The organism is Leisingera sp. ANG49, from assembly GCF_059694505.1.
Genome location: NZ_JCATZN010000003.1, coordinates 1 through 54,260, shown reverse-complemented (window position 1 = coordinate 54,260; position 54,260 = coordinate 1). Strand labels below are relative to the sequence as shown.

At 64.0% G+C, this 54,260-nt stretch carries 61 protein-coding genes (1 of these 61 running past the window's edge); 22 read left to right on the top strand and 39 right to left on the bottom strand.

Going from position 1 to position 54,260, the window contains the following annotated elements:
* The 13 genes from lpdA to mdh all read right to left on the bottom strand — a co-directional run.
* Positions 1–580, bottom strand: partial view of a dihydrolipoyl dehydrogenase gene (lpdA, locus tag AC58NV_RS10570; RefSeq protein WP_497227096.1) — the 5' portion only. 812 nt of this gene lie to the left of the window's left edge; only the first 580 of its 1,392 coding nucleotides appear in the window; the start codon lies at positions 578–580; the stop codon falls past the left edge of the window.
* 70 nt (positions 581–650) lie between these two features.
* Complete coding sequence (locus AC58NV_RS10565) at positions 651–920, bottom strand: hypothetical protein (RefSeq protein ID WP_174146125.1); 270 nt, start codon at positions 918–920, stop codon at positions 651–653.
* Between the two features lie 164 nt (positions 921–1,084).
* Positions 1,085–1,477 carry an MAPEG family protein gene (locus AC58NV_RS10560; protein ID WP_497227095.1) on the bottom strand — a complete coding sequence of 131 codons (393 nt, stop codon included), beginning with the start codon at positions 1,475–1,477 and terminating at the stop codon, positions 1,085–1,087.
* Between the two features lie 73 nt (positions 1,478–1,550).
* Positions 1,551–1,823 carry a hypothetical protein gene (locus AC58NV_RS10555; RefSeq protein WP_497227094.1) on the bottom strand — a complete coding sequence of 91 codons (273 nt, stop codon included), beginning with the start codon at positions 1,821–1,823 and terminating at the stop codon, positions 1,551–1,553.
* An 80-nt stretch (positions 1,824–1,903) separates the two neighbouring features.
* Positions 1,904–3,412, bottom strand: coding sequence for a 2-oxoglutarate dehydrogenase complex dihydrolipoyllysine-residue succinyltransferase (gene odhB, locus AC58NV_RS10550; RefSeq protein WP_497227093.1), 1,509 nt, complete (start codon positions 3,410–3,412; stop codon positions 1,904–1,906).
* Positions 3,413–3,424: 12 nt separating this feature from the next.
* Positions 3,425–6,376, bottom strand: coding sequence for a 2-oxoglutarate dehydrogenase E1 component (locus AC58NV_RS10545; RefSeq protein WP_497227092.1), 2,952 nt, complete (start codon positions 6,374–6,376; stop codon positions 3,425–3,427).
* A 42-nt stretch (positions 6,377–6,418) separates the two neighbouring features.
* Complete coding sequence (locus tag AC58NV_RS10540; protein ID WP_497227091.1) at positions 6,419–6,676, bottom strand: hypothetical protein; 258 nt, start codon at positions 6,674–6,676, stop codon at positions 6,419–6,421.
* A gap of 53 nt (positions 6,677–6,729) precedes the next feature.
* Positions 6,730–7,305 (bottom strand): DUF805 domain-containing protein, encoded by a 576-nt coding sequence (locus AC58NV_RS10535; protein ID WP_497227090.1) that lies wholly within the window; start codon positions 7,303–7,305, stop codon positions 6,730–6,732.
* A gap of 87 nt (positions 7,306–7,392) precedes the next feature.
* Positions 7,393–8,277 (bottom strand): succinate--CoA ligase subunit alpha, encoded by an 885-nt coding sequence (sucD, locus tag AC58NV_RS10530; RefSeq protein ID WP_497227089.1) that lies wholly within the window; start codon positions 8,275–8,277, stop codon positions 7,393–7,395.
* A gap of 13 nt (positions 8,278–8,290) precedes the next feature.
* A complete protein-coding gene (locus AC58NV_RS10525) occupies positions 8,291–9,118 on the bottom strand; it encodes a glycosyltransferase family 25 protein (RefSeq protein ID WP_497227088.1) in 828 nt (275 codons plus the stop codon).
* Between the two features lie 138 nt (positions 9,119–9,256).
* Complete coding sequence (locus AC58NV_RS10520) at positions 9,257–10,192, bottom strand: hypothetical protein (RefSeq protein ID WP_497227087.1); 936 nt, start codon at positions 10,190–10,192, stop codon at positions 9,257–9,259.
* A gap of 5 nt (positions 10,193–10,197) precedes the next feature.
* On the bottom strand, positions 10,198–11,391 hold the full coding sequence (gene sucC / locus AC58NV_RS10515; protein WP_366661383.1) for an ADP-forming succinate--CoA ligase subunit beta: 1,194 nt from the start codon (positions 11,389–11,391) through the stop codon (positions 10,198–10,200).
* Between the two features lie 302 nt (positions 11,392–11,693).
* Positions 11,694–12,656: a malate dehydrogenase gene (gene mdh, locus AC58NV_RS10510; protein ID WP_497227086.1), complete on the bottom strand. Its 963-nt coding sequence runs from the start codon at positions 12,654–12,656 to the stop codon at positions 11,694–11,696.
* Positions 12,657–12,815: 159 nt separating this feature from the next.
* Between mdh and AC58NV_RS10505 the strand changes: the two genes are divergently transcribed.
* Positions 12,816–13,571, top strand: coding sequence for a sulfite exporter TauE/SafE family protein (locus AC58NV_RS10505; protein ID WP_497227085.1), 756 nt, complete (start codon positions 12,816–12,818; stop codon positions 13,569–13,571).
* A gap of 78 nt (positions 13,572–13,649) precedes the next feature.
* On the opposite strand, the gene AC58NV_RS10500 is transcribed toward AC58NV_RS10505, so the two are convergent.
* On the bottom strand, positions 13,650–13,964 hold the full coding sequence (locus AC58NV_RS10500; protein ID WP_174146117.1) for a hypothetical protein: 315 nt from the start codon (positions 13,962–13,964) through the stop codon (positions 13,650–13,652).
* 350 nt (positions 13,965–14,314) lie between these two features.
* Here AC58NV_RS10500 and AC58NV_RS10495 point away from each other — a divergent pair, with 350 nt between their 5' ends.
* From AC58NV_RS10495 to AC58NV_RS10425, 15 genes are all read left to right on the top strand, one after another.
* A complete protein-coding gene (locus tag AC58NV_RS10495; RefSeq protein ID WP_497227084.1) occupies positions 14,315–15,169 on the top strand; it encodes an HpcH/HpaI aldolase/citrate lyase family protein in 855 nt (284 codons plus the stop codon).
* A gap of 34 nt (positions 15,170–15,203) precedes the next feature.
* Positions 15,204–15,752, top strand: a complete 549-nt coding sequence (locus AC58NV_RS10490) for an NnrU family protein (RefSeq protein ID WP_497227083.1) — start codon at positions 15,204–15,206, stop codon at positions 15,750–15,752.
* Positions 15,753–15,774: 22 nt separating this feature from the next.
* Positions 15,775–15,978, top strand: a complete 204-nt coding sequence (locus AC58NV_RS10485) for a DUF1737 domain-containing protein (protein WP_019297062.1) — start codon at positions 15,775–15,777, stop codon at positions 15,976–15,978.
* Positions 15,978–17,009, top strand: coding sequence for a MaoC family dehydratase (locus tag AC58NV_RS10480; RefSeq protein ID WP_497227082.1), 1,032 nt, complete (start codon positions 15,978–15,980; stop codon positions 17,007–17,009). Before AC58NV_RS10485 ends, AC58NV_RS10480 begins: the two co-directional genes overlap by 1 nt.
* 135 nt (positions 17,010–17,144) lie before the next feature.
* Positions 17,145–17,846 (top strand): DUF1194 domain-containing protein, encoded by a 702-nt coding sequence (locus AC58NV_RS10475; protein WP_497227081.1) that lies wholly within the window; start codon positions 17,145–17,147, stop codon positions 17,844–17,846.
* Positions 17,847–18,040: 194 nt separating this feature from the next.
* The gene (gene sdhC, locus AC58NV_RS10470) at positions 18,041–18,424 is read left to right on the top strand and encodes a succinate dehydrogenase, cytochrome b556 subunit (protein ID WP_174146112.1); all 384 of its coding nucleotides are present in this window, start codon (positions 18,041–18,043) and stop codon (positions 18,422–18,424) included.
* A 16-nt stretch (positions 18,425–18,440) separates the two neighbouring features.
* The gene (gene sdhD, locus AC58NV_RS10465) at positions 18,441–18,812 is read left to right on the top strand and encodes a succinate dehydrogenase, hydrophobic membrane anchor protein (RefSeq protein ID WP_497227080.1); all 372 of its coding nucleotides are present in this window, start codon (positions 18,441–18,443) and stop codon (positions 18,810–18,812) included.
* Positions 18,813–18,831: 19 nt separating this feature from the next.
* Positions 18,832–20,637 (top strand): succinate dehydrogenase flavoprotein subunit, encoded by a 1,806-nt coding sequence (gene sdhA / locus AC58NV_RS10460; RefSeq protein ID WP_497227079.1) that lies wholly within the window; start codon positions 18,832–18,834, stop codon positions 20,635–20,637.
* A gap of 11 nt (positions 20,638–20,648) precedes the next feature.
* Positions 20,649–21,428, top strand: a complete 780-nt coding sequence (locus tag AC58NV_RS10455; RefSeq protein ID WP_366661394.1) for a succinate dehydrogenase iron-sulfur subunit — start codon at positions 20,649–20,651, stop codon at positions 21,426–21,428.
* A gap of 91 nt (positions 21,429–21,519) precedes the next feature.
* Positions 21,520–21,780, top strand: a complete 261-nt coding sequence (locus AC58NV_RS10450) for a hypothetical protein (protein ID WP_497227078.1) — start codon at positions 21,520–21,522, stop codon at positions 21,778–21,780.
* 165 nt (positions 21,781–21,945) lie between these two features.
* Entirely contained in the window at positions 21,946–22,188 is a 243-nt protein-coding gene (locus AC58NV_RS10445; protein WP_497227077.1) for a hypothetical protein, read from the top strand.
* A gap of 45 nt (positions 22,189–22,233) precedes the next feature.
* A complete protein-coding gene (locus tag AC58NV_RS10440) occupies positions 22,234–22,944 on the top strand; it encodes a ZIP family metal transporter (RefSeq protein WP_497227076.1) in 711 nt (236 codons plus the stop codon).
* A 129-nt stretch (positions 22,945–23,073) separates the two neighbouring features.
* Positions 23,074–23,235, top strand: coding sequence for a hypothetical protein (locus AC58NV_RS10435; RefSeq protein WP_497227075.1), 162 nt, complete (start codon positions 23,074–23,076; stop codon positions 23,233–23,235).
* A 367-nt stretch (positions 23,236–23,602) separates the two neighbouring features.
* Entirely contained in the window at positions 23,603–24,460 is an 858-nt protein-coding gene (locus AC58NV_RS10430) for an urea carboxylase-associated family protein (protein WP_497227074.1), read from the top strand.
* Complete coding sequence (locus AC58NV_RS10425; RefSeq protein ID WP_497227073.1) at positions 24,429–24,623, top strand: hypothetical protein; 195 nt, start codon at positions 24,429–24,431, stop codon at positions 24,621–24,623. Before AC58NV_RS10430 ends, AC58NV_RS10425 begins: the two co-directional genes overlap by 32 nt.
* Here the strand turns inward: AC58NV_RS10425 and deoD are convergent.
* From deoD to AC58NV_RS10410, 3 genes are all read right to left on the bottom strand, one after another.
* On the bottom strand, positions 24,616–25,320 hold the full coding sequence (deoD, locus tag AC58NV_RS10420) for a purine-nucleoside phosphorylase (protein ID WP_497227072.1): 705 nt from the start codon (positions 25,318–25,320) through the stop codon (positions 24,616–24,618). The genes AC58NV_RS10425 and deoD overlap by 8 nt on opposite strands.
* Positions 25,321–25,338: 18 nt before the next feature.
* Positions 25,339–25,656 carry an H-NS histone family protein gene (locus AC58NV_RS10415; RefSeq protein WP_366661400.1) on the bottom strand — a complete coding sequence of 106 codons (318 nt, stop codon included), beginning with the start codon at positions 25,654–25,656 and terminating at the stop codon, positions 25,339–25,341.
* A gap of 119 nt (positions 25,657–25,775) precedes the next feature.
* Positions 25,776–27,743 (bottom strand): methylmalonyl-CoA mutase family protein, encoded by a 1,968-nt coding sequence (locus tag AC58NV_RS10410; RefSeq protein ID WP_497227071.1) that lies wholly within the window; start codon positions 27,741–27,743, stop codon positions 25,776–25,778.
* 169 nt (positions 27,744–27,912) lie between these two features.
* On the opposite strand from AC58NV_RS10410, the gene AC58NV_RS10405 reads away from it, so the two are divergent.
* From AC58NV_RS10405 to AC58NV_RS10380, 6 genes are all read left to right on the top strand, one after another.
* Positions 27,913–29,343 carry a 1-acyl-sn-glycerol-3-phosphate acyltransferase gene (locus tag AC58NV_RS10405; RefSeq protein WP_497227647.1) on the top strand — a complete coding sequence of 477 codons (1,431 nt, stop codon included), beginning with the start codon at positions 27,913–27,915 and terminating at the stop codon, positions 29,341–29,343.
* Between the two features lie 113 nt (positions 29,344–29,456).
* Complete coding sequence (gene ccrA / locus AC58NV_RS10400) at positions 29,457–30,737, top strand: crotonyl-CoA carboxylase/reductase (protein WP_366661403.1); 1,281 nt, start codon at positions 29,457–29,459, stop codon at positions 30,735–30,737.
* Between the two features lie 353 nt (positions 30,738–31,090).
* Positions 31,091–31,810 carry a helix-turn-helix transcriptional regulator gene (locus AC58NV_RS10395; RefSeq protein ID WP_497227070.1) on the top strand — a complete coding sequence of 240 codons (720 nt, stop codon included), beginning with the start codon at positions 31,091–31,093 and terminating at the stop codon, positions 31,808–31,810.
* Positions 31,811–31,903: 93 nt separating this feature from the next.
* Positions 31,904–32,545: an acyl-homoserine-lactone synthase gene (locus AC58NV_RS10390; protein WP_497227069.1), complete on the top strand. Its 642-nt coding sequence runs from the start codon at positions 31,904–31,906 to the stop codon at positions 32,543–32,545.
* A 63-nt stretch (positions 32,546–32,608) separates the two neighbouring features.
* Complete coding sequence (locus tag AC58NV_RS10385; protein ID WP_497227068.1) at positions 32,609–34,147, top strand: ATP-dependent DNA helicase; 1,539 nt, start codon at positions 32,609–32,611, stop codon at positions 34,145–34,147.
* Positions 34,144–34,881, top strand: a complete 738-nt coding sequence (locus tag AC58NV_RS10380) for an SDR family oxidoreductase (RefSeq protein ID WP_497227067.1) — start codon at positions 34,144–34,146, stop codon at positions 34,879–34,881. The genes AC58NV_RS10385 and AC58NV_RS10380 overlap by 4 nt, the downstream gene beginning before the upstream one ends.
* 243 nt (positions 34,882–35,124) lie before the next feature.
* On the opposite strand, the gene AC58NV_RS10375 is transcribed toward AC58NV_RS10380, so the two are convergent.
* The 22 genes from AC58NV_RS10375 to pcaF all read right to left on the bottom strand — a co-directional run bounded on the left by AC58NV_RS10375 (position 35,125) and on the right by pcaF (position 54,010).
* Positions 35,125–35,910 carry a TIGR02186 family protein gene (locus AC58NV_RS10375; protein ID WP_497227066.1) on the bottom strand — a complete coding sequence of 262 codons (786 nt, stop codon included), beginning with the start codon at positions 35,908–35,910 and terminating at the stop codon, positions 35,125–35,127.
* 1 nt (position 35,911) lies between these two features.
* Positions 35,912–36,835 carry a sulfite exporter TauE/SafE family protein gene (locus AC58NV_RS10370; RefSeq protein WP_366661409.1) on the bottom strand — a complete coding sequence of 308 codons (924 nt, stop codon included), beginning with the start codon at positions 36,833–36,835 and terminating at the stop codon, positions 35,912–35,914.
* Positions 36,836–36,944: 109 nt separating this feature from the next.
* Positions 36,945–37,868 carry a sulfite exporter TauE/SafE family protein gene (locus tag AC58NV_RS10365; RefSeq protein WP_497227065.1) on the bottom strand — a complete coding sequence of 308 codons (924 nt, stop codon included), beginning with the start codon at positions 37,866–37,868 and terminating at the stop codon, positions 36,945–36,947.
* Between the two features lie 375 nt (positions 37,869–38,243).
* Positions 38,244–39,209, bottom strand: coding sequence for an ABC transporter permease (locus AC58NV_RS10360; RefSeq protein ID WP_366661411.1), 966 nt, complete (start codon positions 39,207–39,209; stop codon positions 38,244–38,246).
* Complete coding sequence (locus tag AC58NV_RS10355; protein ID WP_174146093.1) at positions 39,209–40,303, bottom strand: ABC transporter permease; 1,095 nt, start codon at positions 40,301–40,303, stop codon at positions 39,209–39,211. Before AC58NV_RS10355 ends, AC58NV_RS10360 begins: the two co-directional genes overlap by 1 nt.
* The gene (locus AC58NV_RS10350) at positions 40,304–41,833 is read right to left on the bottom strand and encodes an ABC transporter ATP-binding protein (protein ID WP_497227064.1); all 1,530 of its coding nucleotides are present in this window, start codon (positions 41,831–41,833) and stop codon (positions 40,304–40,306) included.
* Positions 41,830–42,183, bottom strand: coding sequence for a nuclear transport factor 2 family protein (locus AC58NV_RS10345; protein ID WP_497227063.1), 354 nt, complete (start codon positions 42,181–42,183; stop codon positions 41,830–41,832). Before AC58NV_RS10345 ends, AC58NV_RS10350 begins: the two co-directional genes overlap by 4 nt.
* Before the next feature lie 17 nt (positions 42,184–42,200).
* Entirely contained in the window at positions 42,201–43,196 is a 996-nt protein-coding gene (locus AC58NV_RS10340; RefSeq protein ID WP_497227062.1) for a BMP family lipoprotein, read from the bottom strand.
* A gap of 155 nt (positions 43,197–43,351) precedes the next feature.
* A complete protein-coding gene (locus tag AC58NV_RS10335; RefSeq protein ID WP_497227061.1) occupies positions 43,352–43,777 on the bottom strand; it encodes a GNAT family N-acetyltransferase in 426 nt (141 codons plus the stop codon).
* Positions 43,770–44,366 (bottom strand): tRNA (adenosine(37)-N6)-threonylcarbamoyltransferase complex dimerization subunit type 1 TsaB, encoded by a 597-nt coding sequence (gene tsaB / locus AC58NV_RS10330; RefSeq protein ID WP_497227060.1) that lies wholly within the window; start codon positions 44,364–44,366, stop codon positions 43,770–43,772. Before tsaB ends, AC58NV_RS10335 begins: the two co-directional genes overlap by 8 nt.
* A 21-nt stretch (positions 44,367–44,387) precedes the next feature.
* Positions 44,388–44,954 (bottom strand): NifU family protein, encoded by a 567-nt coding sequence (locus AC58NV_RS10325; RefSeq protein ID WP_366661417.1) that lies wholly within the window; start codon positions 44,952–44,954, stop codon positions 44,388–44,390.
* Between the two features lie 69 nt (positions 44,955–45,023).
* The gene (locus AC58NV_RS10320) at positions 45,024–45,623 is read right to left on the bottom strand and encodes a 2-hydroxychromene-2-carboxylate isomerase (RefSeq protein WP_497227059.1); all 600 of its coding nucleotides are present in this window, start codon (positions 45,621–45,623) and stop codon (positions 45,024–45,026) included.
* Positions 45,624–45,654: 31 nt separating this feature from the next.
* A complete protein-coding gene (locus AC58NV_RS10315) occupies positions 45,655–46,110 on the bottom strand; it encodes a universal stress protein (protein ID WP_366661419.1) in 456 nt (151 codons plus the stop codon).
* A gap of 333 nt (positions 46,111–46,443) precedes the next feature.
* Complete coding sequence (locus AC58NV_RS10310) at positions 46,444–47,307, bottom strand: branched-chain amino acid aminotransferase (RefSeq protein ID WP_497227058.1); 864 nt, start codon at positions 47,305–47,307, stop codon at positions 46,444–46,446.
* 223 nt (positions 47,308–47,530) lie between these two features.
* The gene (locus tag AC58NV_RS10305) at positions 47,531–48,025 is read right to left on the bottom strand and encodes a VOC family protein (protein WP_497227057.1); all 495 of its coding nucleotides are present in this window, start codon (positions 48,023–48,025) and stop codon (positions 47,531–47,533) included.
* Between the two features lie 200 nt (positions 48,026–48,225).
* Complete coding sequence (locus tag AC58NV_RS10300; RefSeq protein ID WP_497227056.1) at positions 48,226–48,987, bottom strand: Phenylacetic acid catabolic protein; 762 nt, start codon at positions 48,985–48,987, stop codon at positions 48,226–48,228.
* Positions 48,988–49,011: 24 nt separating this feature from the next.
* Complete coding sequence (gene paaE, locus AC58NV_RS10295; RefSeq protein WP_497227055.1) at positions 49,012–50,085, bottom strand: 1,2-phenylacetyl-CoA epoxidase subunit PaaE; 1,074 nt, start codon at positions 50,083–50,085, stop codon at positions 49,012–49,014.
* A gap of 10 nt (positions 50,086–50,095) precedes the next feature.
* Positions 50,096–50,569: a 1,2-phenylacetyl-CoA epoxidase subunit PaaD gene (gene paaD / locus AC58NV_RS10290; RefSeq protein ID WP_497227054.1), complete on the bottom strand. Its 474-nt coding sequence runs from the start codon at positions 50,567–50,569 to the stop codon at positions 50,096–50,098.
* 127 nt (positions 50,570–50,696) lie between these two features.
* Complete coding sequence (gene paaC, locus AC58NV_RS10285; protein WP_497227053.1) at positions 50,697–51,458, bottom strand: 1,2-phenylacetyl-CoA epoxidase subunit PaaC; 762 nt, start codon at positions 51,456–51,458, stop codon at positions 50,697–50,699.
* Positions 51,458–51,742, bottom strand: coding sequence for a 1,2-phenylacetyl-CoA epoxidase subunit PaaB (paaB, locus tag AC58NV_RS10280; RefSeq protein WP_008562338.1), 285 nt, complete (start codon positions 51,740–51,742; stop codon positions 51,458–51,460). The genes paaC and paaB overlap by 1 nt, the downstream gene beginning before the upstream one ends.
* 63 nt (positions 51,743–51,805) lie before the next feature.
* Entirely contained in the window at positions 51,806–52,783 is a 978-nt protein-coding gene (gene paaA, locus AC58NV_RS10275) for a 1,2-phenylacetyl-CoA epoxidase subunit PaaA (protein ID WP_497227052.1), read from the bottom strand.
* A 24-nt stretch (positions 52,784–52,807) separates the two neighbouring features.
* The gene (gene pcaF, locus AC58NV_RS10270) at positions 52,808–54,010 is read right to left on the bottom strand and encodes a 3-oxoadipyl-CoA thiolase (RefSeq protein ID WP_497227051.1); all 1,203 of its coding nucleotides are present in this window, start codon (positions 54,008–54,010) and stop codon (positions 52,808–52,810) included.
* Positions 54,011–54,260 lie beyond the last annotated feature (250 nt).

The following is a 54,260-nucleotide window of genomic DNA, read 5'->3' as shown; positions in this document are numbered from 1 at the left end:
CGGAGCCGAGGCGGGCATAGACCGAGCCCAGTTCCAGCCCGATCACGCCGGCGCCGATCACCGCCAGTTTCTTGGGGATCTTCGGCAGTTCCAGCGCGCCGGTGGAGGAGACCACGATCTTCTCGTCGATCTCCACGCCCGGGATCGAGGACGGCACCGAGCCGGAGGCGATCACGATGTTCTTGGCCTCATGCACCTCATCGCCGACCTGCACCTTGCCGGCCGCCGGAATGGACGCCCAGCCCTTGATCCAGTCGATCTTGTTCTTCTTGAACAGGAACTCGATGCCGCCGGTGTTCTGGCCGATCACCTCATCCTTGTAGGCCTTCATCTGGTCCCAATCGACCGAGGGGCTTTTGCCCTTGAGGCCCATATGGGCAAAGTTGTGCTCTGCCTCATGCAGCAGGTGGGTCGAGTGCAAGAGCGCCTTGGACGGGATGCAGCCGACGTTCAGGCAGGTGCCGCCGAGGGTCTCGCGGCCCTCGACAACAGCTGTTTTCAGTCCCAGCTGGGCGCAGCGGATGGCGCAGACATAGCCGCCGGGGCCGGCGCCGATTACGATGACGTCATATTGGGACATGGGTCTGTCTTCCTCTGTTCTCCCTGGTTCCGTTTTCCGGAACACGCGTTAGGGGATAGTGGTCTTAGGATCAGACGGGGGTCAACATCTTGATCGAGATATTGGTGACCCCGTCGCGTTCAAGGTGCATGGCGAGTTCTTCGGAGCCGAAGAAAGCGCGGGCCTTCTCCAGGTCGGTGATCGCGAACAGCGCCACGGCGTGGTTCTTGCGGTCCGGATCGCTCCAGACGTTCATGTCGGTGATGCCTGCGGCCTGACGGTTGCGCTTGTCCTGCCGGAACACGGTGAGCCAGGCGTCGAAATCGGCCACATCGGCCTGCCAGAGAACATGGGTTGCCATTGGTTATACTCCTTTTCCGTATTGAAGGCAGGATGCCCCGGTAAGGGTAAGGAGCGCTTTGATTCCACTCAAGAAAGGCGGGTACTGCAGCCGTTTCCGCAGAATTGCGGCGCTGTCCCCGGCCCGGGCGGAGGCAATTTGAGTATTTCCGGAAAGATGAAAGCTCATGCGAGGAGCACCCCCGCGAGCATGGCGGCAAGGCCGCTGGTGGCGATGAGCCAGATGGCGGTGCGCAGGTAAGGCACGCCGCTGAGGTAGGCGGGCAGGTAGAGGGCGCGGCCTGCGAGATAGGTATAGAGCCCTCCGGTGATCAGGGCGTCTTGCAGGCCGGCCAGCTCCGCCACCAGGGCGAGGCTGATGAAGATCGGGGCGGTTTCTAGGAAATTGGTGAAGGCACGCCGCGCCCGGCCCGCCAGCGCGCCGCGGCTGACAGAGCTGTCGCGCGGGCCTGCGGTCCAGGCATTGCCCACCGAGAGCTTCAGCAGGAAGCTGTCGCAGCTCACGTGGATCAGGGCGAGGATCGAGAGGCAGACAAGGCCCCAGAGCGGGAGGGTCATGACTGTCCTGCCTTGGCCACTGGAGTGGCTTGAGCAAGGGAGGCAAAGCAGGTTTTACGAACCACCGGGCGTTTCATTGGTCCCGTCCCTTGCGCTGCTTGATCCATAGGAAAAAGGGATAAACCCAGCCGGTGACAGAAATCGCCAGGAGAGTTTTGTGGCTGGGGTTCCTGAAACTTTCGAAACCGGACATCAGCCAAATGGGCATTACTACGGCTGCAAGCAGAAGCCAGGCCCTGAACCAGAATGCAACGGGACTTTGCTTTTTGAATGAGGCAAGCCGATGCTTCAAAGCGAATAGCCTTGGAAACTCCTGTTCCGCATCTGGTTCAGGCTGAAAGCTCATTTAATTCTCAAACACGAAAATTGTTTGTCGTCTCTTTAACCCCGGGCCGGTTATTGGGCCCGGGGAGATGTGTGATCAGCTTACAGATCCATCAGCAGACGGCGCGGATCCTCCAGTGCTTCCTTGACGCGGACCAGGAAGGTCACGGCGCCTTTGCCGTCGACGATGCGGTGGTCATAGCTCAGCGCCAGATACATCATCGGGCGGATTTCCACCTTGCCGTTGATCGCCATCGGGCGGTCCTGGATCTTGTGCATGCCCAGGATGCCGGACTGCGGAGGGTTCAGGATCGGCGAGGACATCAGCGAGCCGTAGACGCCGCCGTTGGAGATGGTGAAGGTGCCGCCCTGCATTTCCGCCATCGACAGTTTGCCGTCGCGGGCGCGGGCGCCTTTTTCGGCAATCGCCTTCTCGATGGAGGCAAAGGACATCGCGTCGGCGTCGCGGATCACCGGCACCACCAGACCCGTCGGCGTGCCTGCGGCGATGCCCATGTGGACGTAGTTCTTGTAGACGATGTCGGTGCCGTCGATCTCGGCGTTGACTTCCGGCACTTCCTTCAGCGCATGGCAGCAGGCCTTGGTGAAGAAGGACATGAAGCCCAGTTTCACGCCGTGCTTCTTCAGGAACAGGTCCTTGTACTCGTTGCGCAGCGCCATCACCTCGGTCATGTCGACCTCGTTGTAGGTGGTCAGCATGGCGGCGGTGTTCTGGCTGTCCTTCAGGCGCTTGGCGATGGTCTGGCGCAGGCGGGTCATCTTCACCCGCTCCTCGCGCGCGGCATCGTCCGCGGTCACCGGGCCGCGCACCTGGGCCGGGGCGGGGGCCGCGGCAGGCGCGGCCTTGGCGGCCGCCACGGCAGCGGCAACGTCTTCCTTCATGATGCGGCCGTCGCGGCCGGTGCCGGTGACTTGCGACCCGTCGATGCCGGCCTCTGCCATTGCCTTCTCGGCAGACGGCGCGTTGGCGACATCCTTGGACCCGCTGGCAGCGGCGGCCGGCGCCGCGGCGGGGGCAGCGGCCGCTCCGGCGGCGCCTGAGGCGATCACGCCCAGCTGCGAGGAGGCCTGCACGGTGGCGCCTTCAGCTGCCATGATTTCGGTCAGCACGCCGGCTGCGGGGGCAGGCACCTCGACGGAGACCTTGTCGGTTTCCAGTTCGCACAGCATTTCATCCTGCGCGACAGAGTCGCCCACTTTCTTGAACCACGACGAAACGGTTGCTTCGGAGACCGACTCGCCAAGCGACGGAACCATGACCGGCACCGGGGCGCCTTCGCCGCCGGAGGGCGCAGCAGCCGGAGCCGGTGCTGCCGCAGCAGCGGCAGGGGCAGGGGCTGCGGCGGCGCCATTGGCCTCGCTCAGGGTTGCCAGCAGCGCGTCGACGCCGACGGTTTCGCCTTCGCCGGCGACGATCTCGCCCAGGGTGCCGGCCGCGGGCGAGGGCACCTCGACGGTCACCTTGTCGGTTTCCAGCTCGCAGAGCATTTCATCGGCATTGACGCTGTCGCCGGGCTTCTTGAACCAGGTGGCCACGGTGGCCTCGGTCACGGATTCGCCCAGGGTGGGTACGCGGACTTCGGTTGTCATGTCTCTTTATCCTCAGATGCTCAGCGCTTCGTTCACGAGGGCTGCTTGTTGGGCTTTGTGTTCGCTGGCCAGGCCGGTTGCGGGCGAGGCCGAAGTGGCGCGGCCTGCATAGACCGGGCGGGTATGCTTGGCGCCGATGCGGGTCAGCACCCATTCGATGTTGGGCTCGATGAAGGTCCAGGCGCCCTGGTTCTTGGGCTCTTCCTGGCACCAGACCATCTCGGCCTGCTTGAAGCGTTCCAGCTCCTTCACCATCGAGATCGCGGGGAACGGGTAGAACTGCTCGATCCGCATCAGGTAGACATCGTTGATGCCGCGGGCGTCGCGTTCCTCCAGCAGGTCGTAGTAGACCTTGCCCGAGCACATGACGACGCGCTTGATCTTGTCGTCCGCCACCAGCTGGGTATCGGAATTGCCGTGCTGGGCGTCATCCCACAGCACCCGGTGGAAGCTGGAGCCGGTGGTGAATTCATCGGCCTTGGAGACCGCCATCTTGTGGCGCAGCAGCGACTTCGGCGTGACCAGGATCAGCGGCTTGCGGAAGGTGCGGTGCAGCTGGCGGCGCAGGATGTGGAAATAGTTCGCAGGCGTGGTACAGTTGGCCACGATCCAGTTGTCCTGGCCGCACATCTGCAGGAACCGCTCCAGCCGGGCGGAGGAGTGCTCCGGCCCCTGGCCCTCGAACCCGTGCGGCAGCAGGCAGACCAGGCCCGACATCCGCAGCCATTTGCTTTCGCCCGAGGAGATGAACTGGTCGAACATGATCTGGGCGCCGTTGGCGAAGTCGCCGAACTGGGCCTCCCACAGGGTCAGCGCGTTGGGTTCAGCCAGCGAGTAGCCGTACTCGAAGCCGAGAACCGCGTATTCGCTGAGTGCCGAGTCGATCACCTCATACTGGGACTGGCCTGCGCGGATGTTGTTGAGCGGGTAGTAGCGCTCCTCTGTCTCCTGGTTGACGACGCCGGAATGGCGCTGCGAGAAGGTGCCGCGGGTGGCATCCTGACCTGCCAGGCGCACCGGGTAGCCCTCCAGCATCAGCGAGCCGAAGGCCATCGCCTCGCCGGTGGCCCAGTCAAAGCCCTCGCCGCTCTCGAACATCTTGCCGCGGGCGTCCAGGAAGCGGCCGACGGTGCGGTGCAGCGGGAAGCCCTCGGGCACCCGGCTTAGCGCGTTGCCGATTTCGGCCATGGTCTCCGGCGCGATCGCGGTGCGGCCGCGCTGGTAGTCGGCGTCCTTCTTGTCCAGATGCGACCAGCGCCCGTCCAGCCAGTCGGCCTTGTTGGGCTTGTAGTTCTTGCCGGTCTCGAACTCTTCGTTCAGATGCGCCTGGAAGGCGGCCTTCATGTCCTCGATCTCGCCCTCGGGGATCAGCCCGTCCTTGACCAGCCGGTCGGTGTACAGCGTCAGCGTGGTCTTGTGGCCCTTGATCTTCTTGTACATCAAGGGGTTGGTGAACATCGGCTCGTCGCCTTCGTTGTGACCGAAGCGGCGGTAGCAGAAGATGTCGATGACCACGTCCTTGTGGAACTTCTGGCGGAATTCGGTGGCGACCTTAGCGGCGTGCACCACTGCCTCCGGGTCGTCGCCGTTCACGTGGAAGATCGGCGCCTCAACCACCAGCGCGTTGTCGGTGGGGTAGGGGGAGGAGCGCGAGAAATGCGGCGCGGTGGTGAAGCCGATCTGGTTGTTCACCACGAGGTGCATGGTGCCGCCGGTCTTGTGGCCGCGCAGGCCCGACAGCGCAAAGCATTCCGCCACCACGCCCTGGCCGGCAAAGGCGGCGTCGCCGTGCAGCAGGATCGGCAGCACCTGGCTGCGGTCATTGTCGCCCAGCTGGTCCTGCTTGGCGCGGACCTTGCCCAGGACCACCGGGTTCACCGCCTCCAGGTGGGAGGGGTTGGCGGTCAGCGAAAGGTGCACGGTGTTGCCGTCGAACTCCCGGTCGGAGGAGGCGCCGAGGTGGTATTTCACGTCGCCGGAGCCGTCCACGTCCTCGGGCTTGAAGCTGCCGCCCTGGAATTCGTTGAAGATCGCCCGGTAGGGTTTCTGCATCACGTTGGCGAGGATGTTGAGGCGGCCGCGGTGCGGCATGCCGATCACGATGTCGCGCACACCCAGGGCGCCGCCGCGCTTGATGATCTGCTCCATCGCCGGAATGAGGCTCTCGCCGCCGTCCAGGCCGAACCGTTTGGTGCCGGTGTATTTGACGTGCAGGAACTTCTCGAAGCCCTCGGCCTCGACCATCTTGTTGAGGATCGCCTTGCGGCCCTCGCGGGTGAAGGTGATTTCCTTGTCGTAGCCCTCGATCCGCTCCTTGAGCCAGGCGGATTGCTCCGGGTCGGAGATGTGCATGTACTGCAGCGCGAAGGTGCCGCAATAGGTGCGCTTCACGATCTCGACGATCTGGCGCATGGTGGCAACCTGCAGGCCCAGCACGTTGTCGATGAAGATCGGCCGGTCCATGTCGGCATCGGTGAAACCGTAGGTCTTGGGGTCCAGCTCCGGGTGCGGCGTGGCCGCGCGCATGCCCAGCGGGTCCAGATCAGCCGCCAGGTGGCCGCGGATCCGGTAGGCGCGGATCAGCATCAGGGCGCGGATCGAGTCGAGCACCGCCCGCTGCACCTGGTCGTCGGTCAGCTCAACGCCCTTGGCGGCGGCCTTGTCGCGGATCTTCTTGCCCGCACCCTTGGCTTCCGCCGGGGCCGGCCATTCGCCGGTCAGCGCGCCGGTCAGATCGTCATTCGGCGCCGGCGGCCAGTCGCCGCGCGCCCAGGAGGGGCCCTTGGCCTCTGCCTTCACGTCCAGTTCGGCATCGCCCATCTGGCGGAAGAACTCGGCCCAGGCGGCATCCACCGCGTTCGGGTCATTGGCGTAACGGGCATAGAGCTGCTCCAGATACTCCGCATTATGCCCCTGCATGAAGGAGGAGGCGTGGAAGAGGTCGTTGGGCGATTGGTCGGTCATCTTAAGCTCCCGAAGAGTCGGTATGCGGTTTGTGGGGTCAGGTCAGGGTTCGCACTGGAACGTGACCTGTTCCTTGGTCGGGTCGAGCGACTGTTCCGGGCCGGAGGTGATGGTCACGGAACTGGCGCCCTTGCAGATTTCGGTTTCGATACGGGTCTGAACGTCCTCGATGCTGGTGCCTGGCTCGAAGTTCAGCACACCCTGCATCGGCTGGGTGATGGCCGCGGCGGAGGTGGCGGTAAGGAGGGCGAGGCTGAGGACCGCTGTGATGAGACCCTTTGTATAACGACTGGTCTGCAAGGGGTTTCTCACCAAAAGACAAAATGCCAATGCGTTCTTGCGGGGTTGTTCCGTCATCTTAAAACCTCATACGGGTTGGTGCCGTATTTATTGGTACCGGGTTGGGACGGAGAGGCTAGCCACCGTATGTTAACAACAAGTACAAGAATGAAGGCGACCAGTAACGCAACTGCAGGAAACGGGCTAACCGAAACCTGGACATGGCCTGACGTTTCTAGTGCGGAAAAGAACTGTTCAATTCCAGTATGTGAAACAATCACAATCAGAATTGCAAAGATCCAAGCCAGTACCGTCAAATAGGGGAAGTAACCTGGTTTTCCAATGTCGTGCATGCGTCTCCAGGCCACTGCAATGAAGGGCACAGCGCAAACTAAGCCGAAAATATTGCCAATGGCTCCACCATGGTAGAGCGTCTGGTACCCTATCGGGTTGCCCTCGGGCTGGCCGTCCGGGCCAAGGGCATATTGATATGTCGTGGTAGGCCCGTTGATCATCGTGTTAATCACTATGGCCACAACAAAACCCAGCATAACGAACCAGAAAAACCTCCAAAACTCAGGCTTAGAGGCTCTGCCGGAAAAATGCAGAGTGTTAAGAAAGCAATTTTTGGCGTTGAGCAGAAGATACATTTTTTTCTCTAGCGCAAATACGCTTGAAAGCGCCCGTCTGTCTCGAAACGGGCGCTCAATAAGCTTATCTAACGGCACACAGCCATCTTACTTGCCGATCGCTTTCAGCACCGCTTCACCCAGGCCGGCCGGGCTTTCGGCGACCACGATGCCTGCGGATTTCATCGCTTCGATCTTGTCCTCAGCGCCGCCCTTGCCGCCGGCGACGATCGCGCCTGCGTGGCCCATGCGGCGGCCCGGAGGGGCGGTGCGGCCGGCAATGAAGCCTGCAACCGGCTTCTTGCGGCCCTTCTTGGCCTCATCGGCCAGGAACTGGGCGGCCTCTTCCTCGGCGGAGCCGCCGATTTCGCCGATCATGATGATGCTTTCGGTCTCGTCGTCGGCCAGGAACCATTTCAGCACGTCGATATGCTCGGTGCCTTTGATCGGGTCGCCACCGATGCCGACGCAGGTCGACTGGCCCAGGCCCACGTCGGTGGTCTGCTTCACCGCCTCATAGGTCAGGGTGCCGGAGCGGGACACCACGCCGACGGTGCCGCGTTTGTGGATGTGGCCGGGCATGATGCCGATCTTGCAGGCGTCGGGGGTGATTACGCCGGGGCAGTTGGGGCCGATCAGGATCGAGGAGGAGTTCTCCAGCGCCCGCTTCACCTTCATCATGTCGAGAACCGGGATGCCCTCGGTGATCGCCACGATCACTTCCATCTCGGCGTCGATCGCCTCGAGGATGGAATCCGCGGCGAACGGCGGCGGCACGTAGATAACGGAGGCGTTGGCCCCGGTCACATGCTTGGCTTCATGCACGGAGTTGAAGACCGGCAGGTTCAGGTGGGTCTGGCCGCCTTTGCCGGGGGTCACGCCGCCGACCATCTTGGTGCCGTAGGCAATGGCCTGTTCGGAGTGGAAAGTGCCCTGCGAGCCGGTAAAGCCCTGACAGATGACCTTGGTGTTTTCGTCGATGAGGACTGCCATGTTGTCGGTTCCTTCAAGCGGTATGTGTGTGTTGGGTCTGCGGGGTGGCCAGGGAACGGCCGTCGAAGCGGATTTTCTCAAGGGTGGCCCGCCCCAGGACCACGCTGGGAAGTATTCGGAAACCGCCGCGGAATTCGTAGATCCCGCGCCGGAGTTTCTGGCGGATCAGCGGCCAGCCCTTGGGCCGGTAGCGCGGCGGGCCGACGCCTGCCTCGCCCGGCGCCTCGTTGCCCTGTTCGGCAAGCGCGGGCTGGACCTGATAGACCTTGATGGCGCGCGCCGGAAGCGAGGCATCAAAGTTGAACAGCAGGTTGTCGAGTGTGATGGCAAACGGGCGGCTGTCCAGAAGGTGCTGCGCCGCTGCCCGGCTGATTACATAGGCTGCACCGCCGGCGTGGCGGGACAGCATCTGCCGAACCTCGCGGCCCAGATGGGTGAAGCGATCCCTGCCAAGCGCCACCTGCAGCTTGTTGGCGCGCCAGCGCTCGAACTTGACGATGCCGGCATCTGCGGGCCACCACGACAGGTCATTCAGCCAGGCGCCGGTGTCGGGCGACAGGAAGACGTCATCCTCCAGGATCAGCGCCGCATCGGCATCGGAGGCCAGGAATGCCTCCCAGGCCTTGGCATGGCTCAGGGTGCAAGCCATGTCCTTGGTCTGGAAATAGCCCCAGCTGCCCTCAGGGGCGCATTGCGTGAGCATCTCCTCGCGGCTGACCCGGGTGCTGTCCACCGCATCGATGCGCTGGGCCGTGAGCCCGGCCTGATCCAGCTCCCGCTGCATCAGCTCCGCCCGGCCCGTGGCCTGCCGCAAGCCTATGAGGTAGACGGCGGCTTTCACTGGGGGGGCTCCGGCAAAATTCGGGAAACAGCCATTGGCGCAGCGCACTGCCGCCCAATGATCGAGTTGTTTCCGCCGGGTTGGAGTTGCATCTGAAGTGCTCCTGGAGTGACTTGATTCAATGTCTGCAAAATGGCGCTATCGGGCCTCGGTGATGTTCACCGAGGTTGTCCAGGCGGCTTTGGATCCGGACAGAGACTGGGAAACCTGAAGCTGCCTGCTGCCGTTGCTCCACGTGCCGCCGCCAATCTCGCTGAAGCCCGCGTTTGCAAGTGATCCGCGCACGGCTGAGGTCACGCTGCCGGGGCTTTCATTGGTTGTGATGGTGACAGAGCAATAGTTCTCCGAACGCCGCGGATTTGCGCGCAGTTCCAAGGCCGATGAACGGTGAGAACCGTTCAGAGCCGCGGCAGTGGAAACCGGGAATTTCCGGTAGAACTTCCGGCGAGTCTCCGAGGCACGCTGCAATTTGTAGCCGCGCTGAGCCAGCCCGTCGGCATTACCGAAGGCACCGGAGACGGATTGCACGCATGCCTGCACGAGCAGGGGCACTTCTCCCGCCGGGCTGCCGGAGGGAGAAATGAAGGCAATGCGTTGCGCCGGCGATGCCGGTGCGGCCAGGGTGGAAGCAGCCGCGGATGCGGTCGCAGTTCCTGCCGCGGCAGCGGAAGTGGCCGTTGCGGCAGGTCCGGCGGCGCGCGCGGCCGGGACGAAGGTGTCGGTTGCGGGATCGTACCTTCCGCCTGCAGCTGGCGCTGCAGTGGCGGCAGGTGCCGGTTGCTGCCCGGCGTCCGGAATGAACGTGTCAGTTGCCGGATCGTACCTCCCGCTCGCAGCAGGTGCTGCGGTGGCGGCAGGTGCCGGTTGCGGCGCAGCGTCCGGAATGAACATGTCGGTTGCCGGATCGTATCTCCCGCCCGCAGCTGGTGCTGCGGTGGCAGCATTGGCACCTTCTTCCGCGGCTTGATAGCCTGCCGGATCAAGGTTCAGCTCGTCGTTTCCAGCGGTGGAACCGCTGGAACACGCCGCGCTCAACAGCGCCAGGCTGACAGCCGAAATGGAACCGACTCTCATTCTGTTCAGCCCTTCACAGCCTTCACGATTTTCTCGGCGCCGTCCTTGAGGTTGTCGGCGGCGATCACGTCGAGGCCGGAGGTGTTGATGATCTCCTTGCCCTTCTCGACGTTGGTGCCTTCGAGGCGGACCACCAGCGGCACCTTCAGGCCGACTTCCTTCACCGCGGCGACCACGCCCTCGGCGATCACGTCGCAGCGCATGATGCCGCCGAAGATGTTGACCAGGATGCCTTTGACGTTCTCGTCGGAGGTGATGATCTTGAAGGCCTCGGTCACCTTCTCCTTGGTGGCGCCGCCGCCGACGTCGAGGAAGTTGGCGGGCTCCGCACCGTACAGCTTGATGATGTCCATGGTGGCCATCGCCAGGCCGGCGCCGTTTACCATGCAGCCGATCTCGCCATCCAGCGCAATGTAGTTCAGGTCGTATTTGGAGGCTTCCAGCTCTTTCGGGTCTTCCTCGGTGGTGTCGCGAAGTTCGGCCACGTCGGCGTGGCGGTAGACCGCGTTGCCGTCAAAGCCGACCTTGGCGTCCAGCACCTTGAGGTTGCCGTCGTCGCCGATGATCAGCGGGTTGATCTCCAGCATCTCCATGTCCTTCTCGACGAAGGCCTTGTAGAGCTGGCCCATCAGCTTGACGCACTGCTTGACCTGGGCGCCTTCCAGGCCCAGCGAGAAGGCGATGCGGCGGCCATGGTAGGCCTGGTAGCCGGTGGCCGGGTCGACCGAGAAGGACAGGATCTTTTCCGGGGTGGCGGCGGCCACTTCCTCGATGTCCATGCCGCCCTCGGTGGAGCAGACAAAGGAGATGCGCGAGGTCTGGCGGTCAACCAGCAGGGCCAGGTACAGCTCGGTTTTGATGCCGGAGCCGGCCTCAATGTAGATGCGGTTCACCTGCTTGCCGGCCGGGCCGGTCTGATGGGTGACCAGGGTGCGGCCAAGCATCTTCTTGGCTTCCTCGGCAGCTTCCTCCACCGATTTGGTCAGGCGCACGCCGCCCTTCTCGCCGGCGTCGGCTTCCTTGAAGGAGCCCTTGCCGCGGCCGCCTGCGTGGATCTGCGCCTTCACGACCCACAGCGGGCCGTCGAGTTCACCGGCGGCGGTCTTGGCTTCTTCGGCCCGCAGCACCACGCGTCCGTCGGACACCGGGGCACCGTAGCTGCGAAGGAGGGCTTTGGCCTGATATTCGTGGATGTTCATCTGAAACTGTCCCGTCTGGCTGCAATTGTCTGCTGCTCAATAGGCCGTGTTAAAGGCAAGTGTTAAAGGGTTTTTTGACAGGCAGCGGAGAAATGCCGAAGATTTCCGGGTTTTGTGATCACGGGTTTTGGGGGTGTGATCACAAATTAACAAAGCCTTGATGCGGGTGATTCGAGCCGGGACCCAAGGGCTGTGCCCGCCGCATCATAGATCAAAAGCGGCAGCCGCAGGAGCGGCGGCGCCGCGGCAAAAGAAAAGGCCCGCCGGAAGCGGGCCTCTCTGATTTCCGGGTGCTGCGGGCCTTAGGCCAGCGAGGCGTCGATGCCTTTGCAGGCCTCGACCAGGCCCTTCACGGCGTTGACCGAATTGTCGAACATCGCCTGCTCTTCCTCATTCAGCTGGATGTTCACCACCTTCTCGATGCCGCCGGCGCCGATTACGGTGGGCACGCCCACGTACATGTCCTTGACGCCCAGCTCGCCGTCGCAATAGGCGGCGCAGGGCAGCACGCGCTTCTGGTCTTTCAGGAAGGCTTCGGCCATTTCGATGGCGGAGGTGGCGGGCGCATAGAAGGCGGAGCCGGTTTTCAGCAGGCCGACGATTTCGGCGCCGCCGTCACGGGTGCGCTGCAGGATTGCGTCCAGGCGCTCCTGGGTGGTCCAGCCCATCTTGACCAGATCGGGCAGCGGGATGCCTGCAACGGTGGAGTAGCGCACGGAGGGCACCATGGTGTCGCCGTGGCCACCCAGAACAAATGCGGTGACGTCTTTCATGGAGACGCCGAATTCCTCAGCCAGGAAGTGGCGGAAGCGGGCGGAGTCCAGAACGCCGGCCATGCCGCAGACCTTGTTGTGGGGCAGGCCGGAGAATTCTCGCAGCGCCCAGACCATTGCGTCCAGCGGGTTGGTGATGCAGATCACGAAGGCGTTCGGCGCGTGGTCGCGGATGCCTTCGCCGACGGATTTCATCACCTTGAGGTTGATGCCCAGGAGGTCATCGCGGCTCATGCCCGGCTTGCGCGGCACGCCGGCGGTCACGATGCAGACGTCGGCGCCCGCGATGTCCTCATAGGACTGGGTGCCTTTCAGGGAGGCGTCGAAGCCCTCGGAGGGACCGGATTCTGCGATGTCCAGCGCCTTGCCTTCGGGGATGCCTTCGGCGATGTCGAAGAGTACGACGTCGCCCAGTTCCTTGAGGGCTGCGAGATGTGCGAGGGTGCCGCCGATCTGACCTGCGCCGATGAGGGCGATTTTGGGTCGTGCCATTGGAAAATGTCTCCGGTCCGGTTGAAATTTCCTGATGCCTACGGCGTAAAACCGGGCCGTGCAAGGGTTCTGCGCTGCGGCATTCGGTGCTGTATGCTTGTGTATACCGTGCTGATACCGCTAAACCGTCTGTAATCTGGGCATTTCGGAGGACAGGTGATGGCAGCATTTGATGCGATGTTTTTCGTTTTTGCCATTCCCGCGGTCGTTTTTGCGGGCGTGTCCAAGGCCGGTTTCGGTTCCGGCGCCGCCTTTGCCTCGGCTTCGATTCTGGCGCTGGTGCTGGAGCCGGGCACCGCGCTGGCGCTGATGCTGCCCCTGCTGATGCTGATCGACGCAGCCACGCTGAAACCCTATTGGGGGCGCTGGAATCTGCGTGCTGCGCTGCTGCTGATCGGCGGCGGGCTGCCCGGTGTTGCGCTAGGGGCGTGGTTGTATGCGGCGGTGGATGCCGATGTTATGCGGGTGCTGATCGGCGTGGTTTCCGTCGGCTTTGTGCTGTGGCAGCTGCGGGCGCGGCTGGGGCTGCGGCTGGCCGCGGAGGCACCGCTGTCCACCGGGGCGGGGGCGCTGGCCGGGCTGGCGGTGGGGTTCACCAGTTTTGTCAGCCACGCAGGCGGGCCGCCGGCGGCGGTTTATCTCCTCAGCCTCAAGTTGCGGAAGACCGAATATCAGGCCAGCACTGTGCTGATCTTCTGGGCCATCAACATTGCCAAGGCGGTGCCTTATGCCGGGCTGGGGATGTTCACCCGCGAGACCCTGACGCTGGATCTGATGCTGGCGCCCTTTGCGCTGCTGGGAGCCTGGCTGGGGGTGAAGCTGCACCACTCGATCCCGGAGCGCTGGTTCTTTGCGCTCACCTATGTGCTGCTGACGGTGACCGGCGCCAAGCTGATCTGGGACGGGCTGACCTGAGTTCTGTGCCCAGGCGCAGCCCGCTGCGGCATCCCCGGCCGCGGAACATGCAGCCTGGAAACCTGCCTCAATGCCTGTTCAGGCGTCGCTGTCGGTGTTCGGCAGGGCCTCTGCCAGAACCTCGTAGGACTGGCCGGAGGCCACCAGGCAGGTCATGCCGTTGGGGGTGGTGACGGTGATGGTCCAACTGCCGGTGTCGGCAGAGGCAAAGGTCTCCATCACCATGCCCTGCTGACCCATGCCGATGCTCTGGCGGCTTTCGCCGTATTTCTCGGCCAGCCGTTTCACCACCGCGTCGCGCGGGGCGCAGTTGCGGCTTTGCGCGGCGGCGGGAGCGGCGGCCATGGCAGATGCGGCCAGGGCCAGCGTGAGTGCAAGATAGGTCTTTTTCATCTCGTTTTACCCTTTCCGGAACGGCCGGACAGGGCGGGGTGCCGGATGGCGGCCCCCGGTGCCCCTGTTCGGGCCGGTGTGTGACGCGGTACGATTTTGCAGGCCCCATGCCTGCGGGCAGCAGGTGCGGCCTGGTGGGGCGGCGGGGTCCTGTGCCTTGGTGCCCTTCAGTGTGCCGGTCAGGTGCTGATAAGTGGTTAACCAGGCGTGCGCTGCAAATTCACACTTGTTATCAAGTGCTTGCTGCAAATGCGTGAAAGCTTACGCTGCGCTGCGGCGGAATTGTACTTGAAAGTATACAATCGAATCTGTACCGCTTTACGCAACAAAATAACTTTTGGAGAGGCTCTATGGACCCGCGTGCGCGCCCTTACCGTTCGGTTTTGTATATCCCCGGCTCCAACGCGCGTGCGCTGGAGAAGGCCAAAACCCTGCCGGTGGACGCGGTGATCTTCGATCTGGAAGACGCGGTCTCGGCCGATGAAAAAACCAATACCCGCGAGACCTTGGCCCAGGCGCTGAAGGCCGGCGGCTATGGCACGCGGATGAAGATCGTGCGGATCAACGGGCTGGACACGCCCTGGGGCCGCGGCGATGCGGCGGCGGCGGCGCGGATGGACTGCGACGCGATTCTGCTGCCCAAGGTGAACGCGCCGGAGGATCTGGACGCGCTGGCGGAAATCACCGGCGATATTCCGCTGTGGGCGATGATGGAGACCCCGCGCGGCATGCTGAACGCCGCGGCAATTGCCGCGCATCCCAAGCTGCAGGGCATGGTGATGGGCACCAATGACTTGGCCAAGGAATTGCAGACCCGCTACCGGCCCGACCGGATGCCGATGATGGCAGGTCTGGGCCTGTGCCTGCTGGCCGCCAAGGCCGAGGGGCTGGTGATCGTCGATGGCGTCTATAACGCCTTCAAGGATGTCGAGGGGCTGGCCGCGGAATGCGCGCAAGGCCGCGACATGGGCTTTGACGGCAAGACCCTGATCCACCCGGCGCAGGTGGAGACCGCCAATGCCGCCTTTGCCCCGACCGAGCGCGAGATCGACACCTCGCGCCGCCAGATTGCCGCATTTGATGAGGCCAAGGCCGCAGGGCAGGGTGTTGCCGTGGTCGACGGCAAGATAGTCGAGAACCTGCACGTCGTGACGGCGCGTGAGATCCTGGCAAAAGCGGATGCAATCTCTGCGCTTTCCGCATAGGTGTTAATCAGCTTAACATCTAAGAGGGGCTGAAATGGCACTGTTGATCCTGGGACTTCTGCTGTGGTGGGGCGGCCACCTGTTCAAACGGCTGGCGCCGGATATGCGCGCCTCCATGGGCAATGGCGGGCGCGGCGTTGTGGCGCTGGTGCTGGCGGCGGGTGTGGTGCTGATGGTGCTGGGCTACCGCGGCATGGAGTTCATCCACCTCTGGGCGCCGCCGTCCTTCATGGTGCATATCAACAACCTGATGGTGCTGATCGCCATCTGGATGATGAGCCCGGCGCCCAAGAAAGGCGCGCTGCTGAACGGCATGCGTCATCCGATGCTGGCGGGATTCAAGCTCTGGGCCGTGGCGCATCTGCTGGTCAATGGCGACCTGGCCTCGATCATCCTGTTCGGCGGGCTGCTGGCCTGGGCGGTGGCTGAGGTGATCGTGATCAACCGCTCCGAACCGGAGTGGCAGCCGGGCCCCAAGGGCACCATCGCCAAGGACGCGATGTTCTTTGCCGCTTCGATTGTTCTGATGGGGGTGATCGGCTACGTCCACGGGATGATCGGGCCGTCGCCCTTTCCGGGATAGGCCCTGAGCAGGATAGGAAGCCATGAAACTGTACAGATTTTTGTCCGAGGACGACACCTCCGCCTTCTGCCACAAGGTGACCGATGCGCTGAACAAGGGCTGGGAGCTGCACGGCAGCCCGACCCAGGCCTTTGATCCCGTCAAGGGGATCATGCGCTGCGGCCAGGCAGTGGTGAAAGAGGTGGACGGAACCTACACCCCTGAGACCAAACTGGGAGAACACTGATGGCCAAGACCAATCCGGGCCGGTTTTTCGAAGACTACACCGTCGGTGAGGTGATCCGCCACGCGGTGCCCCGCACGGTGTCGGGCGGCGAGCGGGCGCTGTACCATGCGCTCTACCCGGCGCGCCATGCGCTCTATTCTTCGGATGAGTTTGCCCGGGCCTCTGGTCTGCCTTCGGCGCCGCTGGATGATCTGGCGGCCTTCCACGTGGTGTTCGGCAAGACGGTGCCGGACATCTCCCTCAACGCGCTGGCGAACCTCGGCTATGCCGAGGGCCGCTGGCTGCTGCCGGTCTATCCCGGCGACACGCTGCGCTCGGAGTCCGAGGTGATCGGGCTCAAGCAGAACTCCAACGGCAAATCCGGCGTGGTCTATGTGCGCACCCGCGGGCTGAACCAGCGCGACGAATGCGTGATGGAATACGTGCGCTGGGTGATGGTGCGCAAACGCGACCTGGATGCGCAGGCGCCGGAGACGGTGATCCCGGAGCTGAACAAGGTGATCCCGGCAGACCAGCTGGTGATCCCGGCGGGGCTGGATTTCAGCAATTACGATTTCACCCTGGCCGGCGAGCCGCACCGCTGGGGCGACTACGAGGTGGGCGAGACCATCGACCATGTGGATGGCGTCACCATCGAGGAAGCCGAGCACATGATGGCGACCCGCCTGTGGCAGAACACCGCCAAGGTGCATTTCGACAATACCGCGCGGCCTGACGGGACCCGGCTGATTTATGGCGGCCATGTGATCTCGATGGCGCGCACGCTGTCGTTCAACGGCCTCGCCAATGCGCAGATGATCGTCGGCCTGAATGGCGGGGCGCATGCCAACCCCTGCCTGTCCGGGCTGACCGTGCGGGCCTGGTCGGAGGTGCTGGACAAGGCCGATACCGCGGCGCCCGGCGTTGGCGCGATCCGGCTGCGGCTGGTGGCGACTAAGGGCGGCGCGCCGTTTGAGCTGAAGGGCGAGGACGGCAAGTATCTGCCCGATGTGCTGCTGGACCTGGATTACTGGGCCTTGATGCCGAAATAACCGGGCAGGGGGCGCTGCCCCCTCGCGCTTTGGACGCTCATCCCCGGAGTATTTTCGGCGAGAAACAAGCGGCGGATTTTCCGGGCTGGCAGAATTGTGATGACCTTTCCCGCGATTGCCGCTTAAGCTGGCGGCATGCGGGTTTTGCAGCTTCTGGTTTTCTCCACGCTCTCCCTCTGGCCGGTGAAAGCAGCGGCCTGCGATCTGGCATTGGTGCTGGCGGTGGATGTCTCCGGCTCTGTCGATGCCGATGAATACCGCATTCAGATGGACGGACTGGCAGCGGGGCTGCGCGACGGGGTGGTGTCAGAGGCGCTGGTCAAGGCGCGCGCCCAGGTGCTGCTGATGCAGTGGTCCGGGGAGTCGCGCCAGGAGGTGTCGCTGCCCTGGGTGGAAGTTCGGACGTTCGCTGATGTCGAGGCCCTGGCGCAGCGGATCGAGCAGGCGCCGCGGCCTTGGCGCAACTATTCAACCGCCGTGGGGGAAGCGCTGTTTCTGGCCTTGGAGCAGTTTCCGGCGGTTGCGCATTGCAAGCGCCGGGTGATTGATGTCTCCGGCGACGGGTTCTCCAACGAGGGGGTCGAGCCGCGGGCGGCGCATGCGGCCCTGGCGGCGGCCGATGTGACGGTGAATGCCATCGCCATCGAGCAGAGCGAGCCGGATCTGACAGCCTATTTCTTCGAGAATGTAATCCGCGGCGAGGGGGCCTTTGTGGTCTCTGCCGCGAGCTTTGCCGACTACCCGTCGCGCATCCGCAAGAAGCTGGTGCGGGAGGTGGCACGGCAGACCGCGGCGCTGCCTGCGGGGACGGGGAGGGCGATTGTATCTTTGCAGTGATTTGCAGATGGGGCCCTGATTCTGCAAAAAATTTTCAATCGGCAGATTTGTGATCACTAATTATTTGCTGTGATCACAAGCCGTGGCGTTTTAGCGCCAACAGGCCAGAAACCTGCCGTTTTTAACCGTTCATTCGGGTGACACGCCGTAAAAATCGGCTAAAACGTCGTCAGCCAACCTGAAAAGGAGCCAACATGGCCGATGTCAATCGGGGCAACCGCCCGCTTTCGCCGCATTTGCAGGTCTACCGCCCGCAGCTGACCTCCGTGACGTCGATCCTGACGCGGATCACCGGCAACGCGCTGATCGTTTCCGCGCTGCTGATCGCCTGGTGGTTCCTGGCCGCCGCAACTTCGCCCGAGTATTTCGCCACCGCCAACGGCCTGCTGACCAGCTGGTTCGGCGATCTGGTGATGACCCTGTCGGTGCTGGGCCTGTGGTACCACACGCTGGCCGGCATCCGGCACCTGATCTGGGACAACGGCTATATGCTGGATCTGGAGCAGGCCGAGAAGCTGGGCTGGATTGTCGTGATCGGCTCGGCGGTTCTGACCGTACTCACCATTATCATCGTCTAAGCTGGGGACACACGCGATGCGATATCTGACTGACCGCAAACGCGCCGTTGGCATGGGCGCTGCGAAATCCGGAACCAGCCATCACTGGTCGATGCAGGTGAGCTCGATTGCCCTGCTGATCCTGGTGCCGCTGTTTGTTTTCACCTTTGGTTCGGCGCTAGGCGGCTCCTATGAGGAGATCACCGCCTATTACTCCCGCCCGTTCCCGGCACTCGTGGCGGCGCTGACCATCTGGGTCGGCATGATGCACTTCAAATCCGGCGCCCAGATCATGATCGAGGACTATGTCCACGGCTTCAAAGGCCGCCTGACGATCATCCTGGTCAACTGCCTGTCTTATGCCGTCGCCGCGACCAGCGCCTATGCGCTGATCCGCCTGGCCCTGTAACTCCCCGAGGTCTTTTTCAATGGCTGCTTACGAATACGAAACACATGAATATGACGTGGTCGTGGTTGGCGCCGGCGGGGCCGGCCTCCGCGCGACGCTGGGCATGGCCGAACAGGGCCTGCGCACGGCCTGTGTGACCAAAGTGTTCCCGACCCGCTCCCACACCGTGGCGGCGCAGGGCGGCATTGCCGCCTCTCTGGGCAACATGGGCCCGGACAGCTGGCAGTGGCATATGTATGACACTGTCAAGGGCTCTGACTGGCTTGGCGACACCGACGCGATGGAATACCTGGCCCGCGAGGCGCCCAAGGCGGTTTACGAGCTGGAGCACTACGGCGTGCCTTTCTCGCGCACCGAGGAAGGCAAGATCTACCAGCGTCCGTTCGGCGGCCACACCACCGAATTCGGTGAAGGCCCCGCGGTGCAGCGCACTTGTGCGGCGGCTGACCGGACCGGCCACGCGATCCTGCACACGCTGTATGGTCAGAGCCTCAAGAACAACGCCGAGTTCTACATCGAGTATTTCGCCATCGACCTGATCATGTCCGAGGACGGGCAGTGCCAGGGCGTTGTCTGCTGGAAGCTCGATGACGGCACCATGCATGTCTTCAACGCCAAGATGGTGGTGCTGGCGACCGGCGGTTACGGCCGTGCCTATTTCTCCGCCACCTCGGCGCATACCTGCACCGGCGATGGCGGCGGCATGGTGGCGCGTGCGGGCCTGGCGCTGCAGGACATGGAATTCGTGCAGTTCCACCCGACCGGCATCTACGGCTCCGGCTGCCTGATCACCGAGGGCGCGCGCGGCGAGGGCGGCTATCTGACCAACTCCGAAGGCGAGCGCTTCATGGAGCGTTATGCTCCGCAGTACAAGGATCTGGCGCCGCGCGACTATGTCTCCCGGTCGATGACCATGGAAATCCGCGAAGGCCGCGGCGTGGGCGCCGAGGGTGACCATATCCACCTGAACCTCAGCCACCTGCCGGCCGAGGCGCTGGCGGAACGGCTTCCGGGTATTTCCGAGAGCGCCAAGATCTTTGCCGGCGTCGACGTGACCAAGGAGCCGATCCCGGTTCTGCCCACCGTGCATTACAACATGGGCGGCATCCCGACCAACTACTGGGGCGAGGTGCTGAACCCGACCGCCGACGATCCGACCGCCGTGGTGCCCGGCCTGATGGCCGTGGGCGAGGCGGGCTGCGCCTCGGTGCACGGTGCCAACCGGCTTGGCTCCAACTCTCTGATCGACCTGGTGGTCTTTGGCCGCGCCTCTGCCATCCGCGCGGGCAAGGTCGTGGACGCCGATGCGGCGAACCCGGTGCTGAACCAGGCCTCCGTCGACAAGGCCTTCGACCGCTTCGACACTCTGCGCAACGCCAAGGGCGGCATCCCGACCGCGGACCTGCGGCTGGAAATGCAGCGCACCATGCAGGCGGACGCGGCAGTGTTCCGCACCGACAAGACCTTGAAGGAAGGCGTCGACAAGATGACCGCGATTGCGGCCAAGCTCGATGACCTGCAGGTGACCGACCGCTCGCTGGTCTGGAACTCCGACCTGATGGAGACGCTGGAGCTTACCAACCTGATGCCGAACGCGCTGGCCACCATCGTTGGCGCCGAAGCGCGCAAGGAAAGCCGCGGTGCCCACGCACACGAGGATTATGCCACCCGCGACGACGAGAACTGGCGCGTCCACACCGTCTCCCGCGTGGAGGGCAACAAGGTTGATTTGTCCTACCGCCCGGTGATCACCGACCCGCTGTCGACCGAAGCCGAAGGCGGCATTAGCCTTGCCAAGATCGCGCCCAAAGCGCGGACGTTCTAAGGAGACAGACCATGGTTCAATTCAGCCTCCCGAAGAACTCCAAGATCACCACCGGCAAGACCTGGCCCAAGCCGGAGGGCGCCAGCAATGTGCGCAAGTTCAAGATCTACCGCTGGAACCCGGATGACGGCCAGAACCCGCGGGTCGATACCTATTTCGTCGACATGGACAGCTGCGGCCCAATGGTCCTGGACGCGCTGATCAAGATCAAGAATGAGATCGACCCGACCCTGACATTCCGTCGCTCCTGCCGCGAGGGGATCTGCGGCTCCTGCGCGATGAACATCGACGGCATCAACACGCTGGCCTGCATCTACGGCATGGATGAGATCAAGGGCGATGTGGCGATCTATCCGCTGCCGCATATGCCGGTGGTCAAGGACCTGATCCCGGATCTGACGCATTTCTACGCCCAGCATGCTTCGATCATGCCGTGGCTGGAGACCAAGACCAACCGCCCGGCGAAAGAGTGGAAGCAGTCCATCGAGGACCGCAAGAAGCTCGATGGCCTCTATGAATGCGTGATGTGCGCGTCCTGCTCGACCTCTTGCCCGTCCTACTGGTGGAACGGCGACCGCTACCTGGGGCCGGCAGCGCTGCTGCATGCCTACCGCTGGATCATTGACAGCCGGGACGAGGCCACGGGCGAGCGTCTGGACCAGCTGGAGGATCCGTTCAAGCTCTACCGCTGCCACACCATCATGAACTGCGCCAAAACCTGCCCCAAGGGCCTGAACCCGGCCAAGGCGATCGCGCATATCAAGAAGATGATGGTCGAGCGCGCGGTCTGACCCGAACACCGGATGAAGGAGCTCACCCCGTAGCCGCAGGGCTTGCGGGGTGCGTTGTTTTAACTGAAGAAAATTTTTTAGGAGAAGAGTTGTGACTTTTAAGGTTATTGCCATGGATTTGGTCACAAGCGCTTTGACGGCCTGCGTGTCCTCCGGCGAGAACAACAGTGCTAATTCTGAATGGAAAGCGCTGAACAGCAAGCGGCCGCAATGTGCAAAAGCTGCGGGTATCACCGGACCTTATTCAGTTGCCACTGAGTACTACGGGGGATCGGTCGTGCAGGTGTTCGAGCCGGGACCGGGCGTAAGCGAAGCGCAGGCGGCGAAAGCGAATGCTTGCATGAAGGCCTGATAGCCGTTTGGGCAGCAACCCCAAGGCTAAGCGCTGGAGTGTCGGCGAAGCTATGCTTTCTCTGCAGCAGCGGAATTGAAAACCCCCGGCTTTCCTGCGAAACCGGGGGTAAGTTTTGTCAGTTGACGGATTTCGGGCATGAGACTTCTTGGATGTTCTGGTGGCATGCTGGTCCTTCTGGCGGGCTGCATGACGGCAACGGATCACGACCGGATCGGCGGCCAGCTGGCGGCGACGGATGCCAGGATCCCAGGCTGCATCGAAGCCGCGGGCATCACCGGAGAGGCCCGGATCAGCACCGAATTCCTGGGCCATGGGGCCGGGGCGACGGTGCTGCGCAACGTGCAGCCGGGGCCAAATGTGACTGAGGTGCAGGCGGCGCAGGCGACCTCCTGCATCAACACCTGATCCAAACAGGTTGAGCGGCGGCAGATGCCGCCCTAAGGTGCTGGAATGCAACCGCATTTCTACGCCGTTCTGCTTGCCGGCTTTGCTGGGCTTTCGATGCCGCTGGGCGGGCTGCTGGCCTGGTGCGAGCACATTAGCAATCCGGTGCTGCGCGACCGGGTTTTGCACACCATTGCGGCCTTTGGCGGCGGTGCGCTGGCCTCGGCAGTGGCGCTGGTGCTGGTGCCGGAAGCGGCCGATGCGCTGCCGCCCGTCTGGGCGGTTGGCCTGTTTGCCGTTGGCGGCTTGGTGTTCTATCTGACCGATGCCGTTCTTCAGCGTCACGGGGGCAGCGGCGCCTTGCTGCTGGCGATGCTGCTGGATTACCTGCCGGAGGCAATGGCGCTGGGGGCGATGCTGGTGGCGGATGCCGCCACCGCCAAGCTGCTGGCGCTGATGATCTTCCTGCAGAACCTGCCCGAGGGCTTTGCCGCCTTCCGCGAGGTCTGGAGCGGCGACAGCCCGGCCTGGCACGTGCTGCTGCTGTTTCTGGGGCTGGCCGCATTGGGACCTGCCTGCGCGCTGGCCGGGCTGGTCTGGCTGGCGGATGCCCATACGGTGCTGGGGGCAATCATGATCTTTGCCGCGGGCGGCATCCTTTACCTGCTGTTTCAGGACATCGCCCCAAAGGCGCACAGCAACCGCAGCAGCGCTCCTGCGCTGGGCGCGGTCGCGGGATTTGCGCTGGGGCTGGCCGGGCATTTGCTGATCGGCTGAGAAAGACAGGGCGGGCCGGCTTGCGATAATTGCATGGCAAAGCTGCAAAAACATCCGGTGCGCCGGGCGGCGCCAGCGGATACCCTGCCACCCAAGGGAGGATGGTGCCGCAAGTAAGGAGACCGCCCGATGAAACCCGTTGAAAGCCTGGAAGAACAGCAATCCAAAGCCGCCCGCGCTGCATTGGAAGCGCTGGAGCAGGCCTATGCCTACTACACCTCCGAAACACTTGTGCAGAGCGGGCAGGCGCCGGAGCAGGACCAGTTGTTCGAATACTACCAGGCTGCGTGAAGCGGGCCGCCGCGGTCCTCGCGCGGGATTTGCATTTGAAGGGCCGCGCCGTCAGGGCTAGACAGGCCGCATGATACTTGTTGTTGCCCTTGCGGTTGGCGTCCTTTGCTACTTCCTGTGGCGCCATCGTGCGATGGATCTCTCCCGCAATTGCCGCTGGCGGCAGGTCAAGTCCGAAGGGCACTGGCGTTGCATCTCTTGCGGTGCCGTGGAACCCGGGGAAGCCGCCCCCCGCATTTGCCGTAATCCGCAGCGCAGCACCTGACAGGGCACGGTTGCAGCTGCAATGGTGCCTGCAGCGCGAAGGGCTTGCGCCGCGGCGGGGATGAGGTCTTGATGGGGCAAACGAACAGGAAGGTTTGCCCCCATGTCCAGCATTCCCGCTGCCCCCGCCGACGCTGCGGCCCGCCGCGCCGTCAAACCGGTGATCTGCTACCCGAACGACACCTTGCCGGTGCCGGACCTGGCGCTGTACAACCAGGCGCGGGAGAGCGCGGTGAAAACCGGCGAGGTGCGGGTGCCGCCCCGCGATGCCGCCTGTTTCGAGGTGCCCGCCGGGCATTTCTTCCGCATAACCTCAATCGAGGGGCCGCAGGTGGGCGATCTCAACCTGTGGAACAAGACCGATCTCAGCGAGCGGTTCTATTCCGGCAAGACCCGCGCCCTGCATGGCACCCACATCACCACCGGCGAGCGGATGTGGACCAGCTTTCCGCATCTGCGCCCGATGGCGACCGTCGTGGCGGACACGCTGGGCTGGTACGGTATCGACGAATTCGGCGGCTCGGTGCATGACGTGATCGGCACCCGCTGCGACCCTTATACCGGAAACCTGCTGGCGGGCAGCCAGTACCACCACTGCTGCCACTCCAACCTGACCCGGGCGCTGGCAGATCATCTGGGCGTGTCCCCGGCAGAGGCAGAGCCGCATGTGCACGATGTCCTGAACGTCTTCATGTGCACCGGCTTCACCCGCGGCACCGGCCAGTATTTCATGAAGGCAAGTCCGGTGCGTCCCGGCGATTACCTGGAGTTTTTTGCCGAGATTGACCTCTTGGGCAGTCTCAGCGCTTGCCCGGGCGGTGATTGCTCGGCGGAGCATTCCAGCGATACGGCCGCGTGTTACCCGCTGCTGGTTGAGGTCTTTGCCCCGGCAGAAGGGGCGCTGGGTGATTGGAAAAGCCCGCCGCCCAATGGCTATGACCGCAGCCATGGCCGCGGCTGAACCACGCGAATTTCGCATTAAACCGGAATGTGCTGCCAAATTTCTGCCGCTCGGAAAACAGCCGAGTTGCCGCCAGGCGCTTCGCAATCAGGAAATATTAAAGGGCAGCGGAGAAACCGCTGCCCTTTTCATTGCCAAAATAAAATTCCGCAACGTCAGTTGAATGCTGCCTCCAGCGCAATTTCAACCATATCGCCAAAACTGCGTTCGCGCTGGTCCGAGGGCAAGGCCTCGCCGGTGCCCAGATGGTCGGACACGGTCAGCACCGCCAGCGCCCGGCAGCCGTGGCGGGCGGCCAGCGTGTAGAGTTCCGCCGCTTCCATCTCAACACCCAGGATGCCGTGGCGCACCATCTGCTCATTCAGGTCGGGGCGTTCGTCATAGAACACGTCCGAGGAGTAGATGCCGCCGATATGGGTTGCTGAGCCGCGTTTGGCAGCCGCCTGGGCGGCCGCCTGCAGCAGGCCCCAGTCGGCGCAGGGGGCAAAATTCAGCTCGCGGAAAATACCGCTGGAGGGGCTGTTTACGGTGCTTGCGGTCATGGCCAGGATCACGTCGCGGACCTTGACCTTGTCCTGCATGCCGCCGCATGAGCCGATGCGGATCAGGGTTTTTGCGCCGTAATCGCGGATCAGCTCATTGGCGTAGATCGACAGCGAGGGCATGCCCATGCCGCTGCCCTGGATGGTGACCCGGTGGCCGTTCCAGGTGCCGGTATAGCCCAGCATCCCGCGCACTTCGTTGACCAGCCGGGCGTCTTTCAGAAAGGTTTCAGCCGCCCATTTCGCGCGGTACGGGTCGCCGGGCATCAGCACGGTTTCGGCAATGTCGCCCGGTGCGGCGCCGATATGAATGGTCATGGCTTGCTCCGCTAGGCGTCAGATTTCCAGGTCGGAGATATCCATGCCGGCGGTCAGCGCGGCATGCACCCAATGCGGCTTGCGGCCGCGGCCGGTCCAGGTTTCCTCGGGGTTGTTCGGGTTGCGGTATTTCGGGGCAGCTTTGGTCTTCTTGGCGCCCTGGCGCGATGCGCTGGCGATTTCATCCAGCGAAAAACCGTATTTTGCGGCAGCTTCTTCGGCGGCTTTCAGGGCTTCCTGACGCTCGCGCAGTTCTGCTTCCTGCAATGCCTTTTCAACATCGTTTTGCAGCTGCAGAAGCTCTTTTCTGCTCATAGCTGAAAGATCGAAGGTCATTCTGAACTCCATATAAAAATGACATACCGGAAAAGCCGGTATGTCATTCCTTATGGCCCAATTGCCAGACGCATTTCAGCATCTTTTTTGGCGATTTGCAGGAAACTGCCTATTAATTATCAATTCGCTGCAATTTCAGGTGGCTTTGCCAGGTCGACAATGTCGCTCATGATTGAATTGAGCTCGAAATCCTTGGGCGTGTAGACGCGGGCCACGCCCATGGATTTCAGCTTTTGCGCGTCCTCGTCCGGGATGATGCCGCCGACCACCACCGGAATATGGTCCAGACCGGCGTCGCGCATGCGCTGCATCATCTCCTCGACCAGCGGCAGGTGGCTGCCCGACAGGATCGACAGGCCAACCACATGGGCGTCGTCCTTCTGCGCCGCTTCCACCAGTTCGGCCGGGGTCATGCGGATGCCGTCGTAGGTGATGTCCATGCCGCAGTCGCGGGCCCGGAAGGCGATCTGCTCGGCGCCGTTGGAATGGCCGTCCAGGCCCGGCTTGCCGACCACGAATTTGATCCGGCGGCCCAGCACGTCGCTGACCGCGTTGACCGCATCGCGCAGGTCGTCCAGCCCTTCGGTCTTGTTCGACACCGAGGCCGACACGCCGGTCGGGCCGCGGTAGGTGCCGTGCACCTTGCGCATTTCCTCGGCCCATTCGCCGGTGGTGACGCCCGCCTTGGCGGCGGCAATCGACGGCTCCATGATATTGGCGCCGCTTTGCGCCGCGGTGCGCAGGGCAGCCAGTGCTGACTGCACCGCGTCATTGTCACGCTCGCCGCGCCAGGCATTCAAGCGGCTGATCTGTTCCTGCTCCACCGCCGGGTCGACCACCATGATGCCGCCGTCTTCGGTCTGCAGCGGCGAGGGCTCGCCCTCGGTCCACTTATTGACGCCGACCACCACGGTCTCGTTCTTTTCGATCCGGTTCAGGCGCTCGGCGTTGGAATCGACCAGGCGGCCCTTCATGTATTCTATGGAGGCGACGGCGCCGCCCATCGATTCCAGGTTGGCCAGCTCGGCGCGGGCGCCTTGCTTCAGCTCCTCCACCTTGGCGTCGACTGCCGGGTTGCCGTCGAACAGGTCGCCGTATTCCAACAGGTCGGTCTCATAGGCCAGGATCTGCTGCATCCGCATCGACCACTGCTGGTCCCAGGGGCGGGGCAGGCCAAGCGCCTCGTTCCAGGCGGGCAGCTGCACGGCGCGGGCGCGGGCTTTCTTGGACAATGTCACCGCCAGCATCTCGATCAGGATGCGGTAGACGTTGTTCTCCGGCTGCTGCTCTGTCAGGCCCAGCGAGTTCACCTGCACGCCATAGCGGAAGCGGCGGAATTTGGGGTCGGCGACGCCATAGCGTTGCTCGCAGATCTCATCCCACAGGTCGACAAAGGCGCGCATCTTGCACATCTCGGTGACAAAGCGGATGCCCGCGTTCACGAAGAAGGAGATGCGGCCGACCATGGCCGGGAAATCCTCCGGGGCGATGCGCGGCTTCAGCTCATCCAGCACCGCTTGCGCGGTGGCCAGCGCAAAGGCCAGCTCCTGCTCCGGCGTCGCGCCGGCCTCCTGCAGGTGGTAGGAGCAGACGTTCATCGGGTTCCACTTGGGCACGTTGGTGTAGCAGTACTCTGCAACATCCGCGATCATCTTGAGGCTGGGCTTGGGCGGGCAAACATAGGTGCCGCGCGAGAGGTATTCCTTGATCAGGTCGTTCTGCACCGTGCCCTGCAGCTTCGACACATCAGCGCCTTGTTCCTCGGCCACCGCGATATACAGCGACAGCAGCCAGGGTGCGGTCGCATTGATGGTCATCGAGGTGTTCATCTGCTCCAGCGGGATCTCGTCGAACAGAGTGCGCATGTCGCCCAGGTGGCAGACCGGCACGCCGACCTTGCCCACTTCGCCGCGGGCCAGCACGTGGTCGCTGTCGTAGCCGGTTTGGGTCGGCAGGTCGAAGGCGACGGACAGGCCGGTCTGCCCCTTCGCCAGGTTGGCGCGGTAAAGCGCGTTGGATGCCGATGCCGTGGAATGGCCGGCATAGGTGCGGATCAGCCAGGGGCGGTCTTTTTGCATCTGCGGCATGTCGGGCCTCGCGAGTCAGTGTGTCGGTAATTTTATTTCGTCACGCTGATGTAAACTGCAATTTTCAACCCATGTCAATTCGCTGCGTTGCGGCAATTCCGCTGCCGGGGCGGGAACCCCGGGTGGCTTGGCGCTTGTAAAGGCGGAGGCCATGGGCAACTGTTCAACTATGACGCAAACCGTGGAACTGCCGCTGTGGCTATTCGTGCTGATCGTGGGCTTTGCCGCGGTGACCTTTGCGTCGCATTTCCTGTTCCCATCGGTGCGCTGGTTTTTCCGGCGGCGGCTGGAGCGCGCGGTGGCGCGGCTGAATCAGCGGCTGGAACGCCCGATCGAGCCGTTCAAGCTGACTCGCCGCTATGACATGATCCAGCGGCTGATCCACGATCCGCAGGTGACCCAGGCTGCAGCGGACCACGCGGCGGCGGAGGGCATCCCGGAAAACGTGGCGTTTGAGCAGGTGCGCCGATATGCACGCGAGATCGTGCCCGGGTTTTCCGCCTTTGCCTATTTCAGCCTGGCGATCCGGGCAGCGCGGTTTCTGTCCAACGCGGTCTACCGGGTGCGGCTGGGGCACCAGGACGAGCAGGCGCTGCAGGCCATCGACCCCAAGTCCACTGTCGTTTTCGTGATGAATCACCGCTCCAACATGGATTACGTGCTGGTGACCTATCTGGCGGCGGAACGCTCGGCGCTGTCTTACGCGGTGGGGGAGTGGGCGCGGGTCTGGCCGCTCAGCCGCCTGATCCGGGCGATGGGCGCCTATTTCATCCGCCGCCGCTCGCGCAATGATCTCTACCGCAAGGTGCTGGCGGCCTATGTGCGGCTGGCCACCCGCGGCGGCTCCACCCAGGCGATGTTCCCCGAGGGCGGGCTGAGCCTCGATGGCGCGCTGGCCGCGCCCAAGCTGGGGCTGCTGAAATACATCGTCGAGGGATACGATCCGGACCAGCGTGATGTGGTGTTTGTGCCGGTGGCGCTGAATTACGACCGGGTGCTGGAGGATAAGATCCTGACCTCTGCGGCCAAGGCGGGCGACCGCCGCTTCCGCGCCCGGATCGGGCTGGTGGCGCTGCGGCTGCTGCGGCAGCTGTGGCTGTGGCTGACCGGCCGCCACCGCCGGGCCGGCTATGCCGCAGTGAATTTCGGCCGCCCGCTCAGCCTGGCCGGGTTCGGGGCAGGGCGCGAAGGCGATATCACCAAACCGCTGGCACGGGAGCTGATGCAGCGGATCAGCGCCATTGTTCCGGTGCTGCCGGTGCCTCTGATCGCGGCCATCCTGCTGCGGCACGGCCCGCTCAGCCGCGCTGCCATCGAACACCGGCTGGAAGATCTGGTCGCGGCAATGCCGCTGGCGCAGGTGCATATCCCGCGGGAAAACCTGCCTTATGCGGCCGGGACGGGACTGCATCAGCTGCTGCGGCGCGGCCTGGTCACCGAGAACGGCGGGCAGGTTGTGCCGGTCGAGGACCGCCAGGATTTGCTGGCGTTTTATGCCAATTCGATCCGCCACCTGCTGCCCGGAGGCAGCGAACTGCCCGGCGGAAGCCGTGGTTTTTCTGCACCTGCTAAGGGCAATGCTGCATCCGCTGGGTCATAAAATTACCCAAATGCCGCAAAAGTGGTTGCAATATTACTCTTCCAATCCTATCCCTCAGGTAATCGCCGCGATTCTGCACCGCGGCAAAGGACAGGATACACAAGGAGGCCATCATGGCATTGGATACCCAGACTGACGTCATGTCGTACGAGGCGCCCGAGAAAGATCTCTATGAAATGGGCGAAATGCCCCCGATGGGCTATGTGCCCAAGAAGATGTATGCATGGGCGATCCGCAAGGAGCGCCATGGCAACCCCGACACCGCAATGGTGCAGGAGGTTGTCGACGTGCCGCAGCTGGACAGTCACGAGGTGCTGGTTCTGGTGATGGCGGCCGGCGTCAACTACAACGGCGTCTGGGCTTCCCTGGGCAAGCCGATCTCGCCTTTCGACGGCCACAAGGCGCCGTATCACATTGCCGGGTCCGATGCTTCGGGCATCGTCTGGGCGGTGGGCGCCAAGGTCACGCGCTGGAAAGTCGGTGACGAGGTGGTGATCCACTGCAACCAGGACGACGGCGACGACGAGGAATGCAACGGCGGCGACCCGATGTACTCCCCTAGCCAGCGGATCTGGGGCTATGAAACCCCGGACGGTTCGTTTGCCCAGTTCACCAACGTGCAGGCCCAGCAGCTGATGCCGCGGCCCAAGCACCTGACCTGGGAAGAAAGCGCCTGCTACACGCTGACGCTGGCGACCGCCTACCGGATGCTGTTCGGCCATGAGCCGCACGACCTGAAGCCGGGCCAGAACGTGCTGGTCTGGGGCGCCTCCGGCGGCCTCGGCTCCTATGCGATCCAGCTGATCAACACCGCCGGCGCCAACGCCATCGGCGTGATCTCGGACGAGAGCAAGCGCGATTTCGTCATGGGCCTGGGCGCCAAGGGCGTTCTGAACCGCAAGGACTTCAACTGCTGGGGCCAGCTGCCCACGGTGAACACTCCGGAATATGCCGAATGGTTCAAGGAAGCCCGCAAGTTCGGTAAGGCGATCTGGGACATCACCGGCAAGGGCGTGAACGTCGACATGGTGTTCGAGCACCCGGGCGAAAGCACCTTCCCGGTCTCCACCTTCGTGGTGAAGAAGGGCGGCATGGTCGTGATCTGCGCCGGCACCACCGGCTATAACCTTACCTTCGACGTGCGCTACATGTGGATGCACCAGAAGCGCCTGCAGGGCTCGCACTTTGCCCACCTCAAGCAGGCCGCGGCGGCCAACAAGCTGATGGTTGAGCGCCGCCTGGACCCCTGCATGTCCGAAGTGTTCACCTGGAACGACCTGCCCGAAGCGCACATGAAGATGCTGCGCAACGAGCACCTGCCGGGCAACATGTCGGTGCTGGTGCAGGCGCCGAAGACCGGCCTGCGCACCCTTCAGGATGTGCTTGACGCCTGAGACTGAGGGGTACGCCAAGCCCTGGCAAAAATCCTTCCCGCGAATCGCGCCGGCGGTTCGCGGGAAATTTCATTTATAATGTTATCTTTTCAGATGCTTACCTGTAGCTGCCTCGCCGTTTCGGGGAGGATTGCGCCCAATCATGCAAGTGGGATAAACCTTGGGTGGCATGCGGCTGCCGCCGGACACCTATAAACGGCGTCCTTCGGCAAAATTTGACTATTAAGTCAGAAGTGCCATTGACCAGGCTAACTGAGCCGCTGCAAACAAAGCCGAAGTTAACTGCCATGCCCCGAGCATCGGGTATTGCAGCAATCACATCCAAATCAGCGAATTACGGCGGCAAACGAACAATGGCAGGCAAAGCAGAACTGGACCGTATCTTGGAGGCGCTGGACGCCACCGGTACCCTGGATGGTCTTCAGCAGATCATCGAGCAGGTCTGCGCTGTGTTTGGTGTCGACCATGCGATGTACCATTGGGTCGACAGCGCCGGCGACCACTACTATTTCGGCACCTATCCGCAGGCTTGGGTCGAAAGGTACCAGGAAAAGGCCTATGTCCGCGTCGATCCGGTTGTGGCTGGCTGCTACCAGCGCTTTCACCCGGTTGACTGGAAACGTCTGGACTGGTCGCCGAAACCGGCCCGCGAATTTCTGAAGGACGCGCTGGAGCACGGGGTTGGAAACCAGGGCTATTCGATCCCGGTCCGCGGGCCGAACGGGCAGTTTGCCGTGTTCACGGTCAGCCATAACTGCGACGATGAAACCTGGGAAAAGCTGACCGAGCGCTACAGCCGCGACATGATCCTGATGGCGCATTACTTCAACCGCAAGGCGCTGGAGTTCGAGCCCGACCGCAGCCCGGAACAGGCCCAGGCTCTGTCGCCGCGCGAGGTGGACGCGCTGACCCTGCTGGCGATCGGCTACAGCCGCGCGCAGGTGGCAAAAACCCTGTCGATCTCGGAGCACACGCTGCGCGTCTACATCGAAAGCGCCCGCTTCAAGCTGGGGGCGATCAATACCACCCATGCAATTGCCCGGGCGATGTCGCTCGGTTTGATTGTGATTTAACGTGCGGGTGTGAAAGCTACCGTGAATACACTCTGAAATTGTGGTTAATGGCCGTACCCTGTCCCTACTGTTCAACCAGAAGGGGACTAAATCATGCTTCGTTATATCTATGGTCGCGATCTGCACACTCACGCTGATCTGGCGCAGTCGATGTTCCGGGACCGGGCGGACCAGTTCAGGGACCGGCTGGGTTGGGAGGTGCAGGTCGACCGCAACGGCGAGGAACGCGATCAGTACGACGCGCTGGACCCGCTGTATGTGATCTGGGAAATGCCCGACGGCAGCCACGGCGGTTCCATGCGGTTTCTGCCGACCACCGGACCGGTGATGGTCAATGACGTGTTCCTGGATCTTGCGGGTGGTGTGCCGGTCTGCAGCCCGCTGATCTGGGAATGCACCCGCTTCTGCCTGTCGCGGGAAGCCGGCGGCAATGTGGCCGGGGCGCTGACCCTTGGCGGAGTTGAGATCATGCGCAATTTCTCGGTTGCGCATTTCGCCGGCGTTTTCGACCGCCGCATGGTGCGGATCTACCGCAGCCTGGGTTTCAGCCCGGAGGTGATCGGCACCCGGGGAGAAGGACGGGACCGCATCTGCCTGGGGCTGTGGGAATACGCGCCGGAGGTCTATCAGAACGTGGCCGGCAAGGCAGGCATCTCGCCGGAACTGTCGCGCCTGTGGTTCGATCTTTCCTTTGGCAGCGCAGAGGTGCTGGAGCCGATGGCGCTTACGGCCTGAGATAACTGTTGGCCGGAGCCGGTTCCGCTGGCGGACCCGGCTCCGCGGCTGTAGGGTCGCGCCATGACAGCTCTGCCCGTACAGTTTTCCGATGACCAGGCCACCGCTTATGACAGCGTGACCGAACTCCTGCGCCAGGCGGGGGTGGACCTTGACGACGGGCTGCTGCACCCGCCCCGCGGCGATGCCGGGGTGATGGCGGTGATCGGCAAGGCGGGGTCGGGCAAGACGCTGCTGCTGGCCGAGCTTTACAAGGCGCTGGAGCAATCAGGGGTCGAGGTTGTCTCCGGCGACTATGAGAGCCGCAAGAAAGGCGATGACCGCCGCACCCTGGCAATCCTGGCCCCGACCAACAAGGCCGCCAGCGTGCTGCGCCTGCGCGGGGTGCCCGCGACCACCATCCACCGCATTCTCTACACGCCGGTCTACGACCCTGAGTTTGAGAAAATCGCCGAATGGCTGGCCGGGCAGGGCGATCAGCCCGAAATCGAAGGGCTGACAGAAGAGGCGCTGGCCCGTGCCGCCGCCTTTTACGAGAAAAACAAGTCGATCCCCGGCGCCCTCGCTGCCGCCGGTCTGCGCGGCTCCGACTTCATCACCGGCTGGAAGCGGCGCGAGGAGCCGCTGGACATCGGCTTTGTCGATGAGGCCTCGATGCTGGACGACCGCCAGTTCGAGGATCTGAAGGAGATTTTCCCGAACCTGATCCTGTTCGGCGACCCGGCGCAGCTGGCGCCGGTGAACCAGTCCGGCTCGATGGTGTTCGATGCGCTGCCGGAGCCGCGCCGCCTGATCCTGAACCGCATCCACCGGCAGGAGGCGGACAACCCGATCCTGGACCTGGCCCACGCGCTGGCCGACCCGCAGCTGGGCTTCGAGGATTTCGAGCGGATGATCGAAGACACCGCACGCCGCGACGACCGCGTGGTCTGGGGCCAGCGGGTGGAGGTCGACCTGATGGCGCGGTCGCCGGTTCTGGTGTGGCGCAATAACACCCGCATCCGGCTGATCAATGCGTTCCGCACTGTGCATGGCGCGCCGGAAGATGAGCTGATCGCCGGCGAGCCGCTGATCTGCGACGGTATCGAACTGCCGATGAAGCACCGCAAGAAACGCCTGGACCTGGAGGCGCGCGGCCTGATCAAGGGGGCGCAGGTGATCTTCCTCGGCTCCGGCCGCAAGCCCGGGTTCTCCCGCCTGCATGTGATGGGGGCAGAGGATCCGCAGGTCTCTGCGGCGTCCATCGTCAAAATCGAGAAGCCGGATGAGGAAGAGCCCTTCATCCCCTATGCGGCCCGCATGGGCGCCACCTTCCTGCATGGCGCGGCGGTGACCATCCACAAGGCGCAGGGCAGCCAGTGGGAGACCGCGCAGGTCTTTGCCCCCGACATCTATGCCGCCGCCCGCATGGGCCGGGTGGAGGCGGGGCAGCCGCTGTGGAAGCGGCTGGCCTATGTGGCGATTACCCGCGCCCAGGAACGGCTGATTTGGGTGGTCCGAAACCGGCTGGCCAAGCCCACCGGCCCGCTGCCGGTGGATGACCTGAAGGCGGTGCCTGCTGCCGCGCTGACGCTGGAAGCACAGGAGGAGACCCCGGCATGAGCAAATCAATCCTGATCACCGGTGCCAGCTCCGGCATCGGCCGCGCCGTGGCGGAGCTGTTCCTGGCCGAAGGCTGGCAGGTCGGCCTGGCCGCGCGCCGGGCGGAGAAGCTGGAGGAGGTGGCGCAGGGGCACGCCAGCGCCCATGTGCTGCCTGCCGATGTGACCGATCCGGCAGCGGTCGATCATGCGGTGAACAGCTTTGTGATGGCGGCAGGACGGCTGGATGTGTTGTTCAACAACGCGGGCATCTTCACCCCGCCGGGCACCATCGACGAAATCCCGCTGGAGGATTGGTTTGCCTCCGTCAACGTGAACCTCACCGGCATGTATCTGACCGCCCGCGCCGCCTTCCGGCAGATGCGGCAGCAATCCCCGCAGGGCGGACGGATCATCAACAACGGCTCCATCGCCGCTTACGTGCCGCGCCCGCACTCAGCGCCCTATGCCGCGACCAAGGCGGCGATCACCGGCCTCACCAAAAGCCTGTCGCTGGACGGCCGCCCCTTTGACATTGCCTGCGGCCAGATCGACATCGGCAACACCCGCACCCCGATGGTCGAGGATCTGAGCCAGCGCCACGCCGAGGCCAGCCCGGGCGCTGAACCAATGCACACCTTTGCAGTTGAGGACGCGGCAAAGTCGGTGCTGCACATGGCCAATCTGCCGCTGGAGGCCAATGTCCAGTTCATGACGGTAATGGCGACCAAGATGCCCTACATCGGCCGCGGCTGAGCGCCCCCGCCCGCCGCTGGCGCATCCAGGATGCACCGCTCCCGTTGGGCGCGGCGCTGCGCCGGCGCGCCTCGCGCCTCCCCTCCCGGCGGCAAAGCCGCCTGCCGGGCCGCGGGACGGGAAGATTGGCAGAAAGGAGAAACCGGGGCTTCTTCTTTGCTGCAAATACTCTGGGGTGAATTGGCCGCAAGGCCAGGAGGGGCAGAGCCCCTCTTCGTTTCCGCCTGAGGGGCCGCGCCCCTCTTACCGGTTTCTAAGCAGGCTGAAGGCTGCTGAGGCGCCCCAGCCGGCGGCAATGGCAATCGCCAGCGACATCAGCCCGTAAAGGAACGGCTGCTCGCGCGAGAGGGAGAACAGGAACCGCTCCAGCCCGACCTTGCGCACGTCGATAGTGGTCTCGTAGCTCGACACCACCTCGCCACCGCGGGTCAGGAAGATGCGGGTCTGGTAATCGCCCTCTGTCAGGTCGGCGGGCATCTTGATGGCGGTGCGGAACAGGGTCTGCTCATCCACCGCCACGGTGTTCTCGCGCAGCGAATAGAGTCCGTTCTTCTCGCGGATCCGCACCACCGCATCGGCAAAGGCCTGGGCGCCGCGGATGTGCATCGCCGCGCCAACCGAGCGGATCGCGCGTTCGATGGAGACGCGGTAGCGCAGGTCTTCGGTGTCGGTCAGCACCGTGTCAAAGGGCGCGCTGGTGGCAACCGCGTAGAAGGCCGGGGCCGAGTCGACCAGCACGCTGTCGACATTGACCCAGATGCCGACCTTCTTTTCCTTGCGGCGCACCATCACGGCGGGGGCGGGGCCGGAAACAGCCACGACAACCTCTAGAGGTTCATCGGTGGGGATCGGGGTTTCCCGTTTCACCGCGCCGAAGATCAGGATTTCCGAGCCGTCGAAGGTGGCGGTGATCGCGACCCGGTCCTGGCTGAGGCCCAGGACCACCTCTTCCTTGGCGGCCAAAGCCGCGGACTGCGGCAGCAGCGCCAGGGCGGCGGCGGTCAGGGCGGAAAGCAGCAGCTTGCGCATATCAGTGGCCCCCCGCGTCGCCGAGCGTGAACAGCTCGGAGGGTTGCAGCAGCAGGTCGAGACCCAGTTTCACACAGACCGCGATGACCATCAGCGCCAGCAGAATGCGCAACTGCTCGGCTTTCAGGTAGACGCCGATGCGGGTGCCGATCTGGGCGCCGACCACGCCGCCGATCAGCAGCAGAACCGCCAGCACGATGTCCACGGTATAGTTGGTGGTGGCGTGCAGCATGGTGGTGAAGCCGGTGACCAGGATGATCTGGAACAGCGAGGTGCCGACAACAACCTTGGTCGGCATGCCGAGGATATAGATCATCGCGGGCACCATGATGAAGCCTCCGCCGACGCCCATGATCGCCGCCAGGATGCCGACGCAGACGCCGACCAGAATGGGCGGGATCACCGAGATATAGAGGCCCGACGTGCGGAACCGCATCTTGAACGGCAGCGCATGCACCCAGCCGCGCTGGCGCCGGGCCGCCGGAGCGGCGCCGCCTGCCTTCTTCGATTTGCGGATCGCGTTCAGGCTTTCGATGAACATCAGCCCGCCGACCACGCCCAGGAAGACGACGTAGCAGAGCTTGACCAGCAGATCGACCTGGCCGAGCGCCTTGAGGTAGTTGAACACCACAACCCCCAGCGCCGCGCCCATCAGGCCGCCGGCCTGCAGCACCAGTCCCATCTTGATGTCGACCGTGCGCCTTCGGAAATGCGCCAGCACGCCGGAGAAAGAGGAAGCGACGATCTGGTTCGCCTCGGTGGCCACCGCCACCGCGGGCGGAATGCCGATAAAGAACAGAAGCGGCGTCATCAGAAAGCCGCCGCCAACTCCGAACATGCCCGAGAGAACCCCGACCATTCCCCCAAGGCCGAGGAGAAGGAAGGCATTCACTGAGACCTCAGCTATGGGAAGGTAGATCTGCATGTTCTTTGTTAAACCGCAGTCATATCAAAAATCAATGATCTATGCCGCTCTGCAGCGTGCAGGACTGATTTGCCGTTGCAAACTGGACTTATAGCTGCCTGCCCGCGGTTCAGGGCAGATTGAGCACAGTCAGGGAAAACAGGTCGGTCGGCTCCAGCAGCAGTTCGAACCCGATCTTGACCGAGACCGACAGAACCAGCAGCGCGAGCAGAACGCGCAGCTGCTCGGCCTTGAGCTTGGCGCCGATCAGGGTGCCCAGCTGGGCGCCTGCCACGCCGCCGATCAGCAGGAACAGGGCCAGCACCACGTCAACCGTGTGGTTGGTCGTGGCATGCATCACCGTGGTGAACCCGGCGACAAAGATGATCTGGAACAGCGAGGTGCCTATCACCACCTTGGTCGGCATGCCGAGGATGTAGATCATTGCGGGCACCATGATGAAGCCGCCGCCGACGCCCATGATCGCCGACAGGATGCCAACGCCGAAGCCGACGAGCACGGGCGGGATCACAGAGATATAGAGCCCGGAGGCCTTGAACCGCATTTTGTAGGGCAGGGCATGCACCCAGGACCGCTGGCGCCGCTTGTAGGCGGGCGCGCCGCCCGCCTGCCGTGCCTTGCGGATTGCATTGATGCTTTCGATGAACATCAGCGCGCCGATCACGCCGAGGAACAGCACATAGCACAACTGCACCGCCAGATCGACCTGGCCGAGCCGCTTGAGCCAGTTGAAGACCGCCATCCCCAGCGCGGCGCCCAGAAGGCCGCCGCCAAGCAGCACATAGCCCATCTTCAGGTCTACCGTGCGGCGCCGGAAATGCGCCATCAGCCCGGACACTGACGAGGCCACCACCTGGTTGGCGGAGGTGGCAACCGCAACCCCTGGCGGAATGCCGATCAGGAACAGCAGCGGCGTGATCAGGAAGCCGCCGCCGACCCCGAACATGCCCGAGAGCACCCCCACGGCGCCGCCGATGCCCAGCAGCAGCAGAAAGTTGACCGAGACCTCGGCGATGGGAAGGAAGATGTGCATGGGGCCATACAGCAACCGGAAGGGGCCGGGTCAACCGGCCAGGCGGCAATGCGGAGGACAGGACCGACAGAGAGTGGTGAACTGGACATAAGCACGTAAGCTCCCGCGCCTGCAGGTAAAGGGCAGCGCCCTTCGCCTTGGCAGACTTGGGCCGGGCGCCGCTCTGCGAGCGGCGGAATGGAAGACTGCTGAGAAGCCTCTGAGGGGCAGGGCTGCGCCTCAGATGGCCTTTCGAGTGTACTTCAATCTTCTCCGCGCCAAGGGTGAACGGCGCCTGCGCGTCGCCGCTGCCGTGGTCCTTGACACGAAAAAAAACGAAGGGGGATACAGAAACGCCCGGCGGGGCCGGGCGTTTTTTTGTTTCTGGTGCTGTGCTCAGCGCTCCTTCACATAAGGTTCGCCGCCGGCCCGCGGCGGGATTGCCTTGCCGACGAAACCGGCCAGGATCACCACCGTCAGCACGTAGGGCAGGGCGTCCATCGCCTGCACCGGGATGGTGATGCCGCCGAGCTCGATGTTCTGGAACCGCAGCGCAATCGCCTGCAGCAGGCCGAACAGCAGGCAGGCGCCCATTGCGTGCCAGGGCCGCCACTTGGCAAAGATCAGCGCCGCCAGCGCGATGAAGCCGCGGCCCGCGGTCATGTCCTTGACGAAACCCGCCTGCAGCGCGGTGGCCAGATAGGCGCCCGCAATGCCGCACAACAGGCCACAGATCAGCACCGCGCCGTAGCGCAGGCCGACAACCGAGACGCCGGCGGTGTCCACGGCAGCAGGGTTTTCCCCCACCGCGCGCAGGCGCAGGCCGAAGCGGGTGCGGAACAGCACCCACCAGGTGGCCGGCACCGCCAAGAAGGCGATGTAGACTAGGATCGAGTGTCCGGAGAGCAGCTCGGAATAGATTGGGCCAAGCACCGGCACACCGGAAAGGCTTTCGGCGAAGGGCAGGTCAAACGGGGTGAACCGCCCGCCGCCGATCAGCGAAGGCGTGCGGCCGCCCTGCTGGAACCAGTCCTGGGCAATCAGCACCGTCATGCCCGCGGCCAGGAAGTTGATCGCCACGCCGGAAATCAGCTGGTTGCCGCGGAAGGTGATCGAGGCCACCCCGTGCAGGCCCGCCAGCAAGAGCGAGGAGCCGATGCCCGCCAGAAGCCCCAGCCAGACATTGCCGGTGGCGGCAGCGACGGCAGCGGAGAAGAAGGCGGCCATCAGCATCTTGCCCTCAAGGCCGATGTCGAAGATTCCCGCACGTTCGGAGAAAAGGCCCGCAAGGCAGGCCAGCAGCAGCGGTGTCGCCAGGCGGACGGTGGAATCCAGCAGCTGGATGATCGTCAGGAAATCCATCAGTTCTGCCCCTTCCGCATCGCCAGGAAGATCCGCTCAAGCGGCATCCGCACCATGTTGTCGAGCGCGCCGGTGAACAGGATCACCAGGGCCTGGATCACCACGATCAGCTCGCGCGGGATCGAGGTCCAGAGCGCCAGTTCCGCACCGCCCTGGTAGAGGAAACCAAACAGGATCGCCGCCAGGAACACGCCGAACGGGTGGTTGCGGCCCATCAGCGCCACCGCGATGCCGATGAAACCGGCGCCTTCGGTGGCGTTCAGAACCAGCCGCTCTGCCTCGCCCATCACGTTGTTCACAGCCATCATGCCGGCCAGCGCGCCGGAGATCAGCATGGCGATCATGATGGTGCGGACAGAGGAAATGCCGGCATAGCGTGCGCCGGGCTCGGACTTGCCGAGTGAGCGGATTTCATAACCCAGCGGCGTGCGCCAGATCAGCAGCCAGACAAACAGGCAGGCGCCGACGGCGACCAGCAGGCTGACGTTTGCCGGCGCGGATTTCGAAAACTCGATCCCGATCGGCGCCAGCAGCTCATGCAGGGACGGCAGGTGCACCGCTTCGGGGAAGCGTTCAGTGGCCGGGTCCATTGAGCCTTCGGGCCGCAGCAGGTTAACCAGCACATAGTTCAGCACCGCCGCGGCGATGAAGTTGAACATGATGGTGGTGATCACGATGTGGCTGCCGCGCTTGGCTTGCAAATAAGCGGGAATAGCGGCCCAGGCGGCGCCGAACAGGCCCGCGCCAAGCGCCGCAAAGACCAGCGCCAGCGTCCAGTGCGGCCAGGGGATCAGCAGGCAGACCAGCGCCACGCCCAGACCCCCAAGCATCGCCTGGCCTTCGCCGCCGATGTTGAACAGGCCCGCATGGGCGGCAATCGCCACCGCCAGCCCGGTGAACATGAAATTGGTGGCGTAGTAGAGCGTGTAGCCCCAGCCATAGGTGGAGCCCAGGGCGCCATCGACCATCAGCTTGACCGCAGCCACCGGGTCTTCGCCGATCCCGAGGATCACCAGCGCCGACAGGAGTGCGGCCAGGATCAGGCTGATCAGCGGAATCAGGACCACATCGGCCCATTTCGGCATCTTGTCCATTTACGCGGCCTCCCCCGCGACACCGGCCATCAACAGGCCCAGTTCTTTCTCATCGGTCTGATCGGCGGGCCGTTCGCCCATGATCATGCCGTCAAACATCACCGCCACCCGGTCCGCGAGCGACAGGATCTCCTCCAGCTCGACCGAGACCAGCAGGATCGCCTTGCCCTGATCGCGCAGTTCGACGATCTGCTTGTGAATGAATTCGATGGCGCCGATGTCGACGCCGCGGGTCGGCTGGCCGACCAGCAGCAGGTCGGGGTTGCGCTCAATCTCGCGCGCCACGACGATCTTCTGCTGGTTGCCGCCGGAGAAATTCTTGGCCGCCAGCCAGGGATCGGGCGGGCGCACGTCGAATTTCTCCATCTTGGCCTCGGTATCGGCCCGGAGCGCTGCGTTGTTCATCAGAACGCCGTTCTGATAGGCCGCGTCGCGGTGATAGCCGAAGGCCACGTTCTCCCAGGCGTGGAAGTCCATGATCAGGCCTTCGCGCTGGCGGTCCTCCGGCACATGGCCGATATGGGCAGCGCGGCGCGCAGCGGCATCGGAGCCCTGGCCGTGCAGCGGCAGGGGGCTGCCGTGCAGCTTGATGCTGCCGGTGCCGGGGCGCATGCCGCCCAGAACCTCCAGCAGCTCCGACTGGCCGTTACCGGCCACACCGGCGATGCCGACGATCTCGCCTGCACGCACGGTGAGGTCGATGCCCTTGACGCGTTCGACGCCGGCGCTGTCCACAACCTTCAGGTTCTCGATCTCCAGGATCGGGGCGCCGGGCTGGGCGGGCACCTTGTCAACGCGCAGCAGCACCTTGCGGCCCACCATCAGCTCCGCCAGATGCTCCGGGCTGGTCTCCGCCGTCTTGACAGTGGCGGTCATCTGGCCGCGCCGCATGACGGACACCGTGTCTGTGTATTCCATGATCTCCCGAAGCTTGTGGGTGATCAGGATAATGGTCTTCCCTTCGGCGCGCAGCCGGTCGAGGATGCGGAACAGCTGGTCGGCCTCAGACGGCGTCAGAACGCCGGTCGGCTCGTCAAGGATCAGGATTTCGGCCTTGCGGTAGAGCGCCTTGAGGATTTCCACCCGCTGCTGCATGCCGACACCGATTTCGTCGATGCGGGCGTCGGGGTCCACGAACAGCTCGTATTCCTCTTCCAGTGCCTTCAGCTCCTTACGGGCGCGGCGCAGCGAGGGCATCAGCATGCCGCTGTCCTCGGCGCCCAGCACGATGTTTTCCAGCACGGTGAAATTCTCCACCAGTTTGAAGTGCTGGAACACCATGCCGATGCCTGCGGCAATGGCCGCCTGGCTGTCCGGGATCGCGGTGTGCTTGCCCTTGATCCAGACTTCGCCTTTGTCGGCCTTGTAGAAACCGTAGAGGATCGACATCAGCGTCGACTTCCCCGCACCGTTTTCACCGATGATGCCGTGAATGGTGCCGGGGGCGACGCTGATGGAAATGTCCTTGTTAGCCTGGACCGGGCCAAAGGCCTTGGAAATGCCTTTGAGTTCAATGGCGGGGGCGGTCAATCGGGCTCTCCCATGCCTGTGAAGCCGATCAGCCGCACCACCTTGCCGTCTTGCAGATCGGCAAAATACTGGCCGCGCACCATGCGCTGGCCGTCCTTCTCGAAATCCACCGTGGCGCGCGCATGGCCGTGGTGTTCCAAGACGGCAACGACCCTGGCGGCGGCGCCCGGCATCATCGCGCTGAACTGCGCAATATAATCCAGATAGGCGTCGCGCCCGGTGAGGGGGGCAGGGGTGTTGGGATCGGAGTAATAAAAGCCGGGCCCGATGGCCGCGTCCGTCTTTTCGGCGCGGGCTTCGGGCGATGGTTCGCCCCAGGCCGCAAACAGAATATGAAGAGAATCCGTCATGGCCTGGGGCTTTCTGCTTAGAAGCTCAGCGCAGGGCAGCTGTCATCGGACATGTAGTCATGCACCTTGATCTCGCCCGAGGCGATCTTGGCAGCAGCTTCGTCCACGGCGGCCTGCATCTCGGCAGAGACCAGCGATGCGTTGTGCTCATCCATGGCATAGCCGACACCGCCGTTGGCCAGACCCATGACCGAGAAGCCGGTCTCCATGTCCGGGCCGTCCTGGAACGCCTCATAGACTGCGTTGCCAACCTTCTTGGTCATCGAGGTCAGCACTTTGCCCGGGTGCAGGTGGTTCTGGTTGCTGTCGACGCCGATTGACAGGATGCCTTCGTCGGCCGCGGTTTGAAGCACGCCGACGCCGGTGCCGCCAGCCGCGGCGTAGACCACATCTGCACCCTGGCTGATCTGCGCCTTGGTCAGCTCAGAACCCTTGACCGGGTCATTCCAGGCCGCCGGGGTGGTGCCGGTCATGTTGGCGATCACGGTGGCATCCGGGTTGGCTGCCTTGACGCCTTCGGCATAGCCGCAGGCGAACTTGCGGATCAGCGGGATGTCCATGCCGCCGATGAAGCCGACGGTGTTCGAATTGGACGCCATCGCGGCCATCATCCCGACCAGATAGGAGCCTTCATGTTCGTTAAAGACAACCGAGCGCACATTGTCGCCTTCAACCACCATGTCGATGATGGTGAATTTGGTGTCCGGGTAGTCGGCAGCCACCTGGCCCAGGGCATCGGCAAAGGCAAAGCCGACCATCACGATCGGGTTGGCGCCGGCCTCGGCAAAGCGGCGCAGCGCCTGCTCGCGCTGGGCTTCGGACTGCAGTTCGATCTCGCGGTAGGTTTCGCCGGTCTCTTCGGCCCAGCGCTGGGCACCGCCATGCGCGGCCTCGTTGAAGCTCTTGTCGAACTTGCCGCCCAGATCAAAGATCAGCGCCGGTTCCGCCAGCGCGGCACCTGCGGTCAGGGCCAGCGACGCGGCTGCGCCCATCAGCGGTTTCATCAGGGTCATCAGGTTAACTCCCACTGTCATTTTTGTTGAATGCAGCGGGGGTTTTCCGCTGCCCGGCCCCGTTCAGGCCTTAGAGGGTGCGGCAATTTAGCCTGCAGGGCAGGGAGGGGGTCAACCGCTTTTTGACCATTTGGTGCGAAATCCGCGCAACTGGCCTAGCGTAAAGACTTTCTCATCAGGATCGCATCCGCGGGATTGGCGCCTTCGCGGCGGTAATATCCCGCCCTGCGCCCGCATTCCGCGAATCCGCAGGCGCGGTACAGCGCCTGCGCGGGCGCGTTGTCTTCGGCCACTTCCAGAAACATCTCTGCAGCGCCGCGCGCGCGCGCCAGTGATTCCCAGCTTGCCATGCAGGCGCGGGCCAGCCCCCGGCGCTGATAGGCGGAATCCGTCACGATGGTCAGCAGCTCAGCCTCATCGGCAATCACCCGCACCAGTGCGAAACAGCGGGCATCCCCGGCGGCAAAGATCAGCGGGCTGTCCAGAAGGGCTGCGAACTCCAGCGCGGACCACGGCCGCGACTGGGTGAAGCCCGCGGCATGGGTGGCGGCCATCTGCGCCGGTGTCAGCGGATCACTCATCAATCAGCGCAGGCGGCACGTCGCTGGAGGGCGCGGCGTCAGCCGCGCGCAGGTACAGCGGCGCCGGCGGCTCTGTCACGGTTTGAAACCGCCCGGCAGCGATGCGCGCAATGGCTTCGGCAATCCCGGCAGGGCTTGCCTCAGGCGCGAACGCCAGCCCGGCACCGCGGGCGGCGTCCTCGGCTTCCTGGCGCGGCATAAGGCGCGGAGTTTCGCCGGGCAGGGCGGCATAGACCTGATCTCGCGGTGCCGGAACCGCAGGCAGGGTGCACTCGGCAGCGCGTGCTTCAAACCCGTCGGCGCCCACAACCGGCACCTCCAGCCCCAGCGCCAAACCGCGGGCGGCGGAGACCGCGATGCGGATGCCAGTGAAATTACCGGGGCCGATACCGACCCCGATGGCGTCAAGATCCTGCCATGCGGCACCGCCCTCAGCCAGCACCTCTTCCAGCAGCGGCATCAGTCGTTCGGCCTGGCCGCGGGTCATTTCCTCCAGCCGGGAGGCCAGCACGGTCTCTCCGCGCAGCAAAGCGGCCGCGCAATGCGCGGCCGATGTGTCAAATCCCAGAACCAGCGGTTCGGAAGCCATCAGATGTCCTTTCGCGCGCGGTCAGACGGCAACCGGGCGCACCTCGGTGACTTCCGGGATGTAGTGGCGCAGCAGGTTCTCGATGCCCATTTTCAGGGTCAGGGTCGAGGACGGGCAGCCCGCGCAGGCGCCCTGCATGTGCAGATACACCACGCCGCGGTCAAAGCCGTGGAAGGTGATGTCGCCGCCGTCTTGGGCCACCGCCGGGCGCACCCGGCTGTCCAGCAGTTCCTTGATCTGGTTGACGATCTCCGCGTCCTCGCCGGAATGCTCCGCATGGCCCGAAGCCGGGTCGGCAGAGCCGTCCGCCATCACCGGCTGGCCGGATTGGTAATGCTCCATCACCGCGCCCAGGATGGCAGGCTTGATATGGTCCCACTCGACAGCATCCGCTTTGGTCACCGTCACGAAGTCATTGCCGAAGAACACGCCGGTCACGCCCTCAACCGCAAAGATGCGGGAGGCCAGCGGCGATTTGCCCGCGGCGTCTGCACTGGGGAAGTCGGCGGTGCCCACCTCCAGAACGGTCTGGCCCGGCAGGAATTTCAGCGTCGCCGGGTTGGGCGTGGATTCAGTCTGAATGAACATGTCGGGTCTCCGTTAAGCGTGCCCCCGATATGCGCCCTGCGGCCCGCCAAGTCAAGATTTGGAACGATTCTAAATTACGGCGCCCGCGGCATGGTTCAGGGCCTGCTCCAGCCGGTCGTCGCCCCAGAACAGTTCCGCCCCGCAGGTAAAACTGGGCGCACCGAAAATGCCCGCGGCAATGGCCTCCTCGGTCTGCGCCCGAAGTGCCGATTTGATTTCAGGCGCCTGCGCCCGCTGCATCAGCCCGGCTCCGAGACCAGCCTTGCGCAAGCAGCCCTGCAAAACACCTTCATCCGCGATATCCGCGCCCTCGCCAAACTGCGCCTGAAACACCGCCTTGGCGAAAGGTTCAATGCGGTCCTCTTCCGCTGCGGCCAAGGTCAGCCGCGCCGCCATCAACCCGTTCTGCGGAAACACGTCCGGGCGGCAGAAGGGCAGACCGCGGGCGGCGCAGATCCGCTCCATGTCGCGCCACATGTAGCGCCCTTTGGCCGGATAGATGTTGAAGGGTGAGGTGTCCCAGCCCTGGGCCGCGAAGATGGGACCCAGCAGAAACGGCTTCCAGGTCACAGCAACATTGCGCGCGGCGGCCAGTTCGCCGAAGCGCATCACACTGAGATAGGAATAGGTGGAGGCGAATTCGAACCAGAATGTGATCCTGCCACTCATCGCCTCTGCCTTGCCCTGGTCTGCCTTCCCGTCAGGTGATCGCTTCCAGCTTTTCCTTGCTGAGATCGCCGGGCACGATGGTGATCGGTACCGGCAGGGTGCCGGAGTTCTTGGTCATCTGGGTGACCAGCGGCCCGGGTCCCTTGCGCCCGGTGCCCGCGCCCAGCACCAGAACGCCGATTTCCGGGTCGCCCTCGATATAGTCTAGGATTTCCGGCACCGCCTCGCCCTCGCGGATCACCAGGTCCGGGTCGACGTTCTGGCGGTCGCGCATCCATTTGGCGAAAACCTCGAAATGGGCGTGGATGCGTTCGCGTGCTTCCTCGCGCATCACTTCGCCGACGCCGATCCAGTGGTTGAACTCATCCGGTGGGATCACCGACAGGATGGTGACGCCCGCGCCGGTGTGCGCCGCCCGCATCGCGGCAAAGCGCATGGCGTTCAGGCATTCGCGGCTGTCGTCCAGGACCACAAGGAATTTGCGCATCTTCGCTCTCTCGTTGTTGCACCGCGGATCATGGCGCAACCGGCGCCGTCAGGCAATAGAGCCAAAGCAGCGTCAACGCTGCGTATTTCTGGCCCTAGACTATCCGCCGGCCAAACCTGCCCGGCTCCGGCGGGGCTGCGGCACTCGCAGGGCCTCCCGCAGCTGCAGGATGCTCCGGCTGCGCCGAAACACCTTTGGCGGCTTTGGGCCGGGCGCCGCGCAGATGCGCGGCGCGGCACCGTGCCGCGGCACTGAGCCATGCCCGACCGGGCGGCCGCGTTTCGCAGAAAGGCCCGGAACGGGCGCGAGCACTTGCAAGCGGGGCCGCGCAGGTTACCGGTTGCTGGCAGCCCAGTCCCAGTAGAGCTCCCGCACCCGTTTGGCCACGGGGCCGGCCTGATAGCGGCACTCGTCAAACGCGGTGACGGGGGTCACCTTGCTCATGTTGCCGGAGAGGAAGATCTCATCCGCTTCCTCGAAATCCTGATAGCCCAGCACGCCTTCATGCACGGTGATGCCATCGGCGCGCATGTTGCTGATGTGGCGGGCGCGGGTGATCCCCGCCAGGAAAGTGCCATTGGGGATCGGGGTGAAGATCTCGCCGTCGCGGACCATGAAGACATTGGTGGTGGCGGTTTCAGCCACGTTGCCCATGGCGTCCAGCACCAGCGCGTTGCTGAACCCCTTGCTGCGCGCCTCCCGCAGCATCCGGGCGTTGTTGGGATACAGGCAGCCCGCCTTGGCATTCACCACCGCGCTTTCCAGCACCGGGCGGCGGAAGCGGGTGCGGGTCAGCGTGGCGGCGGCATCGGGGGCTGCCATCGGGATCTCCTCCAGGCTGACGGCAAACCGGGTGCTCTCCGCCTTGGGCGCGATCAGCGTCTCGTCGCCGTCGGCGGCCCAGTACATCGGCCGGATATAGACCGCGGCGCCGGGGGCGAACCCCTCCAGCCCGTCGCGGATGATCTCCATCATCTGCGGCACCGAATGGGTGGGCTCCATCATCAGCGCCGCGGCAGAGGCATTGGTGCGGGCGCAGTGCAGGTCCAGGTCCGGGGTCACGCCGTCAAACAGCCGTGCGCCGTCAAACACCGACGAGCCGAGCCATATTGCATGGTCCGCAGCCCGCATTACCGCCGGATTGCCATCCTGCCAGCTGCCGTTGAAATAAGTGCGGATTGTGCGGCCCACAGCCATGGTTCTGCCTCCCTGTGCTTGCCGCTAGGGTAGGCAGGGAAAGGTCAGAGGTCCAGACCTAACATCGCCCGCCGGTGCCGGTGCGATGGCATCGGCGAAGCGTCTTTTTCCGTTTGGTTTCATGGAGCTATTCTGACACGGTGAAAATCTGACGTCGCGTCCATTAAGTCAGTATATCTGACCAATTGTTTCGCGCGCGAAACATTCGGACAGGGTTGCTGACCTACTCAACCTCTGCGAGCAAAGCTTGCAAGTCCAAAGGGTCAGACCCCATCTGGAGGCTGCCGTCCGGCCCGCGCGGCCACTCTTCCTCAGCCCGGTCGCGGTACAGCTCCACCCCGTTTCCGTCGGGGTCGCGCAGGTAAATAGCCTCGGACACGCCATGATCGGCGGCGCCTTCCAGCGCGATGCCGGCGTCCAGCACCCGCCGCAGCACCGCGGCCAGGCTTTCGCGGTCCGGCAGCAGGATGGCGGTGTGGTAGAGGCCGGTCATGTTTGGCGCCGGGGCAGGGCCGCCGCGTGACTGCCAGGTGTTGAGGCCGATGTGGTGGTGGTAGCCGCCCGCTGACAGGAAGGCGGCGGAGCTGCCCAGCCGCTGGGTCACGTTGAAGCCCAGCACGCCGCTGTAGAATGCAATGGCCCGCTCCAGGTCCGAAACCTTCAGATGCACATGGCCGATGCTGGTGCCTGCGGGAAGGGGTGCTGTGCCGGTGCTCATGTCTGCCTCCATCGGTTCGTCTTTGCAAAGATGGGGGCAGGGAGCCGCAAACGCCATTCCGCAGCCCCGCACCATTCCCCTGTGGAATTGCACAAGGCCACAGGCCGCGGTGTCCCTGCGTGCCGTCAGGCGCGCCGGGCCCAACCGGGCCTGCGCATCAACGATGCGCGGATGCCCGGGCGGGAGCTTTTTGCTGGGGGTCAGGCGGCGGGCTTCAGGCCCGCCTTGGCCAGAATGGCAGCTGCGTTTTGCTCCCAGCGGGCTTTCAGCTCCGCATTCGGGGTGCGGCGCAGGCCTATCGCCTTGAGGCCTTCGAATTTCTGCGAGGTCTCCGAGCCGAAGCTGGCTGCGACCCGCGGCCACCAGTAGTCTGCCAGCTCCTGCAGGGCCTCTGCGCCCTGCGCCTCCACCAGCACCATCAGGCCTTCCTCGGCCAATTCCGCGTGGTGCGCCTCAATCGGCTGGATGGCGCGGAACGCCTCGGCCAGCGGCTGGTAGGAAACATGGCTCAGCTCGTCCAGCTGCACGGCAACGGCACTGCCCATCAGCAGGTTCATCACCACCGCATCCGCCCAGCCTTCCAGCGGGTAGTTGAACACAGCCAGCCGCATGTCGTGCTTGGTGCGGGTCTGGCCGATGTCGGCGTCCCGCTCCAGCCGCGCGGTCCAGGGGTGGTGGTCGGCGTAACGCTCTGTATCGGCGCCGAAATCGCCCATGATGCGCAGCACCTTTTCGGCGCTGTCGGATTTTTCCAGCACGATCTTGGCGGCGGCGATGCGCGCCTTGATGCCCGGCCCTTCGTTGATGATGTCGGCAAAGCCGGCGGCACCCGCCAGTTCGCTGTCGACAAAGGTTGCCATCATCTTCATCAGCTCGGCGCGGTAGCGCGGCGGCACGTTGGACGGGTTGCTCAGCACGCCGCCCTGGGCCAGATAGCTCGCGATGCTCATTTCGTCAGTCATGATCTTTCCTCCCTCGGGCAGGTATTACTGGTCGTAATCGACCACGACGTTATCGGTCACCGGATAGGCCTGGCAGGACAGCACATAGCCTTTTTCGACCTCGTAGTCCTCCAGCGCGTGGTTGGCGACCATCTCGACCTCGCCCTCCAGCACCTTGCAGCGGCAAGTGGAGCAAACTCCCGCCTTGCAGGCGTAAGGCGCGTCCATGGCGTTCTCCAGCGCCGCATCCAAGAGGGTCATGTCCTTGCCCATGTCGATGGTCTGGGTGGCGCCGTCCAGGGTGATCGCTGCCTTGGTCTGATTGGCGCTGCTGGCCGCATCACTTGCGGCGGCCTTGCGCTTGGCGCGGCCCGGCTGGGCGGAGGCGAACAGTTCGAACTTGATCTGGCTGTCACCAAGCCCGGCGGTGCGCAGGGCGCTGGCAATGCCCAGCATCATCGGCTCCGGGCCGCAGATGAAGGCGGTGTCCACCGAGTTGATGTCGATCCAGTGTTCGAACAGCTGGGCGCATTTCTCCTCGGTCACCAGGCCGGTGAACAGGTCGATTTCCTGCGCGTCCGATTCCAGCACGTGGATCACGTTGAAGCGGCCCATATAGAGGTTCTTGAGGTCCTCCAGCTCCTCGCGGAACATAATCGTGTTCACGCCCTTGTTGGCGTAGACCAGCGTGAAGGAGGAGTTCGGCTCCGCCGCCAGGGTGGTCTTGAGGATCGACAGGACCGGCGTGATGCCGGAGCCGCCGGCAAAGCCCAGGTAGTGCTTTTCGGCAGCTGCATCGAGGGGCGTGAAGAAGGTGCCCATCGGCGCCATCGCCTGCAGGGTGTCGCCGGGTTTCAGCTCGGTATTGGCCCAGGTCGAGAACGCGCCGCCGTCGACGCGTTTGATGCCGACTTGCAGGATGCCCTCGTCCGTGCCGGCGCAGATCGAGTAGCTGCGGCGCAGCTCCTCGCCGTCGAAATCGCGGCGGAAGGTCAGGTACTGGCCTTGGGTGAAATCGAACTCCTCAGCCGCGCCATTTGCGGGCTTCAGGGTGACAACCACCGCATCGCGGATGGTCTTGCGGACGTCGGTGACTTCAAGGTCGTGAAAGCGCGCCATCAGGGTCTCCTCAGATGCACTTGAAATAATCAAAGGGTTCGAGGCAGTCCTGGCAGCGCCAGTGGGCCTTGCAGGGGGTCGAGCCGAACTGGCTGACCTTGGTGACATGTGTGCTGCCGCAGTGCGGGCATTTTTCCGGGCCGCCTGCGGGCTGAGGCGGGGCGATGCCGTATTCCTCCAGCTTGGTGCGGCCTTTTTCCGACAGCCAGTCGGTGGTCCAGGCAGGGGAGATTTGGGTTTCGATCTTCAGGTTCTCGATCCCCTTGCTGCGCAGCGCAGTCTCGATGTCGAGGCTGATGATCGAGGTCGCCGGGCAGCCCGAGTAGGTCGGGGTGACGGAAACGACCAGGGTTTCGCTCTGCCATTCCACGCCGCGGACGATGCCGAGATCGACGACCGAGATGACCGGGATTTCCGGATCCGGCACGGCGTCGAGCCACTCCCAGATCTGGTCAGTGCTTGGCTGAGTTGTCACTTGGCTCATGCGGTTACCCTCATTGGCTGTTCCGCCCGGCAGCGCGCCGGGCAACACCCGTCCAGCCTCCCTCGAGGCGGGAGTTTCCCGCCCGCCCTGCCGGACGGGCGATGCCCTCAGTTCTGTGGCCGTTGTCTTACCACTTGGCGCCCGGATAGGCGCGCTGCAGCCACTGCATCTGGGTCAGCAGGTGGCCTAGGTGCTCGGTGTGCATCGCACCGGTGCGCCCGCCCTTGTGGGCAAAGCGGCTCTCCGGAATGGTCAGCGTCGCGTCGCCCAGGATGCGGGAGATCAGGGCGTCGTATTCCTCGCGCAAGCTGGCCGGATCGGGCGCGATGCCCGCCTTGACCATCTCGGCATCGGCGACGTCGGACTGGAACATCTCGCCCACGTAGGGCCACAGATAGTCCAGCGTCTCTTGCATGCGCTTGTGGCTTTCCTCGGTGCCGTCGCCCAAGCCCACCACGGTGTCGGCGGAGCGTTCCAGGTGGTATGCCACCTCTTTCGAAGCTTTCTCGGCAATCGCGGCAACCCGCTCGTCCGAGGATTTCATCAGCCGGCCGAGCTGGATCGAATGCCAGGCGTCGAACAGGAACTGGCGCATCAGGGTGCGGCCGAAGTCGCCGTTGGGCACCTCGCACAGCAGCACATTGCGGAAATCCCAGGCGTCGCGCAGGAAGGCGAGATCGTCAGCGGATTTGCCTTCGCCCTGCACCTCAGCGGCGAGGCCGAGCCACATCTGGGTCTGGCCGATCAGGTCCAGCGCGGTGTTGGCCAGCGCGATGTCCTCTTCCAGCACTGGTGCATGGCCGCACCATTCGCTGACCCGGTGGCCGAGGATCAGGGTGTTGTCCCCCATCCGCAGCAGGAATTGAAAAAAGGCGTCGTCGCGGGTCATTACATTGCCCCCACTTCTTCGGGGATGTCGAAGAAGGTCGGGTGGCGGTAGACCTTGGACTCAGACGGCTCATAAAGCGGTCCCTTATCGCTGGGCGAGGAGGCGGAGATGTGGTTGGCTTCCACCACCCAGATCGACACGCCTTCGTTGCGGCGGGTATAGACGTCGCGGGCGTTCTTGATCGCCATCTCGGCGTCCGGCGCGTGCAGGGAGCCGACGTGGCGGTGGCTCATGCCGTGCTGGCCGCGGATGAAGATTTCCCAGAGGGGCCATTCGTTTTTCATGTCTCTAATCCTCCTGGCTGAGGGGGCGCTGCGCGGCAGGCCGGGGCGCCGGAATGCATGGGGTTACTCGGCGGCGTGCTGGCGCGCGGCCTTCTTCTTGGCGTGGGCGAGCAGGCCGTCGCGGACCCAGGTGCCATCGTCCCAGGCCTTGTTGCGGTCGGCCAGGCGGTCCACGTTGCAGGGGCCGTTGCCCTGGATCACGTCAAAGAACTCGCTCCAGTCCGGGTCGGTGTAGTCGTAGTGGCCGCGCTCCTCGTTCCACTTCAGGTCCGGATCGGGGATGGTGAGGCCCAGGTATTCGGCCTGCGGCACGGTCTGGTCGACGAACTTCTGGCGCAGCTCGTCGTTGGTGTTCATCTTGATCTTCCACTTCATTGACTGGGCGGAATGGACCGAGTCCTTGTCGGAAGGTCCAAACATCATCAGCGACGGGTACCAGAGGCGGTTCAGCGCATCCTGTGCCATCTTCTTCTGCTCCGGCGTACCCTCAGCCATCTTGCGGATGGCGTCATAGCCCTGGCGCTGGTGGAAGCTTTCCTCCTTGCAGATGCGGATCATCGCGCGGGAGTAGGGACCGAAGGAGGTCCGCTGCAGCGGCACCTGGTTCATGATTGCAGCACCGTCAACCAGCCAGCCGACCGCGCCGATGTCGGCCCAGTTCAGTGTCGGGTAGTTGAAGATCGACGAATACTTCATGCGCCCGTCGAGCAGCATCTCGGTAATCTCGTCGCGGCTGACACCCAGGGTTTCAGCAGCGCAGTATAGGTAGAGGCCGTGCCCTGCCTCATCCTGCACCTTTGCCAGCAGGATCGCCTTGCGTTCCAGCGTGGGGGCGCGGGTGATCCAGTTGCCCTCGGGCAGCTGGCCGACGATTTCGGAATGGGCGTGCTGGCCGATCTGGCGGATCAGCGTCTTGCGGTAGCCTTCGGGCATCCAGTCCTTGGGCTCGATCTTCTCGCCCGCGTCGATGCGCGCCTGGAAGGCCGCCAGCATTTCCGGATCGTCCTGGGTCGCTTCGGATTTGATCATCTGAGCATACATGTCTGGGACCTCCTCAGGGTTTCGTTACACGCGTTCGAGGATCAGGGCGGTGCCCTGACCAACGCCGACGCACATGGTGCACAGGGCATACCGCCCGCCGGTGCGCTGCAATTGGTAGGCGGCGGTCAGCACCAGCCGCGCGCCGGACATGCCGAGCGGGTGGCCCAGTGCGATCGCACCGCCGTTGGGATTAACATGGGGCGCATCGTCCGGAAGGCCAAGCTCGCGCAGGGTGGCGAGGCCCTGGGACGCGAAAGCCTCGTTCAGTTCGATCACGTCCATCTGTTCGATGGTCAGGCCGGTACGGGCCAGCACCTTGCGGGTGGCAGGCACCGGGCCGATGCCCATGATGCGCGGCTCGACCCCGGCGGCGGCCATGCCGACGATGCGGGCCATCGGTTTCAGGCCGTTCTTGGCAGCGGCGGCCTCATTCGCCATCAGGATTGCCGCGGCGCCGTCGTTCACGCCCGAGGCGTTGCCGGCGGTCACGGTCTTGTCCGGGCCGTTGACGCCCTTGAGGCCCGCCAGTTTCTCAGCCGAGGTGCCAGGGCGGGGGTGTTCGTCGGTGTCCACGACGATGTCATCGCCCTTGCGCTGGGGGATGGTGACCGGGATGATCTCGTCCTTGAAAATGCCGGCCTCATGCGCCGCCGCCCAGCGGGCCTGGCTGCGGGCGGCGAAGGCGTCCTGGTCCTCGCGGGAGACGCCGTAATCCTCGGCGACGTTGTCGGCGGTCTGCGGCATCGAGTCGGTGCCGTACATCTCGTGCATCTTCTTGTTCACGAAGCGCCAGCCGATGGTGGTGTCATAAACCGCATTGGCGCGGGTGAAGGCGGAGGTTGCCTTGGGCATCACGAAGGGCGCGCGGCTCATGCTTTCGACACCACCTGCGATGGCCATGTCATAATCGCCCGCCTTGATGCCGCGGGATGCCATGCCGACCGCATCCATGCCGGAGGCGCAGAGGCGGTTGATGGTGGTGCCGGGCACCGTGGTTGGCAGGCCTGCCAGCAGGGCGGCCATGCGGGCCACATTGCGGTTGCTTTCACCCGCCTGGTTGGCATCGCCCAGGATCACGTCATCCAGGCTGCCCCAGTCAACATCCGGGTTGCGCGCCGCCAGCGCGGCAATCGGCAGGGCGGCAAGGTCATCGGTCCGCACCTGGCTCAGCGCGCCGCCGTAGCGGCCGATCGGGGTGCGGGTGGCATCGCAGATGAAAGCATCCATGGGTGTTCGCGTCTCCTGTGGCGGCGGCAGGAAAAGCCGACCGTTGGGTCGGTGATACGACGGAAGATGATTCGCGGCAAGATAAAATGTAACGTGAAATGTAACGGCCGTTAATTTCTGTAACGCTTTGGGGTTCGACAACCGGCTGAGAGCCTCCTGGCGGGGCGTGTATTAAGCGGCAGGATGCCTTAAACGGGTTCTCCCGCCCGCTGTCGGTGCACTGGAAATGCACCGTAGCGGTTGGGGCCAG

Bases quoted from the DNA above. Each gene is read 5' to 3' on its own strand.
- AC58NV_RS10565 (WP_174146125.1), bottom strand. From the start codon at position 920: ATGGCAACCCATGTTCTCTGGCAGGCCGATGTGGCCGATTTCGACGCC.
- AC58NV_RS10560 (WP_497227095.1), bottom strand. From the start codon at position 1,477: ATGACCCTCCCGCTCTGGGGCCTTGTCTGCCTCTCGATCCTCGCCCTG.
- AC58NV_RS10555 (WP_497227094.1), bottom strand. From the start codon at position 1,823: ATGAGCTTTCAGCCTGAACCAGATGCGGAACAGGAGTTTCCAAGGCTA.
- odhB (WP_497227093.1), bottom strand. From the start codon at position 3,412: ATGACAACCGAAGTCCGCGTACCCACCCTGGGCGAATCCGTGACCGAG.
- AC58NV_RS10545 (WP_497227092.1), bottom strand. From the start codon at position 6,376: ATGACCGACCAATCGCCCAACGACCTCTTCCACGCCTCCTCCTTCATG.
- AC58NV_RS10535 (WP_497227090.1), bottom strand. From the start codon at position 7,305: ATGTATCTTCTGCTCAACGCCAAAAATTGCTTTCTTAACACTCTGCAT.
- sucD (WP_497227089.1), bottom strand. From the start codon at position 8,277: ATGGCAGTCCTCATCGACGAAAACACCAAGGTCATCTGTCAGGGCTTT.
- AC58NV_RS10520 (WP_497227087.1), bottom strand. From the start codon at position 10,192: ATGAGAGTCGGTTCCATTTCGGCTGTCAGCCTGGCGCTGTTGAGCGCG.
- sucC (WP_366661383.1), bottom strand. From the start codon at position 11,391: ATGAACATCCACGAATATCAGGCCAAAGCCCTCCTTCGCAGCTACGGT.
- mdh (WP_497227086.1), bottom strand. From the start codon at position 12,656: ATGGCACGACCCAAAATCGCCCTCATCGGCGCAGGTCAGATCGGCGGC.
- AC58NV_RS10505 (WP_497227085.1), top strand. From the start codon at position 12,816: ATGGCAGCATTTGATGCGATGTTTTTCGTTTTTGCCATTCCCGCGGTC.
- AC58NV_RS10500 (WP_174146117.1), bottom strand. From the start codon at position 13,964: ATGAAAAAGACCTATCTTGCACTCACGCTGGCCCTGGCCGCATCTGCC.
- AC58NV_RS10495 (WP_497227084.1), top strand. From the start codon at position 14,315: ATGGACCCGCGTGCGCGCCCTTACCGTTCGGTTTTGTATATCCCCGGC.
- AC58NV_RS10490 (WP_497227083.1), top strand. From the start codon at position 15,204: ATGGCACTGTTGATCCTGGGACTTCTGCTGTGGTGGGGCGGCCACCTG.
- AC58NV_RS10485 (WP_019297062.1), top strand. From the start codon at position 15,775: ATGAAACTGTACAGATTTTTGTCCGAGGACGACACCTCCGCCTTCTGC.
- AC58NV_RS10480 (WP_497227082.1), top strand. From the start codon at position 15,978: ATGGCCAAGACCAATCCGGGCCGGTTTTTCGAAGACTACACCGTCGGT.
- AC58NV_RS10475 (WP_497227081.1), top strand. From the start codon at position 17,145: ATGCGGGTTTTGCAGCTTCTGGTTTTCTCCACGCTCTCCCTCTGGCCG.
- sdhC (WP_174146112.1), top strand. From the start codon at position 18,041: ATGGCCGATGTCAATCGGGGCAACCGCCCGCTTTCGCCGCATTTGCAG.
- sdhD (WP_497227080.1), top strand. From the start codon at position 18,441: ATGCGATATCTGACTGACCGCAAACGCGCCGTTGGCATGGGCGCTGCG.
- sdhA (WP_497227079.1), top strand. From the start codon at position 18,832: ATGGCTGCTTACGAATACGAAACACATGAATATGACGTGGTCGTGGTT.
- AC58NV_RS10455 (WP_366661394.1), top strand. From the start codon at position 20,649: ATGGTTCAATTCAGCCTCCCGAAGAACTCCAAGATCACCACCGGCAAG.
- AC58NV_RS10445 (WP_497227077.1), top strand. From the start codon at position 21,946: ATGCTGGTCCTTCTGGCGGGCTGCATGACGGCAACGGATCACGACCGG.
- AC58NV_RS10440 (WP_497227076.1), top strand. From the start codon at position 22,234: ATGCAACCGCATTTCTACGCCGTTCTGCTTGCCGGCTTTGCTGGGCTT.
- AC58NV_RS10435 (WP_497227075.1), top strand. From the start codon at position 23,074: ATGAAACCCGTTGAAAGCCTGGAAGAACAGCAATCCAAAGCCGCCCGC.
- AC58NV_RS10430 (WP_497227074.1), top strand. From the start codon at position 23,603: ATGTCCAGCATTCCCGCTGCCCCCGCCGACGCTGCGGCCCGCCGCGCC.
- AC58NV_RS10425 (WP_497227073.1), top strand. From the start codon at position 24,429: ATGGCTATGACCGCAGCCATGGCCGCGGCTGAACCACGCGAATTTCGC.
- deoD (WP_497227072.1), bottom strand. From the start codon at position 25,320: ATGACCATTCATATCGGCGCCGCACCGGGCGACATTGCCGAAACCGTG.
- AC58NV_RS10415 (WP_366661400.1), bottom strand. From the start codon at position 25,656: ATGACCTTCGATCTTTCAGCTATGAGCAGAAAAGAGCTTCTGCAGCTG.
- AC58NV_RS10410 (WP_497227071.1), bottom strand. From the start codon at position 27,743: ATGCCGCAGATGCAAAAAGACCGCCCCTGGCTGATCCGCACCTATGCC.
- AC58NV_RS10405 (WP_497227647.1), top strand. From the start codon at position 27,913: ATGACGCAAACCGTGGAACTGCCGCTGTGGCTATTCGTGCTGATCGTG.
- ccrA (WP_366661403.1), top strand. From the start codon at position 29,457: ATGGCATTGGATACCCAGACTGACGTCATGTCGTACGAGGCGCCCGAG.
- AC58NV_RS10395 (WP_497227070.1), top strand. From the start codon at position 31,091: ATGGCAGGCAAAGCAGAACTGGACCGTATCTTGGAGGCGCTGGACGCC.
- AC58NV_RS10390 (WP_497227069.1), top strand. From the start codon at position 31,904: ATGCTTCGTTATATCTATGGTCGCGATCTGCACACTCACGCTGATCTG.
- AC58NV_RS10385 (WP_497227068.1), top strand. From the start codon at position 32,609: ATGACAGCTCTGCCCGTACAGTTTTCCGATGACCAGGCCACCGCTTAT.
- AC58NV_RS10380 (WP_497227067.1), top strand. From the start codon at position 34,144: ATGAGCAAATCAATCCTGATCACCGGTGCCAGCTCCGGCATCGGCCGC.
- AC58NV_RS10375 (WP_497227066.1), bottom strand. From the start codon at position 35,910: ATGCGCAAGCTGCTGCTTTCCGCCCTGACCGCCGCCGCCCTGGCGCTG.
- AC58NV_RS10370 (WP_366661409.1), bottom strand. From the start codon at position 36,835: ATGCAGATCTACCTTCCCATAGCTGAGGTCTCAGTGAATGCCTTCCTT.
- AC58NV_RS10365 (WP_497227065.1), bottom strand. From the start codon at position 37,868: ATGCACATCTTCCTTCCCATCGCCGAGGTCTCGGTCAACTTTCTGCTG.
- AC58NV_RS10360 (WP_366661411.1), bottom strand. From the start codon at position 39,209: ATGGATTTCCTGACGATCATCCAGCTGCTGGATTCCACCGTCCGCCTG.
- AC58NV_RS10355 (WP_174146093.1), bottom strand. From the start codon at position 40,303: ATGGACAAGATGCCGAAATGGGCCGATGTGGTCCTGATTCCGCTGATC.
- AC58NV_RS10345 (WP_497227063.1), bottom strand. From the start codon at position 42,183: ATGACGGATTCTCTTCATATTCTGTTTGCGGCCTGGGGCGAACCATCG.
- AC58NV_RS10340 (WP_497227062.1), bottom strand. From the start codon at position 43,196: ATGACCCTGATGAAACCGCTGATGGGCGCAGCCGCGTCGCTGGCCCTG.
- AC58NV_RS10335 (WP_497227061.1), bottom strand. From the start codon at position 43,777: ATGAGTGATCCGCTGACACCGGCGCAGATGGCCGCCACCCATGCCGCG.
- tsaB (WP_497227060.1), bottom strand. From the start codon at position 44,366: ATGGCTTCCGAACCGCTGGTTCTGGGATTTGACACATCGGCCGCGCAT.
- AC58NV_RS10325 (WP_366661417.1), bottom strand. From the start codon at position 44,954: ATGTTCATTCAGACTGAATCCACGCCCAACCCGGCGACGCTGAAATTC.
- AC58NV_RS10320 (WP_497227059.1), bottom strand. From the start codon at position 45,623: ATGAGTGGCAGGATCACATTCTGGTTCGAATTCGCCTCCACCTATTCC.
- AC58NV_RS10315 (WP_366661419.1), bottom strand. From the start codon at position 46,110: ATGCGCAAATTCCTTGTGGTCCTGGACGACAGCCGCGAATGCCTGAAC.
- AC58NV_RS10310 (WP_497227058.1), bottom strand. From the start codon at position 47,307: ATGGCTGTGGGCCGCACAATCCGCACTTATTTCAACGGCAGCTGGCAG.
- AC58NV_RS10305 (WP_497227057.1), bottom strand. From the start codon at position 48,025: ATGAGCACCGGCACAGCACCCCTTCCCGCAGGCACCAGCATCGGCCAT.
- AC58NV_RS10300 (WP_497227056.1), bottom strand. From the start codon at position 48,987: ATGACTGACGAAATGAGCATCGCGAGCTATCTGGCCCAGGGCGGCGTG.
- paaE (WP_497227055.1), bottom strand. From the start codon at position 50,085: ATGGCGCGCTTTCACGACCTTGAAGTCACCGACGTCCGCAAGACCATC.
- paaD (WP_497227054.1), bottom strand. From the start codon at position 50,569: ATGAGCCAAGTGACAACTCAGCCAAGCACTGACCAGATCTGGGAGTGG.
- paaC (WP_497227053.1), bottom strand. From the start codon at position 51,458: ATGACCCGCGACGACGCCTTTTTTCAATTCCTGCTGCGGATGGGGGAC.
- paaB (WP_008562338.1), bottom strand. From the start codon at position 51,742: ATGAAAAACGAATGGCCCCTCTGGGAAATCTTCATCCGCGGCCAGCAC.
- paaA (WP_497227052.1), bottom strand. From the start codon at position 52,783: ATGTATGCTCAGATGATCAAATCCGAAGCGACCCAGGACGATCCGGAA.
- pcaF (WP_497227051.1), bottom strand. From the start codon at position 54,010: ATGGATGCTTTCATCTGCGATGCCACCCGCACCCCGATCGGCCGCTAC.